Origin of the sequence: Martinezella lusitana, from assembly GCF_014207095.1 — a bacterium.
GTDB lineage: Bacteria > Pseudomonadota > Alphaproteobacteria > Rhizobiales > Rhizobiaceae > Rhizobium > Rhizobium lusitanum_B.
This window is the reverse complement of the sequence record NZ_JACHBG010000007.1, coordinates 1-57,671: the sequence shown is the minus strand read 5'-3', so window position 1 is coordinate 57,671 and position 57,671 is coordinate 1. Positions and strand designations below refer to the sequence as shown.

The following is a 57,671-nucleotide window of genomic DNA, read 5'->3' as shown; positions in this document are numbered from 1 at the left end:
TCGTCTCTGGATCACGCCGCCGAAGATCGGGTAGCGCGCGTCCGGCGCGTCGTTGTAGAGCGGCACCAGCGCCCGTGTCTGCGCAACGGACAGCAGTTCCGCATCAATGCCGTTGATCTGCATGGCGTTGACGGTTCTCGCTGCCATTTCGAGATCCGCAGGGCTATGAGCCAGGCTGACCATGCCGCGCTGTGAGAACATGATGTTGTAGTTCAGCTCACGAGACAGGTTTTCGTAGAGCTTAAGCGCCAGTTCATAGAGCGCGGCGCTTTCCGGAAAGAAATAGTTGGAACGAATGGCTGTCGTGTTTCGGCCCGTATTGCCACCGCCAAGCCAACCGCGCTCGATAATCGCGACATTGGTGATGCCATGGTTCTTGGCGAGATAATATGCAGTGGCAAGCCCATGTCCGCCACCGCCGATGATGATGACGTCGTAGCGCGTCTTCGGCTCCGGCGACCGCCAAGCCTTTTGCCAACCCCTTTGATTGTTCAGCCCCTCTTTCAGGAGGGCAAATGCCGAATATTTCTTTGTCATGACGGCTCCCCGCCCCAGGTTTGCAGGAAACTTGACCGGAAAAGCCGCCCAGCCTTCCAAGAAGCTACCCGCCTCAAGCCAGGAGGATCCTCGCGCCGCCATTGCCTGCCGATCTGCATCGGGCGCGCAGCGATCATTGTGACATTGGCGCGTAAGATCCCTAGACGCACAGCGTACGACCGATCGAACGGGGCAAGGTGCAGGACTCCTGGTCAAGGTTGCAGTGACGAGACGATAATCATTATGTACACTTATGTCCATAAATATTTCGCGGACGCAGGCGATAGTGAGCTACACGCAACCGGCGACCTGCAATTTCGGCTATTGAGTCTGAATTATCCCAATATCTCGAGAGAAATTCCAGCATTCACACAGATACGCAATGGACATTTATGTCCACATTCTAGCCTTTTCAGCCTAGTGCACGCCTGCGCTCAGGGCTTTCCTACATGATGGGTGTGAGATGATTTCCGTGGCCGCGACAGCGAGCCGTCATGCGCGATTTGTCATGGCTACCGCAGGCGTAGATGAGCACGCATTCGGCTAATAAAAACGCGGCGCATCTGATCTGGATTGAATGCACCATTGCGGTCACTGCGGCCAGTCTCGACTAACCCGCCAAGGCCTCGCTCAACAGTTTTCGGCCCGAACGGCTGACCGGTAGCACCGTATCGTCATTGAGGCGGACGCCATGCCTGCCGCCACGCGCCGCCGTCTCTTCGGCAAGCTCGCGCGACACCCAGTGCGAGCGATGGACGCGCACGCCGGCGTCCTCGCCCATCGCCCCAATCGCGGCTGCGAGATTCATCAGGATCAGGGCTTCGCCACGGTCGGTCCGTACTCGTACATAATGGTCCTCGGCGCTCAGGGCGAGGATGACGGCGCTACGGATCCCGACCGGAAGCTTCGCGCGCAGTGCCTGGTCGGCCGTCGGATCAAGCTGCTGCGCATCACACGCGGTGCTTTGTGGGCGGGATTGCCGGAGCAAGATCCAGCCGAGACTTGCGATCGCAAGATTGGACAGCAGTACCTGTGTCGTCAGCTCGGAATAGGTGACATGGGCAAGCGCCCGAGGCGCCGACAAGCCTAAGGCCCCGAGAACGATCCAGCCGCCGACTGGAGCCGTTATGGCGCCAATCGCGAGCATCGCCCAAAATGGCAATGCGCCACCGAACCAAAATCGCTGGACGACTTCGCAGAGCGCAAAGACGATCGCGCAGATGGCAATGGCGACACCGACGAAATGCAGCAGACGGAGCGGAAGCGTCATGCTGACATAGGTGCCGAATGCCCCGGTTACGGCGAGCGCCGCCGCGGCGATGAGCGGCAGCAAGATGACAGCGGGACGGTGCCATCGAAGCGGCGCAGCCGCCGAGAGGATGCCGGGAATGGTCACTGGCGAATAAACCCTACCGTTCGCGAAATCGGGCTCGACCTGCTCGCCTGCCCGCACCTAACAGGATAGCGGCTCACAAGAGGTGCATCAATGACATTTGCGATTTACAAACGGCTTCGTTCCGCCACCTTGCTGCTCTGCAGCATACCAGTCGTAACAAGCCTGCTCTTCTCCGCCGCGAGAGCGGCCGAAGCAGGCTGGCGACCCTACGAGGTACCGCCCTCCGTCACCAATCCTGAGAAGATCCCGGCCGCACTGTACTACCCAACGCAGGCGCCTACCCGCTCGATCATGGTGGGATCGTTCACGGTCCACGCGACCCCTATGGCCGCTCCGGAGGCAAAGACCAAAGGTCTCATCGTGCTCAGCCACGGGACCGGCGGTTCGGAATTCGGCCAAAGCAGCTTGGCCGAGGCTCTCGCGCGGGACGGCTATCTGGTGGCGGCTCTGCGTCACCCCGGCGACAGTTACCAGGACAGTTCGCTGTGGCAAAAGCCGCTCGGCACCTACTTCACCGAGCGACCCCGCCAGGTCTCGCGGCTGATCGACGCGCTGCTTGCGGATCCCGAATGGAAGGACCGCATCGCTACGGATGCCCAAGGTCCGCGGATCGGCGCTGCCGGGCACTCGGCCGGCGGCTACACGGTGGTTGCCTTGGCGGGAGGGCGGGTCGATCTATCCCGAATTGGCACGCATTGCGTAAACGAGGCCCCGCAGGACCCGATCACTTGCGGCATGGTCCGCAACATTCAGCAGATGCAGGCGCCACTTGCGCTTGAATCGACCGCCGATCCGCGAATTCGCGCGATCGTCGCCATGGCGCCGGTCGGCGTCATGTTCACGGAGCAATCCTTGAAAGCCATCACCGTGCCTGCCCTGATCTATGCGGCAGAAAAGGACCGCTGGCTACCGCCAAGCTTTCACGCCGCATGGATCGGGCAGAACATTCCCGGAGCCACCTATCGCGTTGTCGCCAATGCCGGGCACTTCGCCTTCATGAACACCGCCAGTGCCCCGATCCAGACATTGGACGGCGACATCAGCGCCAACCCGCCCGGCTTTGACCGTACGGAGTTCCTGAAGCAGCTCGGCGAAGAAATCCCGGCATTCTTCGATCGAACGCTCACGCTCGAACCGAACGCGGTCAAGGCCAGCACGTCACCATAATTCTTCTGCCCTGGTTCGGGACCTTTCAGGTTTCTCGCGTAATGAGTACGAACGAGGTCGGATGCCCTTTATTCGATTTGTAAGGCGATGGCGAAAGCTGTACGAAGATGCCGACAATGAAACTTGCCGGCATCACCGTGCATCCGTCACCGTCCGAAGGTTCGACTATGGCTATCCGATCACAAGCAACCGTTGGAGCAACGAATGATGGCAGTGGGAAGCTGACGAAGGAGAATTGGCTTGATCTTGCCATGGAAACCCTGATCGCGGGTGGCATGGACCAGGTCAAAATCCAGGTCATGGCAAAAAAACTCGGCGTATCAAGGTCTAGTTTCTATTGGTTCTTTGACAGTATTCAGGATCTCCAGGACCAGATACTGGCGTATTGGCTGCGCAAGAATACCGGTCCGATCATCGAGCGGGCAATGCGACCGGCCACAACGGTCAACAAGGCGGTTTGCAATATATTCGAGTGCTGGATCGACAACAGACTTTTCGAACCCGATCTCGATCTCGCAATTCGCTTTTGGGGCCGCCACGAACCGAGAATTCGATCGGTCGTCGATGAAGCGGACCGGCAGCGCGTCGAAGCGGTCACCCGCATGTTCGAGCGGTATGGTTTTCCTCAGGAAGAGGCCAATACCAGAGCCAGGGTTCTCTATTATACCCAAATCGGCCATTTCACCTTGCAGGTACGGGAGACGCTTGCCGAGCGATACTCTCACCTGCGTTCCTACCTGGTTACATTCACCGGCGTTGAACCTACTCCTGCCGATATGGAAGACCTTCGGGCATCGATGGCGACAGACTGACATCCGAAGTGCGCAAATCACCCCTTCTGCCCGCACGGAGGAACATTCCTGAAAAGTGCGGGGCACTTTTGCGCGTTCGCCGACCCCGTTTTGAGCTCCTTCGAAATGCCGCATTTCGAACGATCGGGAGGCAAACTTCGCAAATGCGGCGGCGTTTCCGCCTCGGTGAGAATGGTGACAGGCGCGAGAAAATGCGCCCGTTTTGTTATTTATTTAACATGTAAATCATCTTGACAGGCACGGCTGCGCGATCAATTCTAATATTGAACAACGGGTTCAAATATCGAACACCCAACAACTCGCCTCATTGTCGAGTATGGGCTCGTTGACTTTTGGTGGCGCACCAGTGGGGAGGAAAACCATAAAGCCAGCCTGGCTTGGATGAATTTAGCACACGCAACTGGTATCAGCCCTCTCTACTGGGCGCGCTATTGGTTCATATGTGTGGAACCGCAGCACTCATATCCGAGCCAGATATAAGTCATACTCATTGATAGAGAACCCCAAAATGCATCCGATGCCGCAAGAAGCATCCGGATAATAAGAGGGAACAAAATGATTAGAACTTACGGCATCTTTTCTGGCTCATTTTTCATGGCAATGGCAATCTCAGGTGTAGCATCGTCGGTGCAGGCGGCTCCCATCTGCAAAAGTGACCCTATTCATATCGGCGCTATCTCAACAATTACAGGCCTTTCCGATTTTTCCGATGCACCCAAGGCAACAAAGGCAACATTTGATGCGTTCAATGAAGCTGGTGGCGCAAATGGATGCAAGGTTGACTATATTATCGCTGATGACAAAGGTGATCCACAAGTAGCATCTCAGGCAGCCCGGGATCTGATTGACAACAAGAATGTTGTCGCTCTTGCTGGCGGCGCAAGCCATCTGGATTGCTCCGTCAATGCGGGGATCTACAATCGAAATGGAGTGCTATCAGTTCCAGCCGTCGGTATAGATCCCGTCTGCTTTAATGCTCCGAGCATTTCTCCCGTCAATGTCGGTCCATATACGCTCAGTACCGTAATGCTGGATTATGCAAGCAGTACGCTTAAAGCCAAGAACCTATGTGCCTTCTTCATCATCATTGGAGGTACTAAGGAGGCATATGCAAATGCCGTATCCGCATGGGAAAAGGCGAGAGGAAAGAAAATGGCCCTCGTCGATATGACGCTCCCACCACAGGGGGATTTGACGCCTTATCTCATTCGGGCACGCGATGCCGGTTGCGATGCCGTGCTGACCAACCATGTGGAGCCGGGAGCAGTCCAATGGGTCAAGACTGCTGATGCGCAGAAAATTTCCGGTATCAATTGGCTGTTTCTGGCGGCCAGCTACACCGAAGGCGTAGCCACATCGCTCGCCAACAGTAAGCAACCTGTCTATGTCGGAACCGAGTGGGAACCATATACTGAGGACGGTGGGGCCAATGCCGATTGGGCCAAGACCATGGAGAAGGCTGGCTTGAAAAAGACGGCTTTCTCGCAGGGTGGCTATCTTGCCGCAAAGGTGATGATTGACGTGATATCCGGGATCGACGGCGAGGTCACTCGCGATTCCGTCACTTCAGCCTTGAAGCAAGGTGGAAAGCTCAACTATCCGATGGCCGGCAGCAGCTACGTCTTTGGCGATGCAAAAGCCCATTCGCCAATGAAAGCCACGAAGGTCATGCAGCTTGTCGAGGGAAAGTGGATCGTCAAGACGGATGATTGGTATTCGCTGCCCCAGGCCGAATAGTCTGCGATCAGGTCGGCGCGCGCCCCGCTTGGGGTCGCGCCAGCGGCATGCACAAGATCAAAGACTGAGAGCGCAGGAAGCATAGATCAGGGTTCGCGGCACGCTCAGAAAGTATGGAGAGGCTATCAGATGGCGTCATATGCCAAGTTCACCGGCCCGGAACTCTCAGCAAAGGAGGCCCATGAAGTCGTCGGATTGTTGCGACGGAGGGAAATCAGCCCATCCGAACTTTTGAGCGCAGCCTATGATCGCATAGAAGCGGTCGAACCGGTCGTCAATGCGATGCCGGCCCTCTGCCGGCAGCGAGCGGAAGCTGAGGCCCGTCACATCGCAAACAGCACCGATAGCGCGAGCACCATGCTTTGCGGATTGCCGATATCAATCAAGGACCTGACCAACGTTGCCGGCGTGCGCACGACGATGGGTTCAAAAGGGCTCGCCGAGCATATTCCACAGGAGAGCGATCCGCTTGTATTGCGCCTCGAGGTGCGGGGCGGCATCGTCACGGGCAAGACCAATACCCCGGAATTTGGCGCAGGCGCGAACACGTTCAATGCGGTGTTCGGCATGACCAGGAATCCATGGGATACGTCGAAAAACGCGGGCGGATCGTCAGGAGGTGCGGCGGTATCGCTTGCCACCGGCGAGGTATGGTTGGCGCACGGATCCGACCTTGCCGGATCGCTTCGAACGCCCGCGGCATATTGTGGCGTCGTTGGCCTCCGGCCCAGTCCTGGGATTGCCGGCGGAGGACCTGGCCCCATCAAGTTTCACAGGGAAGGCGTACAGGGGCCAATGGCGCGCAGCGTGCGCGATTGTGCGCTGTTTCTTGACGCCATGGCGGGTTTCGACCCGAGGTCGCCCATTTCCTACCCAGCTCCCTCGGATCCATATGAGGATGCCGTCACTCGGGCTGAAGGTAGCCTTCGGATCGCCTATACACCCGATATGAATGGGTTTGCTGTCACGTCCAAAGCGATGGATGAGCATCTGCGCGCGGCGCTGCTTCGTTTGGAACGGGCCGGCTCAATTGTCGAGGAGGCCTGCCCGCCTTTGCCGGATTTGGATCGAACATATCGCGTCCTTCGTGCAATGCTATGGGCCGCGCTGCCTGGCAGGGCTCCGACGGAGGTGCAACGCCATTTCAAGGACACACTTCGCGAAAACATCGAATTCGGAAAAGCCATCACCATTGAAGATGTTTACGACGCCCAATATGGCCGCACGCGAATTTTCGACAATATGGTCGGCTTTCTTGAGAATTTCGATGTCCTCGCATGCCCGGTGGTTGGTCTCATGCCGGGTCCGATAGAGGAGGAGTATCCAACCCATGTCGATGACGTCCCACTGGACGACTATATCAGCTGGTTACGGTTTTCATATTTGGCGACGGTCACAGGTCTTCCGGCAATATCCGTGCCTGTCGGCCTGAACGAGGATGGGCTTCCTGTGGGACTGCAGCTGATCGGCCAACCTCGGGGAGAGGCAGCCTTGCTTGCCGCGGCTCGTATCGTCGAAGCCAATCTGGGCGGCCCTCTTGGGCCTATCGACCCGATCGTCACACATCGCTGCTAGCAATCGGATTGGCTCCAGTGACGGTCTTCTTCCTCGGCAGCCTTTGGCCGCAATCCTGTGTGATGATTTCTGCTGACAGCATACGCGGCTTCCAATGCCGAGGGGATGGCGATGGGTCCCCTCGCTGTGCGAGGCGCTAGTGGTGCGATGGTCGGCTATTTTCACGAACTCGGCCAAATCGAGATTGGCCGGGAACCATTCGCTCGCGTGGCGCAGTCATTGCGACAGCATCCACTCGTAAGCTACTTATTGTAGATCAACGGGAGAGCGTTTCATCTCCCATATGAATGGAAGCTGCGCCAAAAGAAGCGTCTCAGGGGAAATGCTACAATGAACAACTACCTTTTCGATGCGATCCGCACTGCCGCAACAGAGGATGCAACCTTTATCGAAACGCCGGACGGTGGACGCTTATCCTATGCCGATATGTTCGATCGCTCCGGGCGTCTCGCCGCGGCGATTTGCGAGCTGGGCGTGTTGCCGGGCGATCGAGTGGCGGTCCAGGTGGAGAAGAGCCCGGATGCGCTCATGCTCTATCTCGCCTGCGTTCGCGCCGGAGCGGTCTATCTCCCTCTCAACACGGCCTACACCCTGAAGGAGCTTGATTACTTCGTTGGCGATGCCGAACCCAAGCTTATCGTCGTGTCATCCAGATCGCTTGAAGGCGCACACGCCATCGCAAGTGCCTATGGCGCCCATGTCGCGACGTTGGATGAGACTGGCGGCGGCTCGCTACTTGATCTTGCCCGAACCAAGAAGGCCAACTTTGCCGATGTAAATCGCGACGGTGACGACCTTGCGGCGATCCTCTACACATCAGGAACGACCGGTCGGTCGAAAGGAGCCATGTTGACGCATGACAATCTCCTCTCGAACGCAGTCACCTTGCGCCGTGCCTGGCGCTTTACGAGTGCCGATAGATTGATCCACGCCTTGCCGATCTTCCATACGCATGGCCTGTTCGTCGCTACCAACGTAACCTTGCTTGCCGGGGCATCGATGTATCTCTTGCCCAAGTTCGATCCGCACGAAGCCCTGCAATTGATGCCGGCGGCAAGCGTGATGATGGGCGTTCCGACGTTTTATGTTCGCTTGCTCCAGCATCCCGGGCTGACGCGGAAGGCGACAACCGGCATGCGCCTGTTCGTCTCCGGTTCGGCGCCGCTGCTTGCCGAAACGCATCGCAGCTTTCACGAGAAGACGGGTCATGCGATTCTCGAGCGATACGGCATGACCGAAACCAACATGAACACCTCTAATCCCTATGTCGGGGATCGGATCGCAGGCACAGTCGGCTTCCCCTTGGACGGCGTCGAGGTTCGCATTACAGATCCCGACTCCGGTCGCACGCTTGCATCAGAAGAGACCGGGATGATTGAGGTGAAGGGACCCAATGTCTTTAAGGGCTACTGGCGGATGCCCGAAAAGACCGCCGCCGAATTTCGCGCCGACGGCTTCTTCATCACCGGCGATCTCGGAAAGATCGACGAGCGCGGCTATGTCCACATCGTTGGCCGTGGCAAGGATCTGGTGATTTCGGGTGGATACAACATCTATCCGAAGGAAATAGAGACCGAGATCGACAGCTTGCCGGGGGTCGTCGAAAGTGCCGTCATCGGAGTTCCACATCCCGACTTTGGCGAGGGCGTTACCGCCATCGTCGTCGCTGACAAGGATGTCGGGCTCGACGAGCAGACTATTCTTGACGGATTGGTGGACCGTCTTGCTCGCTACAAGCAGCCAAAGCGCGTAATATTCGTCGATGAACTGCCGCGCAACACAATGGGCAAAGTGCAGAAAAATCTCCTTCGCAACGCCTATGCGCAGCTCTACAACGAGAGCTGACACCAAAATACGAAACAGAGTCTCTTCCAGTCTCCACGCACGAAGAGGCTTTCCGGATCTCAATCCGCAGCGGACATCCTGGCTCTGCGCGCCCTTGCGTGCCGACTTTTGCCACGCCCCTTATCTTTACGGCGCGGCTCATTCCGACACTGCCGGCGCGCCTGATTTAGCAGAGCGTCAACCCAAACCATGCAAGGTTGATGGGGCTCCAAATAAGGAAAACCGATATAGTTTCTGCGGTCTCCTCGTCATCGACGGCAGCAGCGACTGCCAACTCTTCGTCTTCGATCGCCACCGAGGCTCAGCTCAAGGTCACGATCAAAGAGAAGAACAGAGACCTCGACAAGGCGACGGACGAGAAGACAAGGGCCGCTCTGCAAAAGCAGATCACCAAGCTGCAAGCTCAGCTTCAAAAGCTGCAAAATGCCGACAAAGCGAAATCCACGGCAGGTGTGGACGAGCAGAACCATGCATCGACCGCGACGCTCTCGGGTGAAAGCGACCGGATCGGCAGCAAGAATTTCGATAGCGCCACTGACTTCGGCCAGCGGGAAGCCTACGTCTGAGGCATCTCTTTTCCTGGGTATGCCACGCCCCAACCTCCTCGTTCTCACAGGATTACAGGCGCAAGACCGTCGGGCATTTTGCTGGGATCGCGCTAACTTGCCGGCAGATGCGGGTGCGGGTCTGCCGGGAAATCTGGGGCCGCGACAAGGCTCCGTCTCCTTGTCCCTTCAATGCGGCTTTCTCCTCTCTGAAGATCGGACACAGCGAATTCTGCGGGCAGGATGGTCCCAGCGGATTCACGCGGTCGTTTGTATAAAAGTTTGAGTTGACCACGTTCGACGGCAAGGAGACACTCGGGACTGCAACAAGGCAGGAGGAAAAAATGGACGAGCAGAACCGCTGGCTCCACATGGCCAGCGCGCCGAGAGACGGCAGCCGGATCCTCGTGACGATACGCCCATCGGAACAGGGGCCTGCAGAGGTTGATCTTGCCTATTGGTCAAATGGGGATCAGTTCGGGACGGAGGGATGGCGGGCTTCCGATTCGGCGCCAGGCCGCATCATCGAATATGCCGAGCCGGAGCTGAAATGCTGGATGCCGATGCCGCTGGCCAGCCTTACTCGCGCCTCCATGCCTTCACCCTGGGAAGGCGATGCTACTCAGCAGCTCGACGGGTCAGGTATCTGAGAAATCCATCGCCGTCGCATAAGGAGCCAATCGCGCGCTGAGGACAAAACCCAGAGCATGGTTCCAAACAAGCCTTTCGTTAGCGGACAGGCCAACCGGCGCCAAATTGCGGCGAAGCCGACGAGACCCGCATCTGTCGCTACTGAACAGACTTCCTGACGCAAATCGATGGACTTGCCGATGTTGCAACTTTGCCGCAACTCACAACTTAGCCGTAAATATCGCGAAATTTGACTTGGCCTGCGCGCTTAACCAATCTAGGATTGATAATCTTCAACACGGTTCCAGGGAGTTTCAATGACAAATTTTTCAAACTCCCCAGTGGCTTGCGCGACTATCGCCTGAAGCCGCCGGCGCTTTCAACGCCAAAGAACCCGATGAACTGGCTCTAACCTTCTCATCGATCGCCTCTCACCAAACCATTTCGCGCGATTTTGCGCGGACGTTCCTTTCCCTATGACGGAGCCGGCGAAAGCCGGATACATCAATGGCTCTCGGTTTCAAATCCCGCCGCAGCGGGTCCTTTCGCAGCGTTTTCAAATATTGCTGGGCTCATTGGAAGCATCAGCCGGGCCGTATGTCATTCATGCTGTTCACGGTGATGCTGTCGACGCTTGCCGATGTGCTCACGCCCTTGTTCTCTGGTCGTCTGGTGGATGCGGTCGTGTCCGGCAAGGCCAGCGACATAGCAACATGGAACAATGCCATCACCGCATTCTTTTGGCTGATGGTACTATCCATCGGTGCTGTCATTCTTCGGCATGCCACCTTCACCGCCATCATCGGCTTCACGCTGAGGTCCATGTCGGAGATCGCGGCGAATTCCTTCTTCCACATCCAGCGGTTTTCGAGTGACTGGCACGCCAACAGCTTCGCCGGTTCCACTGTTCGCAAGGTGACCCGCGGCATGTGGGCGCTCGACCTGCTCAACGACACCGTCTTCATCGCGCTGTTCCCATCGCTGGTTATGCTCATTGGCTCGACAGTTTTGATGACGTGGTACTGGCCGATGATGGGATTGCTCGTCGGCGCCGGATCCGTACTCTTTATCGCGTTCACGGCCACAATGGCGCTGCGCTATGTCGCGCCGATGGCCAGCATGGCCAATAGCTGGGATACGCGCCTTGGCGGTGCCCTTGCCGATGCCGTAACCTGTAATGCGGTGGTCAAGGCTTTTGGCGCCGAAGACCGGGAAGATAGGCGTCTCGCCACGGTCATGGGCAAGTGGCGGGACCGGACCGCGCGTACATGGATGCGAGGCACGGTGAATGGCACCCTGCAGAGCGCACTTCTCAGCCTGTTGCGCGGCTGCGTGCTGGGCCTTGCTCTATGGCTCTGGGCCAACGGCAAGGCCAATGCGGGCGACATCACCTTTGTGCTAACGGCGTTTTTTATCCTTCAGGGATATTTGCGTGAAATCGGCATGCACATCCGCAACCTGCAGCGCTCGGTGAACGACATGGAGGAACTTGTCACCATCCATGCCCAGCCTTTGGGCGTGGAGGACCTTCCGGGCGCCCCAGCGCTCCACGTGAAGGCTGGCCGGATCGAATTCGATCGCGTCACCTTTCACTATGGCAACCATCATGACCCGCTCTACAGAGACTTCTCGGTTACCATCAAGCCTGGCGAGCGCGTCGGCCTCGTCGGCCATTCCGGTTCGGGAAAGACCACCTTCATCAAGCTGATCCAGCGCTTGCATGACGTAAACCACGGTACGGTCTTAATTGATGGACAGGATATTTCGAAGGTGGCGCAGACGTCCCTTCGCCGTCAGATCGCGATCGTGCAGCAGGAACCCATCCTGTTTCACCGCTCGCTGGCGGAAAATATCGCCTATGCGCGGCCAACGGCCACACATGCGGAAATCAGGCGGGCGGCAGAGCTTGCTAGCGCCCACGACTTTATCGAAGCCCTGCCGAAGGGTTACGGGACGCTTGTCGGTGAACGCGGCATCAAGCTTTCCGGCGGCGAACGGCAACGCATCGCCATCGCCCGCGCTTTCCTGGCCGATGCGCCGATCCTGATCCTCGACGAGGCGACTTCGAGTCTCGATTCGGAATCGGAGATGCTCATCCAGCAGGCGATGGAACGGCTGATGGAGGGGCGCACCACACTCGTGGTCGCGCACAGGCTGTCGACCGTGCGCGCGCTTGACCGACTGCTGGTCTTCGAACATGGGCACATTGCCGAGGAAGGCACACATGCCAGCCTCATTCGGCGCAATCGCGGGATTTACCGCGGACTGTTCGAGCGCCAAGCCCTGGAGCTGACGCGGGGGATCGCAAACGAGGGGTTGATCGACTAAGTGCCCTGCTCACCGAGCGCGATGATGCATCCTTGACCCTGAAACGTCAGGAGGAGGATGCATCATTGGCTGCGTGGCGTATCCATCGTTATCCAAGACGCGCCGCATGCTGAGGGAGGCTATTTCCGCCGGTCAGCCTGTCTGCTGCCGATTGCGCTTTGACCTTGGCCAATGTGCGGGTGCCTGGACGATATCTGTAGTGTCACGGCCGGATTCTCTGCCGCGTTGATGCAAGAGCACCCGCCCCAGGGTCGGTTGGCCGATGTTTTGGCGAAACCGGGCCCAAATACTTCAAGAGGCCAAGCTTGCCTGCTCACTGGGATCCCGCCTTCACGGGACTTGCTCACCGCAATGAAGTGCATGGGAAGTGCATGGCGCGAACGTCGTCACCTGGCTGACAACGCAATCATCACATCGACGACCTGAAGCTTCGTCAATCACTCAAGATATCTGGAGACAGATCGAATCTCAATCAAGCTGGATGCTCGGAACAGAATGCGACGAGAACCGGCATAAACTGCAACAATCCTAGTCCCACAGAGCAGCACATGAGGATGGCGACGACAGCCGATACCATTGAAGATTGCATGATGCCGCCGATGCGAGGATCGGAGCAGGCGGCGTCGATCTATACTCAAATCGTCAAGTTGCAGCAATTGACGTCATCGAGACACCGCAGTCGAGAATAGAACACTCCTGCTCGTCAATGAAGCATCCGTGGCCCTCTACATCCTGACAGGATATCGGCAGTACAGGCAATACTTAGCCAGCTCTCTGCCAGAGGCGCAACGAACAGAATGATTTCCGGCGATCCGTCATCTACTCTTCCCAAATTGCGTTTACGACTATAATCTCGAAGCAAAAAATGGGAGGACTGATGACAGCGACGACCGACACCAAATCGCTGGCGCTCCCGCCAAAGAAAACCTTTGCAATGCCACTTGCTGCGCTTGGTATCGTTTATGGCGATATCGGCACAAGTCCACTCTACGCCCTCAAGGAAGCGGTGAGGGCAGCGGCGAACGGATCGCCGCCGGATGCTCAGGCGGTCATAGGTGCGGTATCCGTCATCTTTTGGGCCTTGATCTTCATTGTCTCGCTGAAATACGCCGTTCTGATCCTCCGAGCCGATAATCGCGGCGAAGGCGGAATCGTCGCGATGCTGGCGCTGCTGCATGCCCGTGAGGCCCCTGCCCGCTCACCACGGGCGATCCTGCTTGTCGTCGGGCTCGTCGGCGCCGCCCTGCTCTACGGAGATGGGACGATCACGCCGGCCGTATCCGTGCTTTCGGCAGTCGAAGGCCTAAAGGTCGACGCGCCGTCGCTCAGCACCTACGTCGTTCCGATTACGATTGCGGTGCTGGTCGGCCTGTTCGCGGTTCAGCGATACGGAACCTCTTCCATTGGCCGCGTCTTTGGACCAATCATGCTCCTCTGGTTCATCGCCATCGGGCTTCTGGGTCTTAAGGGCCTTCTGGAAGGCCCCGCAATCCTTGCGGCATTGAATCCGCTCAACGCGCTGGAATTCCTGCTGGGTGTGAGCTGGGGAGTGAGATTTGCCATGCTCGGCGCTGCCTTCCTGGCCGTGACCGGCGGCGAGGCCATGTATGCGGATATGGGACATTTTGGACGCGGCCCCATCCGCGCCGCATGGTTCGGCGTCGTCCTTCCCGCGCTGACCTTGAACTATCTTGGCCAGGGCGGCCATCTGCTCGCCTATCCCGCTGCGAGCGACAATCCGTTCTTCCAGCTTTCGCCTGACTGGGCGCATTATCCGATGGTGTTCTTCGCAACGGCTGCAACCGTGATCGCAAGCCAGGCCATCATCTCGGGCGCGTTCTCGCTTACACAGCAGTCCATACAGCTCGGCTTCCTGCCTCGTATGCACGTGAAGCACACGGCGGCGCATGAAATCGGTCAGATCTACATTCCGTTCGTCAACGTGCTCCTGGCGATCGGCACAATCGCCGCCGTACTCGTATTCCGGTCATCCGACGCACTTGCCGGCGCCTATGGCATTGCCGTTTCTGCGCTGATGATCATTACGACAGTTCTGGCGGCCCTGATTGCACGGCAATGGGGCTATAACCTGGTAGCGGTCGTTGCCGTCAACGGCAGCTTCTTCATAATCGATGCCATCTTCTTCTCGGCAAACAGCCTGAAGCTACTGGAAGGCGGCTGGTTCCCGCTTCTGCTCGCTGCCCTCATCGCCTTCGTCATGCTGACGTGGCGGAGGGGCGAGCAAATCGTTGAAAGGATGCGTGTCGACTTGCGGCATCCCGAAGACGAGATGCGCAGAAAGATCGCAGATCCGAACCTCATCAGGCTGCCCGGCGCCGCCGTCTTCCTGACCTCGGCAAAGACCGGCATGCCGCTCGCAATGGCGAATTTCCTGCGGCATAACCATGCACTCCACAAACGCATTCTTCTCATCACCGTACAATCGAGCGAGCAGCCGAGAATTGCCGATGCCGCACGAACGGAGGTGTCCGAACTGGGGTTTGGGGTCAGCCGTGTTGTCATCAGCTATGGCTTTACCGAGCAACCGGATGTACCGCATGCGATCCAAAAAGCGGTGGAGAGCGGCATTCTGGACGGACTTGATCCTCGCAAGCTTTCTTACATCATCGGGAGCGAGACGATTATTCCGTCCGAACATTCACGCGCAATGTCGCATTGGCGCGAGATTCTGTTCGCATTCGTACAGCATAATTCGGAACGTAGCGCCGTCTGGTTCAAAGTTCCGCCAAAGCAGGCCGTGGAATTTGGCACGGAGATCGAGATTTAAAGATCGGCTTTACCCGTCTCTGACGGCGACCTGAAGGGGCGGCGACGGGCAAAGATCATGGTCAAAGCCAAGCGCATTTGCTGACCGTTTACCGATGATCGCAACCATTGCCCTCAAGCAGGCGACTGAAGCGCTCTTCTTCCACCGGCCGGCTATAGAGATAACCTTGAATCTGGTTGCATCCGCTTTCGATCAGGAAGCGGGCCTGCTCCTCCGTCTCCACGCCTTCGGCAACGACCTCCAGACCCATTTTCTGGGCAAGCGAGATAATGGCCGAAGTAATGGCCATATCATCGGCGTCATGCGGGATATCGGCGATGAACGACCGATCAACCTTGAGGCGGGACAGGGGGAATCTCTTAAGCGCGCTGAGGCTCGAATAACCTGTCCCAAAATCATCAACTGCAAGCTTCACACCAAGCTTTTGCAATTCGTGCATTCTGGCAATTGAACCGGAGAGATCCTTCATGATCAGGCTCTCGGTGATCTCAAGCTCAAGCCAAGAGGGGTCGAGACCGGCCTCATGTAACGCATCCGCCACCGTCTCGATCAAGCGCTCCTCCTGGAACTGCCTTGCGGAAACATTGACGCTGATCCTGATTGGCCGAAGTCCTTGATCCTGCCAAGCTCTCGCCTGCCGGCAGGCAGTTTTGAGCACCCATTGGCCAATCGGCATGATCAAGCCGGTCTCCTCGGCAAGTGCAATGAAGTCACCAGGATAAACCAAACCCTCGCCCGGGCGCTGCCAGCGAACCAGGGCCTCTGCTGCGATGATCCGACCGGTTTGCACATCCACCTGTGGCTGGTAGTGCAGCACGAACTCGTCACGGAGCACCGCCTGACGGAGTTCATCGGTCCGGGAGAGCTTCTTTCGAACGGCCGCCGTCATTTCCGATGTGAATAAGGCAATTCCGTCGCGTCCCAGCTCCTTTGCGCGATACATGGCCATGTCTGCGGATGCGAGCAGATCCCCCGCAGACTTGCCGTGACTGGGATAACTGGCGATGCCGATACTGCAGGTCACTCTGAGTTCGATCTCGTCGAGCGCAATCGGGCGCACAACGGCTTCTCTGATCAAGGACAACAGGGCCAAGGAGCTCTCGACATCCATGTCCTCCAGGATAATCACGAACTCGTCTCCGCCGATCCTGGCGATGGAACCATGGTCGCTTGCCAGCCCATAGATTCTGTCAGCGACGATCTTTAAGAGTTGATCGCCCGCCGAGTGGCCAAGACTGTCGTTGACGAGTTTGAAGTTGTCGAGATCGAGGAATGCCAGCGCAACTTCACTCCCTTTGGAATCAGCCTTCTGCATCGCGAGGGTGAGTTTTCGGTCCAGCAACGCACGATTGGCCATTCCCGTCAGCGGATCGTGATCGGCAAGAAATCGAATCCGCGCTTCTGCGCGGTGGCGGCTGGCTGCGATCCCCGCCATGTGCACGGCAATCGAGACGAATTCGGAGAAACCGGGCTGATACTGTGAGTCTTCCGAAGAATAGAGTGCAAGGACCCCTTCCAGTTGACCGTCTGCATCGGAAATTGGCAAGCAGCGGCACTGATGATCAATCTCGGAGATATTGGCCCCACCGAAGGCAAGTTTGAGTGCCGCTGCGGTCGCCGCAAGGTCAGCGGAGGCAGATCCGATGGGGGTTGCGTTCAAGCGTCTGCGATATTCATTGTTCAAGGTCGGCGCGGCTGCCAAGTGCAGCAGCCCCGGATCCGTGCCTGTTGTCAGCAGCGCGACATGCACCCCTTTTGCGAATTCCGCGATCATTCGTGCGAGCTCTTCGAGGAAATCTCGAAACGATGTTCCTCGCGCTATCATTTCGAGCAGATAGGCTTGGGAGCGCATGCGACGCTCCGCGGATTTTTGCGCGGTAATGTCGCGGGATGCCCCGACGACACCCACGATGGCTCCAGACGCGTCTCTCAACGGAACGCGCGTGAACATCAGCCATTGTTCCTCGTCGGTGCGAAACGCCAACTCCTCGCTACCGAAATGAGGCAGCCCCGTTTCGGTGACGCGACGCTCAACCTCCGCGGCAATTTCCGCAACATGATTTGGCAGGAAGTCGAAATCGGTCCGCCCAACCAAATCTGCCAGATGCAACAGCCCGTTGTTGGTGACGACTGCCTGGTTTGCAAACAGAAAGCGGCCTTCAAGGTCCTTGGCGTATATATAGTCTGGGATCTGATTGATCATGTTCTCGAGCCAACTCTGTTGCTCGGTGACGTCAACATCCCGATGAGGATTCTCAGCTCCCTGGCGCAGCACGGCTGCATACGAGGCCAGCGCGACCTCGGAGATGGAGATTGGCAATTTGCGATCCGCAATAACGCCTTTAGTCAAGGGACTTCCTCAGAACAAATGTCAAAGAACATTGTGCTTTCCAGAGGTTATCCTCGAGTGAACGGCTATCGGCTGGTGGTGACAAGCTGCAATCATGGTGAACGAGCACTTGCTGTAACCCTATTCACATCGATGACATCGACTATTTACCACCCTGCCTTTATTGCAACTTGATGCAAAAGCGCCGCCGATCCGAGGGGCGTCACGAATACCCATCGAAAAGAAGTGTTCCGGCATTTGTGCCGGCCAATTCCACGGCGCATTAAACCGGCAGAAGTGCATCGGGTTTCACATCGGCAACCGAAGCGTAAGTGTGCGTTTCGCGAACGCCAGGCAATGGCAGGATGACCCTTTGCAGAAACTCCTGAAACACGGTCATGTCGGCTATTCTGGCCTTGACCAGATAGTCGAAGCCGCCGACGACCATATGGCATTCCAGCACTTCGGGCGCATTCGCGACGGCGTCCGCGAAGCGATCAAAGACATGCGGGGCCGTCTGATCGAGACGGACCTGAATGAACACGATCGTACCGCGTCCAAGTTTTTGCGGGTCAAGCACCGCTCTAACGGCTTTGATGAAACCCTCCCGGAACAGGCGTTTCACTCTTTGGCTCGTCCCTGTAGGGGACAGGCCGACACGGTCAGCGAGATCGAGGGTGGTGCGCCTTCCGTCTTCCTGCAGCAGCCTGAGGAGGCTGAGGTCGATACTATCGAGATCGCTCATTTGGAAATCCACGCAAAATAGGCACAAATTCAGTGAAATTCACTTAGAAAATGCGAAATGAACATATTTTATGGCAACAGCATCCGCAATAGCCTGTGTTTCGATTGTAGAGGGGTCACGGAGCGATTGGCCTTCCGTGACCCCTCTACCATTCCTACAGGGGACGGGTGTGCATGATGGGGGACCAGGAAAAGCCGAATCGAAGACTTGCCCTCGCTGCCGGACTGACGATGGTGGCAATCACCGCCATTCAATTCGTCGCGGCTCGCTTCAGCCTGCGCGAGCATTTGACATCGGCAGACATCACCAGCCTGCGCTTTTCAGGAGCAGCCCTTGCCTTTGCGCCCATCATCTGGCGAACGGGCCTCGCGAAGATGAAGGCGCTCAGGTGGAGGCGTGCAACTGTGCTGGCTTTGCTCGCTGGCTTTCCTTATCCATTGATTATCAATACCGGTCTGACTTACGCCCCGGCCTCGCACGCTGCCGCCATATGCCCCGCCTCGATCGTCTTCTTCTCGTTTTTACTCGCGCGCATCGTTTTTCGGGATGCCGTTTCCGGCGTTCGCTCGGTTGGCATCATGGCCATTATTGGCGGGCTGGCACTCTTTGCTTTGCCTGGCAACAGCGATGTACGGGACGCATGGCGCGGCGATATCCTCTTTGCGGGTTCCGGCATGATGTTTTCCGCCTATGCCGTCCTCCTTCGGCGATGGGCCGTGGACGCTGTCACTGCTACAGCTGCCGTCATTTTTCTATCCTGCTTGCCGATGCCATTCGTCCACTTTCTGGCACCAACCGGTTTCGGCTCGGCATCGGCAGGTGAGATCGGCATCCAACTCGCAATCCAGGGGCTCCTCGCCGGCGCGGCGGCGATATTTCTATACAGCTACGCCGTCAGGCAACTTGGACCGCATATCGCGTCATTGTTCATGCCTTGCATTCCGATTGCGACGACATTGACGGGCACGATGGTCCTCCAGGAGATCCCAACGCCCATTCAGCTGATAGCTATTCTCATCATGATCGCCGGCATGGCAGCGCCAGCGCTGCTGAGAACTTGATGCGAAAAACTCAAAAGTTCCGGTTGAGGCTCGACGGAGAGCTTCTGCTCTTCGCGCTCACTGCTTGAGGCGCGGCCATGGAGACAATGCCCACTAGTCTTCGTATCTGGAAGGGACGGCAAAACTGGATTTATGGGCTGCCGAGGGTCTCTGCCAACCTGACAGAGACCCCAAAGTGAACGACTTAGACCTTTGTGACGCTACCGGCGTAGATCTGGTCGATGGTCGCAGCGAGGCTCTGATCGAATTCGGCATCGCTCATGCTGACGCGCAGGTCTTCAGTCAGGGCACGCGAGAAGCTGGCGATCATGCCATGGTTATGACTGAGCTTTTCACAGGCGTCGGCACGGGTATAGCCGCCCGACAGGGCCACGACACGGATAACGGCCTTGTGGGCGACGAGCGGCGCATAGAAATCCGCCACGGTCGGGATGGTGAGTTTCAGGATCACCCGCACGCCTTCTGGCAGCGCATCAAGCTCCTTGACGATTTCATCGCGCAAGATGGCTTCTGCTTCCTGCTTCGTCGGGCTCTTGATCGAGACTTCCGGCTCAATGATCGGGATGAGGCCGTGTCCAAGGATCTGCCGGCCTACTTCGAACTGCTGCTTGACGACCGCGGCAATACCGACCGGATCCGCATTGGCGATTACCGAACGCATCTTTGTGCCGAAGATGCCCTTTTTCACCGCGCGGGCGAGCAGAGCGTCGAGATCGGGCATAGGCTTCATCACTTGCACGCCATTCTCTTCGGCGGCTAGGCCCTTATCGACCTTGAGGAAGGGTACAACGCCGCGGTCTTCCCAGAGGTAGGACGGAACCGGCTTGCCCTTGGCTTCACCATCCATGGTCTTTTCGAACAGGATCGCACCAATGACCTTGTCGCCGGAAAAGCTGGGTGCCGTCATGATGCGCACGCGCATCTCGTGCATCAAGCGGAACATCTCCTCGTCGCCGCTATAATCGGAATCCGCGATCCCGTAGAGACGCAATGCTCCCGGAGTGGAACCACCGCTTTGATCAAGGGCGGCAATGAAGCCCCCCTTCTCGGACATTTGCCACATCTGTTTTGCGTCGGCCATGCTTTCCTCATGAATGTTGCGACTACCCCAAGAACTGACGTAACTATCGACCAGAACAAGCGGGCGCTGTCCAGAGCAGGAAGCGCGAGACTCAAAGAAATACGAACAAATTCAATATATTTAAATCGATTTTAATTTTTAAATCGATTTGATTTTTCCTCCTCAATGCATCCCCGAAGCGCCCGTTTGGTTGCAGTATCCAATGACAAAACCAGCGCGCGATCCGGTTCATGACACAGAAAGCACCGATCTGCGTCGCCGCCCAGGCATCACTGCTCGGCATCGCCAATCCCACATGCCCGAAGCGTCGCTCACACGCACGATACGTCGGACTTCCGATCAGTTCAAAAGCAGGATGCATGGCTTTGCCGAGAAGTTCAAGGTGCTTGGCAGTGATCGAATATTTGCCATCAATCGCGATGAAACAGCAAAGCGGTCCGTAAGTGAGATTGCGCCCGCTGGCCTTATGTCAGCGGTTTGAGCCAGCGCCATTTCCCTGCCCGCCTTTGCCCGATTGCTCGACACCTTACGCGATCTTCGTTCGACGCCACGCATGATTTGGTGTTGGCACCTTATTCTTGCGAGCAACTTCTGAGCGGAGTTTTTAAGACGGCATCGAAGCATGCCTTATTTCGAGCCGGCGACATCAAAACGACACGTAGTCGCCGGTCGCAAACCTAAGAAGATCATAGCTTCAACAACATGGCGCCACAAAGAAAAATTACAACCATAGCGTCCTTCGGCAATGAAGGGCACGGTTCTTTGAAACATCAAAATCTACGTGGGAAAATATGACTATATATCAGAAATCACTCGATAATTTGATGGTTATCACACAGGCATCCTCCTCGCCGGGCACCGGATGGTCGGCTGTAGCAAATCTGCAAACGGCCGTTAATAATGCACGCAGTAGTGCAAAACCGCTTCAGCTGCTCCCCGGCCTCTACCTCACATCTCAGATCCTTGTCGACGCGGCAAGCGGCGGCGGCAACCGCCTTGAAATGTTTGCCGAACAAGGCACCGTTACCGTCAGGTTGAGCGGCGCGGCACCCTATCTGCTGGATGTGAACAACGTTCCGGATGTCGTCATTCGCGGCATCAATTTCGACGGCAATAACCAGGCGATCACCTCTTCCGGAATAGCCGGTCTCATTCGCTTCGAGGGATCATCCACGACAGACTTCATTCTCTCGGAATGCAGCGTCACGAATTCACCGGTGGCTGGGATCTATGCAGCCAGCAATGCGCGCGGCCGCATCGCTGACAATCGCATTTCCAATTGCGATACCGGGATTTTTTCCATCGATTGCACGGTCTATATCGAGGACAACGGCTTAAGCACGCTGAACAACAACGGCATTTGCGTCTGGACCAGTTCGCTTGGCGGCAACGGTTCGTTGGTATCAGGCAATACCATCAACTGGGTCAACAACGCAGCGGGCGGCACCGGCCAATACGGAAACGGAATCCTGGTCTACAGGGCTGGCAATGTTAAGGTCAGCGCAAACAACATCTTCAATACGAAATTCTCCGCCATTCGCCTGAATGCCGCCACCAACAGTCACGTCGTCAACAATTATTGCTGGAACCTGCAGGAGGCAGCGATCTTCATCGAAGCACCGGGCGCCGGCGAAAATCTGAGCGGCTGCATCGTCAGCGGGAACAACATCGATACCGCGGGACTTGGCATTACGGTCGCCAACTCCGGTCTCTACGGCGATGGCCTTGCGGATCGCTGCTTGGTGTCGAACAACATCGTCAACAACATCACCAACAACGCCATTCCCTACCCCGATGGCTCGAAACCCTTCACCACCGGTCGTGGCATTACGGTGGAGACCAACACGATCGTAACCAACAATGTCATTACCTCGACGGCGGGCGCGGCAATTGGCTTGGGGGTCAATGATGCAGCCAAGGATATCATGGCGAGCGGCAACCTGATCAACAATTGCCCCATGGGGATCGCCTACTCAGCCAATGGCTCTGCTTCGTCTATTCTTGTCAACTCGAACATTGTGCGGGGTTATCGCAACATTACCAACGTGTCTGATCCCAACTATCCGATCTCGGGCGCGATCGTCTCGTACAGCTTCAACGGCACTCTCTTCCAGCGAGACACGAATGGTGGTTCGCCGAACACCGATTACGGTAATGCGACGCAGACGAGCTCCGGTGCGCTTACCGTCGGCATGAACCGCGCAAATCCCTAATTGATCCCATTAGGCAGCCCAGCCGATTTCCGGCTGGGCTCTTTTTTTCCGCCCTACGCCCCTGAAAGGCGATCCTTTCTCGCGGGACCGTGGCCTCCCAGTGAGGCCTCCCGCCAACCCTGCGGCCCATGATCGGCACCGGTATCGGGACTTCCCGTCTCGTCCACAATCGTCCCATTCTGACCATCGTATCATGGGTTTGAGAGGCCTGCGATGCCGTTGGTGCTGAACGAGGCGGCGACGCGTCGATTGGTGGCCTCTATTAATCTTTTTGCTCTATCTCATATGGTTGAAGCGCGGGGCAGATGCGTTCAGACGTTGAGTTGGGTGGGGAACAGCGACATGATTGATAGGTTCCATTTGAAGAGGATGGCGGCCTGATGGCCAAGATCGCCGCCCTGGGCGCCTATCTCTATCAGTCGCTCGTCGCCTTCGGGCTGCTCATTGTCATCGCCAACCTGCTTCCCGCCAAAGATTATGCGGGCTATTCGCTATTCATCTCCATTGTCCAGTTCGCCGACATCGTCTGCTTCCAGTGGATTCGCGCCGCCTCCAGCCGCTTCTACCCTGGCCCCGACCGGGCCACTGAGCAGGTTGAGCGCGGAGTTATCGGCACCGAACTTGCCGGCAGCGCCGGCATCTGCTTGCTTGTCGCCTTTCTCGGGCCGCTTTTCGGCATCTCTATCTGGCTGGGGCTGGTCGGGGCATTGGCGGCGATCCTGCAGGGCGCAGGTGAACTGCATCTGACGATGCTGCGATTTCGACAGGAATTCCGGCTCTTCTCCTGGCTTCAGGGTGCGCGCGCGACGACGCTCGCACTAGCCACGATTGCCGGTGCCGCGCTCCATCCCGATCTCGCTCACGTTGTTGCCGGCTTTGTGGCTGGCAATGTGGTCTACTGCGGACTCGCCTTATTTCAATCGCGCCAAGTGATGCCTCTCTCCGCATGCTGGGATGGCGACATCGTAAAGCGTAACCTCGCTTATGGCGGCATATCAGCCGGAGCCGGGGTCGCAACGCTCCTGGTGCCGCTCGGCATCAAGTCCATTCTGCTTGGGTCGCTGGGTTCGGCTGCCGCCGGCCCGATGCTGGCGCTTGACCTGCTTCAGCGCCCTTTCGTGATGCTGACCTCGTCGCTTCAAGCGATCCGCTTCCCCGATCTGGTGGCGCAATTTGACCGGAAAGGCGGCGCGCAGACGATCCAAGCTGAGCTTGGCAGATATTACGCGCTGCTGGTGGGGCTTTCGCTGATTGGTGCAGCTGCAATCGTCGCGACACTTAGCCTTGCGACCCAGCTCGTCGTACCGGCTGGCCTTCGGGAGGCATTTCTGCGCGCAGCGCCCTTCGTGATGCTGATGGCGATGCTGCGCGCGGTCGTCCAAACCGTGCTTCCGACGCCGGCGCAACTCAAGCGTCTGCTGCCCATCATCCTGGGGCTGGCGATTATCGAATGCGTTCTGACCTGCGGCGGCGCACTTGCAGCTGCATGGCTTGGCGCCGGCACCCCGACGGCGGTGACCGCCGGAGCAGCCACCGGGGCAGCAGCGGCTACTCTTATCGGCGTGCTCATGCAGCGCTGGCGATCGTTCACCATGCCGTGGCAGCCGGTGCTGCCGCCAGCGGCCGCATTGCTGCTCGCCTGGCTGATCTCCGCATGGCAACCCGGTAGCCTGCTGATCTCCACGGGTCTCGCGCTCGTTGCCGTGGCAGCCCTTACCGCTCTTCCCCTGCTAACCCTCGTTCGCTGGATCGCAGTGTAGATATCATGATCGACACATCTCAAACCAAACCTGTTGTCATTGTCGTGGGGATTGCCACCACGGGGCGCCGTGAGGTCCTTCGGGATACGCTAGCACAGATCGACAAGCAGGAGCGGCGCCCCGATCGTATCCTGATCTGCCCTGTTAACGACAGCGACGTCGATTGGGACCACGCGGCAGGGCTCGCTGTTCCTGTGGAGCATGTCGTCGGCCCACAGGGTTCGAGCGCCCAACGAAATGCCATCTTCGACGCCGCCGGCGAAGCGGATCTGATCGTTTTCTTCGACGACGACTTTCTTCCGGCCGATCGCTTTCTTGCCGAGACTGAGCATCTCTTCCTGCAGAATCCGGACATCATAGCCGCGACCGGCCATGTTCTTGCCGACGGCATCCGCGGCCCGGGCATAGATCTGCCGGAGACGTTTTCAATTCTGACAAGCGACACTGCACCTGAGAGGGGGGAGGCGCGTGTTGCGCCGACCGGAAACCTCTATGGCTGTAACATGGCGTTTCGCTTTGCGACGATAATGCGGATCGGCGCACGCTTCGATGAGAACCTGCCACTCTATGGCTGGCATGAGGATATCGATTTCTCAGGCCAGCTTGCCGGCAAGGGCCGCATCGTGTTTGCCGACGCGCTGCGCGGCGTCCATCGGGGCGTAAAACGCGGTCGCACGTCCGGTCTGCGGTTTGGCTACTCGCAGATCGCGAATTCAGTCTATGTCGCGCGCAAGGGCACAATGGGGTGGCGAAGAGCGCTGCGTTTTGCGATTGGAAACACCTGCGCGAATATCGTTGGCAGCCTGCGGCCGCAGGGCCTCGTCGATCGGCGCGGACGATTGAAAGGCAATCTCCTTGCTCTTTCAGACCTGCTCCGCGGCAAGATCGACCCGAAGCGCATTCTGTCACTGCGCTGAGCATTCCCGCGCAGGCGACCGCAAGTCTACGCGCATGCCGAAAGTGATGGCGGACAATCTCAAGCCCGCCAAAACTGCCATTGCTGGGAATGGGAGCTGCTGCGCGCGAGCACTCCTTCCCCCGTCGTTTTGGCCTACGAGCCCTTTTCCGCTTCTCCCGGAGCGGGCAAAAGGGTGACCGCTGCCTCGGCCGTCAGCACCCGAAAGGTGAAGCTTTCCTGAAAGTAGAGCTCGACTGCTGTCGCGGAATGGCTGAGATAGCCTATGGAAATGTCCTGGCCGAGATCGAGTTCGAAATCGCCGCTTCTGGTCGTCAGGACGTAGCCACCCTTGATCGCCGGCGCCCAGAAGATCCCGCCATCGACGATTTTTTCGATATGGTGGAGCACCGGATACCCCTCGTCGCTGCCGCCGCTTGCGGCTGTGTAGGCTTCCTCGCCAAGAACCAGGGCGTAAGGCCCTTCGACGCCGGCAAGGCGCAAAAGGCCAACGGCCTTCGCGACGATGTCCGGATAGTTTTTGACACTTGCCGAAAGGGTCAGGGCGGGATTGCTGCTGCTCTCACCGATCCCCTGGATATCTGCGGGCGCAAAACCTTCGAATACGGCGCGGTCCTCACTGAAGGCGAGCCTGCGTGCCGCCTCCTTGACCGGAGACCAGTCGGAATCCTCCGCACCTCGGTCAACATCATCGATGGCCGATCGCGAAAGTTCGAACGGAACACGCAGTTCGACGACCCGTTTGACCTCGCGCAGGGAAGCCTGAACGCCATCGCCCGGGCTCGCGACTTTCTTGACGTGCCCGGTGCCGGTGGCCGAAAAATCGAGTCCTTTCGGCCCATCGACATCGACGACACGACGCGCAGCCAAATGGCGCTTGAGCGTTCTCTTTGCTTCCGCCTCGATCTGCTCCCAAGCCTTTTCGGAGATGGGAGCAAGCTCCCGGTGAAGATTGTTCATGTCAAACCTCTTTCCTTAATGAGCCGATCCCGAGGGACGCGTCCATGCTTTCATTGCGGGCAGCAGGCTTTGCATCATCTGACCTATCGGCAGCAACGGGTTCGGCCGCTGATGGGGCAGCGTCTGACTCGACACTCTCCAGGAACATCGCGGATGGAACGAAGAACAGGCTGCCGGTGACCGCCCGACTGACATCGAGCAAGCGATCATAATTCCCGGGCGGACGGCCGACAAACATGTTGACAAGCATCTGCTCGATGCGCACCGGAGATCTCGCATAGCCAATGAAATAGGTTCCAAACTCGCCCTTCGCGACGTCGCCGAACGGCATATTGTCTCTGACGATATCAAGCTCCTTGCCATCTTCGACGATAGTCGTCAGGGCATTATGGGCATAGCTCGGCTTGACGCTGTCATCGAGTTCGATATTCGAGAATTTCTTGCGTCCGACGATGCCTTCCTGCACTTCGACGGGAATCGCATTCCATTTCTTCAGATCGTGCAGGTATTTCTGGACGATCACATAGCTGCCGCCGGCAAAGGCCGGGTCTTCGTCATCGATGATCGCTGCGTCGATCGCTTCCTGGTCGACTGGATTTTCCGTCCCGTCGACGAAGCCGATCAGATCACGGTCGTCGAAATAGCTAAAACCCTGGATCTGATCTGCGGTCGCCACCGCATCGCCAAGCCGCGACATGATTTCCATTGCCAGCTCGAAACAAAGGTCCATACGTGCCGCGCGAATGTGAAAGAGCACGTCGCCGGGGGTAGAAACAGCATGATGCACACCGCGAATTTCCTTAAAAGGATGCAGGTCTTTTGGCCTCGGTCCATCAAACAGGCGGTCCCACATATCGGATCCGAAGCCCATAACGCAGGAGAGACGACCTTCGAGATCACGAAATCCGACCGCCCGAAGCAGCCCGCCGAGATCAGCGCACATCGACCGGACGGCGGCTTCGCTTTCGCGACCTGGATTGATGGTGAGAACGATAAAAATCGCCGCACGCGTTAGGCGCGCGACAACGGGTTGCGGGATTGGTTTCGTATCTACTATTGCCATGGTCTATCCGTTGGACCCTTCATGTATCACACCCGACATGCAGGCAGAGAATGATATTGGTCGCAAGCGCCTCGATGTCACAGCGCTTGCTTTCCACTTCGATTTCCGACGCGCCTGCTCCTTAAAGACGGCATTCAACCGGCAGTCTCCTGCTGACATGACCGTTTGGTCGGACCATAGCCTATCTCATCGTCAATTGTATTGAAGGTCAATCGGCTGTGCCCGATGCGACATCCCTCCGCCCTGCCGCTGATCTCGCGGTTCAGCCGGCATCGAGCAAATGGGGCTGGCTGTATTTCCCCCTTTGCGACGCTATCATCGCTGTGACACCCGGTCTTCGGACGCCCGACAACGTCAGAAATATAAGCAGCAGAGAGAATGCCATGAGCGAAGCAGACAAGATCGCCCGAACCAAATCCCCGGTCACCGTCGACAGCCTGACCGCCGATCTCGGCAAGATCGGTGTCCGCCACGGCGACATCCTCATAGTGCACACGTCGCTCGCCTCCCTGGGGTGGGTCTGCGGTGGAGCTGTCGCCGTCATCCAGGCCTTGATCGAGGCGGTGGGATCGGCGGGCACTCTCGTAATGCCGGCGCATTCGGCGCAGATAACCAATCCCGCGAACTGGGCAATGCCTCCTGTACCCAAGGAATGGATCGAGCCGATTAAGGCCAACATGCCTCCGTTCGATGCCAGAACCACGCCGACGAGGAACATGGGAGCCGTTGCCGAGTTGTTTCGGACCTGGCCCGGCGCGGCAAGGAGCAACCATCCCTCGGCATCCTTCGCGGCTCTCGGGCCTCTGGCGGAGGAGATCACGAGAGAGCATGCTCTCGATGATCCCCTCGGAGAGCACTCACCTCTGGGCGCGCTCTACAGGCTGGAGGCCAAGGTTCTTCTGATCGGCGTCGATTTCAACCGTTGTACGGCACTGCATCTTGCGGAGCAGCGCCGATGGCCGGACCGCCTCCGGATAATGGAAGGCGCCCCGCTGATCGTCACCGACACGCGGCGCTGGATCGACTTCGAGATCGCCCAGGTGATGGACGATGACGAGTTCCTGGCGGTTGGTGCCTCAGCCATGGAAGCAGGCCTTGTTACCAAATCGCCCTTGGGAGAGGCGGATGCCCGGCTGACCCGCATGAGGGAGATCGTTGATCACGCCGTGACAATGTGGGGCTGAAGGCGCGTAGACATAAAATCGGCAAGGCTCGAAAGCCCGAACACTATTCTCCGCCGCCTTGGAGGCTGGTGTGCATCGGCGGCGGTTAAACGGGCTCATCGCGAATTGCTGCAGTATGCGCATTGAGTGCCTATCAAACAGGCACTCATTTCGAACTCTATCGCCTGCGGCATAGAAATCCTCAGTGTTTACAAAGCATTACTTCATGGCACGCGACTTGCTTGGAACAACTCCAGCGGCTTTGCGGCAGTGACGCGCTTTGGTTCGAAGAGTTCGAAAGGGAACATCAAGTGGGACTGCTCCTGCCATTCTTGTGCATTGCCATCGGCTTCAGTTGGGCGGATTGCTCCTCCATCTTCACCTCGGGGCCGCAGATGTCGCATAGCCGCCTCGCACTGGCGACGGTTTCGACCAGCATATTCCTGTGCGCGATCGGCCTTTCATTCGCCAATTGCGGCGTGCTTGCCGGCGCGACCTTGATCGCTTGCGGCATGACGATCGCGCTCGCGCTCGGACGAACCCTGTCGCCACTTTGGTCTCTGCTGATATCGGCAGCCGGTTTCGCGATCTATCTGCATGGCGTCATCGATTGAAGGTGGCGATGGTCCTCTCCGAGCTGACAATTCTGGTCATCGACGAAAACGTGATCCGCGCCTCGATCATCGAGGAAGGGCTACGTGAAGCCGGGCACGGCAAGGTCATGGTCATTCATGAAGTCAATGGTGTTGCCCGCGTCATCGAGGCGCTCAAGCCGGATGTAATCGTCATCGATATCGAAAACCCAAATCGCGACATGATGGAGCACCTTTTTCAGTTGACGCGCACCGTTGGTAGGCCGATCGCGATGTTTGTCGACAGATCCGATACGGCCCAGATCGAGGCCGCCATGGAGGCGGGTGTTTCGGCTTATGTCGTCGACGGATTGAAGAAGGAGCGGGTCAAATCCATCCTCGACATGGCGGTCAGCCGCTTCAACGCCTTCTCCCGCCTTCAAAGAGAGCTTGCCGAAGCAAAATCCGCTCTGGAGGAGCGCAAGATCGTCGAGCGCGCAAAGGGCATTCTGATGAAGATGCGCGGCCTGTCGGAGGAAGATGCCTTTGCACTCCTGCGTCAGACAGCCATGAACGAGAAGAAGAAGATCTCCGAAATCGCTCAGAGTGTGGTGACGGCGGCCGGGCTGCTGATGTGATCGCGATACCGGGAGAAAGCCAAGGTAAGAGAAGATGACGATAATCGAACGCTCCAGTAGCAAGCTTATCGCCCCCGAACGCGTCAGCGGCAGGGAGCAGAAGGTCCTGCGCGCCGGCTTTATTCCGCTCGTCGATGCTTCCGTCCTGATCGCTGCGGCCGAATTCGGCTTTGCAGCCAGGGAGGGACTGGCACTCGAACTGGTCAAGGATGTCTCATGGGCCAATGTCCGCGACCGATTGGCCTTCCGCCAATTCGACATCGCACACATGCTGTCGCCGATGCCGGTGGCTTCGATGCTTGGCCTTGGCTCCAATCCTTCGTCGACGATCACCCCCTTCTCACTCGGCCTGGGTGGCAGCGCGATCACTCTTTCCGTCAGGCTGTTCGATCGCATGCGCGATCATGTCGGGATTGCTGAACAGGCGAGCGCACTCGAAAACGCCAGGGCGTTGGCGGTCGTGCTTTCGCATGGGAAGGACCGTGGCGAGGCACCTCCGACGTTCGGAATGACGTATCCGTTCTCGTCTCACAATTACGAGTTCCGATATTGGCTGGCCGCCGGCGGTATCGACCCTGACCGGGACGTGAAGCTCGTCGTCGTCCCACCGCCGCTGACATCCGACGCACTTGCAGCCGGCGCCATCGACGGTTTCTGCGTCGGCGCTCCCTGGAACATGGTTGCGTCCGAGCGCGGCGTCGGGCGCATTGTCGCCGCCAAGCAGGACATATGGCCCTCCGCTCCGGAGAAGGTGATTGGAATGCGCCCGGAATGGGCCGAGAGCCATCCCGAAACGGTTTCACGCCTGATCGTTGCGCTTGATGCCGCCGCCCGCTGGTGCGACCGGTCGGAAAATCACGACGCACTCGCCGAGGCGCTTGCCGATCCCCGCTACATCGCGGCGCCCGCCGCCATCATCCGCCGCGTGCTATCAGGCGAATTCAACCTCGATGCCAGGGGCAATCGGCGCGTGATCGATCGATATTTTTCCTTTCATGGCAACTTTGCCAATTATCCGCGCCCGAGCCAGGCTCTATGGATATTCAGCCAGATGATCCGCTGGGGCCAGATTGCCCTATCCAAACAGAACATGAAAATCGCCGCCTCGGCCTATCGTCCGGATCTTTACAGGCTCGCACTCGGCGCCGGAGCGGGGCCTGACGAGGCCGATATCCGCATTGAGGGCGATAAGGAGGGCGATCGCTTCATGGACGGACATGTCTTCGATCCCGCCGAAATGGCCGATTATGTCGAAGGATTTGCCGTGAAGGCAGCAAGCGCAGCACAGCTCTCGACGGACGACATTTAAGACCCGCTGCGCACGCTGCACTGCACAGAATTGGCGCAAGGCCTTCGATCGCAGAGCGGCAGCCGCCTAAAATATTAGCAGCTGCAGCATCTGCGCACAAAAGCGGCGAATCTGACCAAGTTTGAAATAACTCAGTATTTTCATAGAGCTACGCGCCACATCAAAAACTGGCACACGGATTGCTTGGTTAAGGCTGCCTCGATCAACGGCGATCCAGGCACGCAATGCGCTGATAACGCGCTCGCAAAGACATCGACGTCGCACGGTTCATGCCCCGGGACTCCCATTCCATCCCCGGCCGCATCGATCGAGCGGCGTTTTTTTTGTCCGAAATTCTTCCGTCGTGAGCCAATAAGGGGAAACTGCACGTGAAAGAGATCCTGACCAATGGTGTTACACGCCGAAACCTTTTGAAGACCTCTGCCGCCGCGGCTCTGATCGGTGCGGTCAAAGCCGCCTTCCCTTCCGGCGCCTTTGCGGCCACGGGCGGAGCTGAAGTGACAGGCGCCAAGCTCGGCTATATTGCCCTCACCGATGCGGCACCGCTGGTCATCGCCAAGGAAAAGGGCTTCTTCGAAAAACACGGCCTGCCCGATGTCGATGTCGCCAAGCAGGCATCCTGGGGTGCGACGCGCGACAATCTCGTGCTTGGTGGGGCGGCAAACGGCATCGACGGCGCCCATATTCTCTCGCCGCTCCCCTACCTGATGCACACAGGCAAGGTAACGCAGAACAACCAGCCTGTGCCGATGGCGATCCTTGCACGCCTCAACTACGACAGCCAGGGCATTTCGGTTGCCAAGGAATATGCGGCAACCGGCGTCCAGCTTGATGCCTCCAAACTGAAGGCCGCCTTTGACGCGAAAAGAGCCGCGGGCAAGGAAATCAAGGCGGCCATGACCTTCCCCGGTGGCACGCATGATCTGTGGATGCGCTATTGGCTAGCCGCCGGCGGCATCGATCCCGACAAGGATGTCTCGACCATCGTCGTGCCGCCGCCGCAGATGGTGGCGAACATGAAGGTCGGCAACATGGACGTCTTCTGTGTCGGAGAACCGTGGAACGAACAGCTCGTCAACCAGGGCATCGGCTTTACCGCCTGTACGACAGGCGAGATCTGGAAGGGCCACCCGGAGAAAGCTCTCGGCATGCGCGCCGACTGGATCGAGAAGAACCCGAAGGCAGCCAAAGCCCTGCTGATGGCTGTGATGGAAGCCCAGCAATGGTGCGATAGCATGGACAACAAGGAGGAGATGGCGACCATTCTCGGCAAACGACAATGGTTCAACGTGCCGCCGAAGGACGTGCTCGGCCGCTTGAAAGGCGACATCAACTACGGCAACGGCCGCCTTGCCAAGGGCACAGATCTCTACATGAAGTTCTGGAAGGGTGGCGTGTCCTATCCATTCCAGAGCCACGATGCCTGGTTCATCACCGAAAATATCCGTTGGGGCAAGTTTGTGCCCAATACCGACATCAAGGCGCTGGTCGGACAGGTAAACCGACAGGATATCTGGCGCGATGCCGCCAAGGATCTCGGCGTTGCCGCTTCGGATATTCCCACATCAACCTCTCGCGGCAAGGAAATCTTCTTCGACGGCAAAGTCTTCGATCCGGAGAACCCCTCTGCCTATCTCGAAAGCCTCTCGATCAAGGTGGCATCATAATGTCAGCTCTCGCACGCAGACACACACCCGGCCCGACAGCGCCTGAAGCGCTCAAGGGCCAAGTCGTTGCCCTCTCGGCTCGCCCTGCCCCCAGCATCGACATTCGTCAAATCGGGCTTGTCATCCTGCGCAACACCCTGCCACCTCTTGTGGTTCTGGTGCTTCTGCTCGGCATCTGGCAACTGCTCTGCGAGCAGCCGGGCGCAAGCCTGCCGCCGCCATCACAGATCTGGCAGGAGAGCTATGATCTCATCATCAATCCGTTTTTCAACAACGGTCCGCAGGATATCGGGCTTGCCTGGCGCGTGCTCGTCTCGCTGCAGCGCGTCGCCTATGGCTTCGGCCTTGCCGCTGTCGCTGGCGTGTTGACCGGCGCACTGATCGGGCAATCGGTCTTGGCGATGCGTGGCCTCGATCCGATCTTCCAGGTGCTGCGTACCGTGCCGCCGCTTGCGTGGCTGCCGCTCTCGCTCGCCGCCTTCCAGAATTCCAATCCCTCGGCGATCTTCGTGATCTTCATAACCTCCATCTGGCCCGTCATCATCAACACCGCGACCGGCGTTCGCAATATTCCGCAGGATTATCGCAACGTCGCCAAGGTCCTGCGTCTCAACCAGATCGAATTCTTCTTCCGCATCATGGTGCCGGCCGCCGCCCCCTATATCTTCACGGGTCTTCGCATCGGTGCAGGGCTTTCCTGGCTTGCCATCGTTGCCGCCGAGATGCTGACCGGCGGCGTCGGCATCGGCTTCTTCATCTGGGACGCGTGGAACTCCTCGCGCCTGCCCGACATCATCGTGGCGCTGGCCTATATCGGCGTCACCGGCTTTGTCCTCGACCGTTTGGTCGCCGGCCTTGGAGCCGTCGTGACCCGCGGCATGACGAGCAATTGAGGAGAACAGGATGAACGCCTATCTGAAGCTCGATCATATCGACAAGTATTTCGATCGCGGCGGCCAGCGCGCCGAGGTGCTGAAGGGCATCGAACTCGTGATCGACAAGGGAGAGTTCGTGTCGATCATCGGCCATTCGGGCTGTGGCAAATCGACCCTGCTCAATCTCATTGCCGGTCTTACCCCGGTTTCCGCCGGCGCGGTGCTCCTTGAAAACCGAGAGGTCAACGAGCCCGGCCCCGATCGCGCCGTGGTCTTCCAGAACCACAGTTTGCTGCCGTGGCTCAGCGTCTACGAAAACGTCAATCTTGCCGTCTCGAAAGTGTTTCGCGGCACGAAGTCCAAGGCCGAGCGCCATGACTGGGTGATGCGCAACCTCGACCTCGTTCAGATGGCGCATGCCAAGGACAGGCGTCCCGCGGAAATCTCCGGCGGCATGAAACAGCGCGTCGGCATCGCACGCGCACTTGCCATGCAGCCGAAGATCCTGCTGCTCGACGAACCCTTCGGCGCGCTCGATGCGCTCACCCGCGCCCACCTGCAGGACGCGGTGATGGAAATCCACACCCGCCTTGGCACCACCATGGTGATGATCACCCATGATGTCGATGAGGCGGTGCTGCTCTCCGACCGTATCGTCATGATGACCAACGGTCCGGCCGCCCATATCGGCGATATCCTCCATGTGCCGATTGCGCGGCCGCGCAATCGCATCGAGCTTGCATCGGACAAAACCTATCTCAAATGCCGCGAGGCCGTGCTGAAGTTCCTCTACGAACGCCACCGCTTCGTCGAAGCTGCGGAGTGATACCATGACCCAGAAACTCGTCATCATCGGCAACGGCATGGCGCCTGGACGCATGCTCGAGCACCTTCTCGAAAAGGCACCTGGTCTCTACCAGATCACGATCTTCAACGCCGAACCGCGCGTCAATTACGACCGCATCATGCTCTCGCCGGTGCTGTCGGGCGAGAAAGACTACGAACAGATCATCATCCATGGCGACGGCTGGTACATCAAGCACGACATCACCCTCTATAAGGGTCACAGGATCGTCGCCATCGACCGGGCTGCCAAGACGGTAACGTCTGATCATGGCGTCACCGAAAGCTACGACAGACTGGTCATTGCGACGGGCTCGATACCCTTCATCATTCCGGTTCCGGGCAAGGACTTGCGCGGCGTCATCACCTATCGCGACCTCGACGACGTACAGGCCATGCTGCTTGCCGCCCAATCGCGCGAGAAAGCCGTTGTCATCGGCGGCGGCCTGCTGGGTCTCGAGGCCGCCGCCGGCCTCAATCAGCGTGGCATGGATGTGACCGTTCTGCACGTGCAGCCGACCTTGATGGAGCGTCAGCTCGATCCGGCCGCCGGCTATCTCCTTGAGCGCGCCGTCGAGGATCGCGGCATCAAAGTCATTACCAAAGCCAACACCAAGGCGATTATCGGGGATGGCAAGGTCGAAGGCATCGAGCTTGACGATGGCCGCATCATCCCCGCGACGCTGGTGGTGATGGCCGTCGGCATCCGCCCCAATATCGCCCTTGCCAAGGAAGCCAGCATCGCCGTCAACCGCGGCATCGTCGTCGATGATGGCATGCAGACCTCGGATGGCTCGATCATGGCGCTTGGCGAATGCGCCGAAGTCGGTGGACAGGTCTATGGCCTGGTGGCCCCGCTCTACGAGATGGCGCGGGTCGCGGCATCGCATCTGGCGGGTGACCGCTCAGCCGCCTTCGTGCATTCAGACACGCCGACAAAGCTCAAAGTCACCGGCATCAACCTCTTCTCGCTCGGTGATTTCGCCGATGGCGACGATCGAGAGGAAATCGTCCTGCGCGATGCGGCCGGCGGCGTTTACAAGCGACTGGTGCTCAAGGACAACCGCATTATCGGCACGGTTCTCTATGGTGAAACGGCCGACGGCGCCTGGTTCAATGACCTGAAGAAGAAGGCGACCGACATCTCGCTGATGCGCGACACCTTGATCTTCGGCCAGGCCTATCAAGGAGGGTCGCCGCTGGACCCTATGGCGGCCGTTGCAGCCTTGCCGGATGATGCGGAAATCTGCGGCTGCAACGGCGTCTGCAAGGGCAAGATCACGGCGGCAATCACCGGTAAGGGATTGACCTCGCTCGATGACGTGCGTGCCCACACGAAGGCCTCGGCCTCCTGCGGCTCCTGCACCGGGCTTGTCGAACAACTCATGTCGATCACGCTGGGCGATGCCTATAATCCCACAGCCGTGCAGCCGATGTGCACTTGCACGGAGCTTGGCCATGACGACGTGCGCCGCCTGATCAAGGCCAAGAAGCTGAAGACCATCCCAGCCGTGATGCAGGAACTTGAATGGAAAACCTCCTGTGGCTGCGCGAAGTGCCGTCCGGCACTGAATTACTATCTCGTCTGCGACTGGCCGGATGAATATGCCGACGACTACCAGTCACGCTTCATCAACGAGCGGGTGCACGCCAACATCCAGAAGGATGGCACCTATTCCGTGGTACCGCGTATGTGGGGCGGCGTGACCAGCTCCGGCGAACTGCGAGCGATCGCCGATGTCGTCGACAAGTTCGAAATCCCGATGGTGAAGGTCACCGGCGGCCAGCGCATCGATCTGCTCGGCATACACAAGGAGGACCTACCCGCCGTCTGGGCCGATCTCGGCAAAGCCGGCTTTATTTCCGGCCAGGCCTATGCCAAGGGCCTGCGCACGGTGAAGACCTGCGTCGGCTCCGACTGGTGCCGCTTCGGCACGCAGGATTCAACCGGCCTCGGCATCCGCATCGAGAAATTCATGTGGGGTTCGTGGACGCCGGCAAAGCTCAAGCTTGCCGTCTCCGGCTGTCCGCGAAATTGCGCCGAGGCGACCTGCAAGGACATCGGCGTCATCTGCGTCGACAGCGGCTTCGAAATCCATTTCGCCGGTGCCGCCGGCCTCGACATCAAGGGCACGGAAGTCTTGGGCCTGGTCAAGACCGAAGACGAGGCGCTGGAGCATATCGTGGCGCTGACGCAGATGTATCGCGAGCAGGCCCGCTATCTTGAACGCATCTACAAATGGGCGAAGCGCATCGGCCTCGAGGAGATCCGTCGCCAGATCGTGCAGGACGGCGAGAGACGCAAGGCCTACTACGAACGCTTCGTCTTCAGCCAGAGGTTTGCACAGGTCGATCCCTGGTCGGAGCGCGTCTCCGGCAAGGATAAGCACGAGTTCAAGCCGATGGCGACGATCGGTTACCCGCACGCCGCGGAGTGAGGAGATGGACATGAACTGGCCAAACGACAGCTGGCATCAGATCGGCGATATCGCAGACATTCCTCTGCGCGGCGCACGATGCGTGAAAACCCCGCAGGGCAAGATTGCCGTGTTCCGCACGGCCGAAAACGAGGTCTTCGCTATTGAGGATCATTGCCCGCACAAAGGTGGCCCTTTGAGCCAAGGCATCGTCCACGGTACGGCCGTGACCTGCCCGCTGCACAATTGGGTGATCTCGCTTAAGACCGGCAAGGCGCTCGGAGCGGACCAAGGCGAGGTGCGGACCCTTCCTATCCGCATTGAGGATGGCGCTCTGTTCATCGCGCTCGACAGCCTGATGATGGCAGCGGAGTGAGGATGAGAGAGCGTGGGAGAATAGCCCATGTCCATTGAGACCAAGACCACATGTCCCTACTGCGGCGTCGGCTGTGGCGTCATTGCCAGGGTGGATGAAGACGGCGAGGTCTCTGTCAAAGGCGACCCCGACCATCCCGCCAACTTCGGACGCCTCTGCTCGAAAGGCTCCGCGCTTGCCGAAACCATCGACCTCGACGGCCGGTTGCTCTACCCGGAAATCGACGGCCGAACGACGAGCTGGGACGAGGCTCTCGATCTCACGGCGCGGCGCTTCAGCGAGACGATTGCCGAATACGGGCCGGACTCGGTTGCGTTCTATGTCTCGGGCCAATGCCTGACGGAGGACTATTACGTCGCCAACAAGCTGATGAAGGGCTTCATCGGATCGGCCAATATCGACACCAATTCGCGGCTATGCATGGCCTCCTCCGTTGCCGGCCATCGCCGCGCCTTTGGCACAGACACGGTGCCGGGTGTCTATGAGGATCTGGAACTTGCCGAGCTGATCGTGCTGGTCGGCTCGAACCTTGCATGGTGCCATCCGGTGCTCAACCAGCGGATCCAGGCGGCCAGACAAGTCAGGCCTGACATGAAAATCGTCACCATCGATCCCAGGCGCTCGGTCACCTCGGATCTCGCCGACATGCACCTGACAATCAAAAGCGATGGCGATGTCGCCCTCTTCAATGGCCTGCTTACCCATCTCGCCGGATCGCCGGCCTTCGACCACGACTATGTATCGGCGCACACAATCGGCTTCCGTGATGCGCGGCAAGCGGCCCTAACCAGAAGCATGCCAGATGTCGCGGCGGAAACGGGGCTGTCTGTCGCCGAACTCGGCGCATTCTACCGCCTGTTTGAAACGACCGAAAAGGTGGTGACCTGCTACAGCCAAGGCGTCAACCAATCCTCTGTCGGCAGTGACAAGGTCAATGCCATCATCAACTGCCATCTCGCGACAGGACGTATCGGCAGGCCAGGCATGGGTCCGTTTTCCCTGACTGGCCAGCCGAATGCGATGGGAGGAAGAGAAGTCGGCGGCCTTGCCAACATGCTTGCAGCGCATATGGACATTGAGGACGAGGTCGCGCGCGATCGGGTGCAGCGCTTCTGGAACTCGCCAACCATCGCCGCAAAGCCTGGCCTCAAGGCCGTCGAGATGTTCGAGGCCGTGGCGGATGGGCGCATCAAGGCGCTATGGATCATGGCTACCAATCCGGTCGTTTCGATGCCGGATGCCGATCGCGTACGCGAGGCCATCCGCAACTGCCCTTTCGTCGTCGTCTCCGACATCCAGAGGAACACCGACACCGCTGCGCTCGCCCATATATTGTTGCCCGCCGCCGGCTGGGGCGAAAAGGACGGAACCGTCACCAATTCCGAACGACGCATTTCCCGCCAGCGCAATTTCTTAGGCCTGCCCCGCCAAGCAAGGCCCGACTGGTGGCATATGGCCGAGGTTGCCAAGCGTATGGGCTTCAACGGTTTTGACTACGACGGACCGGCAGACATCTTCGCCGAGCACGCAGCCCTTTCCGGCTTCGAAAATGGCGGCATGCGCGACTTCGACATTGGCGCAAAGGCGGATATCTCGCCCGATAGCTTCGAGGCAATGTCGCCGTTCCAGTGGCCGCATCGCAAAGGCGTCGACGAGGGCGTCACCCGCTTCTTCGCTCAAGGCAAATTCTACACGCCGGACCGCAAAGCCAGATTCGTTCCCGTCACATCCGCGCGCGACGATCGCACAACAAGGGATGCACCTTTCACGCTCAATAGCGGCCGCATCCGCGACCAGTGGCATACGATGACGCGCACGGGCAAGGCGGCACGGCTCTCAGCCCATCTCGCCGAACCTTTCGTCGAGATCAACCCGGTGGACGCCATGAAACTCGGCATCGACAAGGCAAACCTGGTAAGGGTGGAAAATTGCTACGGTTCGGTCGTGCTGCGCGCGTTGCTCACCGAACGCCAGCCGCGTGGCGGCATCTTCGTACCGATGCATTGGAACGATGCCTATTCGGCCAATGCGCGCGTGGCGACTCTGCTGGCGCCACGCACCGACCCCATCTCCGGCCAGCCCGCCCTCAAGAGCACCGGCGCCCAGGTGCGGCCCGCCGAAATGGCATATTACGGCTTTGCGGTCACCGCCTCCCGCCCGTTGAGGCTTGAGGCACCTTATTGGGCGATCGCGAAAGCGCAGGCCGGCTGGCGCGTGGAGTTCGGCTTCGACAAGGCGCCTGATCATTTGGAAACCTGGTGCCGCGAGACCTTCGGCCTGTCCGATCGCGGCGAGCATCTCGCCTATGTCGACAACTCGACGCGCCAGCAACGCCACGGCTTTTTCCAAGGGGAAAAGCTGTTACTCGCCTTCTATCTCGCGCCGGAGCCCGTCGCCGTCTCGCGAGACTGGGCTGTCGGGCAACTCGACGCGCGGCTTGAGACGGCGCCGACGCGCTTTGCGGTGCTCGCCGGCCGGCCGGGTGCGGATCAAGTCGATCCGGGTGCCACCGTCTGTTCCTGCTTCTCGGTCGGCATCAACCAGATCGCGAGCGCCGTCGCGGACGGTTGCCATTCGGTCGAGGCTATCGGCCAACACCTCAAGGCGGGAACCAATTGCGGCTCCTGTCGTATGGAAATCAGAGGGATTATCGATGATTGCCTTCGCCAAGCAGCCGAATGACAGACAGGAGCGCATAGCTCCCCTCGCCTCGCTGCCATTGTTTTTTGACATCAAGGGGAAGGCCGTGCTGGTTGCCGGCGGTAGCGACGGAGCGGCGTGGAAAGCCGAACTTCTGGCGGCCGCTGGCGCGGAGGTGCATGTCTTCTGTCCTGCCACCGAGCTTTCAGAGGTTTTCACGGAGCGAGACGGCCAGTTCATCCATCACGATACCTGCTGGCAGTCGGTGTGTTTCAACGGCTTTGCCCTGGCGGTCGGCGATTGCCAAACCAAGGAGGAGGCACGCCATTTCCACGATCGCGCCATCGCAGCCGGAGTTCCCGTCAACGTCATCGACATCCCGCAATTCTGTCAATTCAAGTTCGGCTCGATCGTCAACCGCTCGCCCGTGGTCATAGGCATCTCGACGGACGGCGCCGCTCCCATCCTCGGCCAGGCTATCCGTCGGCGCATCGAAACGCTGCTTCCTCCCTCGCTCAAATCATGGGCCCGATTTGCCCAGACCATCCGCTCCCATGTGACGGAGGCCCTGTCCCCGGTTCAACGACGGCGCTTCTGGGAAGGTTTCGTCGATCGCGCCTTTGCAGGCGAGGAACCCGACACCGATATGGTGCCGGACCTGCTCGCAGCCGCCAGCCCTGCTCGCAACGATGGCAGGACTGCCGGTCACGTGACGCTCGTGGGTGCCGGCCCGGGCGACGCCGAGCTTTTGACGCTCAAAGCCGTCCGCGCCTTGCAGGCTGCCGATGTGATCCTGTTCGATGACCTTGTTTCGAGCGAGGTGCTGGAACTCGCGCGCCGCGAGGCCAAACGGATGCTGGTGGGAAAGCGTGGAGGACGCGAAAGCTGCAAGCAGGAGGATATCAACGCCACGATGCTGGCCCTCGCCAAGGCCGGCAAGCGCGTCGTTCGCCTCAAGTCGGGCGACCCGATGGTCTTCGGTCGTGCCGGCGAGGAAATCGACCATCTTCGCCGCGAAGGTATCTCCGTCGACATTGTTCCCGGCATTACGGCAGCAAGCGCCATGGCCTCCTGCCTCGGCATGTCCCTCACTCACCGCGACTACGCCCAATCCGTACGCTTCATCACCGGCCACTCCCGCCACGGTGGACTACCGGCTGATATCGACTGGGCCTGCGTTGCCGACCCCCATACGACAACCGTGTTTTACATGGGTGGCAGGACGGCGGCGCTCATCGCCAGCAGGCTGATCGCCGAAGGCCTTGAACCTTCCACTCGCACGGTCATCATGGCCGACGTCAGTCGCAGCACGCAGCAGCAATGGCACGGCAGCCTCGAAAATCTTGCCGAAGGCATAGGGAAAATCGGCTACGAAAATCCCGTATTGATCGCCGTCGGCGGCGCTGTTTCAGCCCAGGCGACCGCGGTCACGCACATCGATAGCTCCACCGAAAGTCCCGTCCAGGCACCAGGAAGGTTCCAATCGCATCGATAGCTTACGCGTGCGCGCTCGGGTCTTGCGACACCGCCCCTGTTTTCTTCGCGACAGCCTTGCGCACAAGCTCAGCCTGTTGGAGGCGTTTGCCTGTGCACGTTGGACCGACGATCACAGTCAAGATCGCGACCAGGATCGACATGGACATGTATCCGACTATATCGGTGACATGCGACGGCATCTGGTGATTCCGCCGCAGCATCGGCTTTTAATCTCGACGTCTTCAATATGAAGAATGGATTTTGATTCCTATGACAACCTCATTCGCGACCCGGACCTCGGACACCTCGATATATCTGAACGAAAACATGCTGCGCCAACTGGAGCAGCCCCATGAAATCTTCGTGTCCGTGCCGAAAATCCTGTTCCGGCTGGCGCTTTACATCATTGCTGGCGGTGCATTGAGCACGCTGCTGATTTCCATGGGCAAAACAAACTGGGCGATCGGTTTTGCGATCCTTTTTCTGGCCGCTGCCGCGGTTCTACTTCTGCAATTTCGCTATGTGAGGCAACCGATCATCATACTCTCGAAGGCCGGGTTACACCTCCGCACGCGGAGATTCGACAAGTTGATGGCATGGCCGACCGTGATCGAGAATGACTGGATCGACACATATCGCGTGATCAAGACGAACAGCATCATCTCTCTGCGAGGTGGCGATCCCGCGAAAAGCCATACTGTCGTCGCCACACACTTGCGCATGAAGCGCGATGAATATTTGCGGCTATGCAGTCTTTATGCGGCGGCGGCGAGCCATTCGCTACCCCATGGTTGATGAGCAGTTTTCAGCATTCCATGCGAAGCGACGATTGCCCCTTCGCTCTCTGCTCATAAGCTTGACGGGCGCAGTTGCGGCCAGCGCAATCGCCGCCTTTTGCGGACGATATGGCTTTGCCGCACTCCCAACCAGCGCCGTCATTCTCGGCGGCCTGATGTTATTGATGATGGTCGGCCAATGGTCGACGCTTGTCTATTATGCGTTCAGCCCAAAGCAACTGACCTTTGACGAGCAGGCCGTGGTCTACGGCCGGAAGATCTATCCCTATGCCGAGATGAGCAATGTTGGATCCTATGTTGGCAAGGCTGCGACTGAAATTCTTATGTCAGATGGCAAGCAGCTCTTGCTGCGCTGGGATATTTGGCAAGCCGCCGAAATCTGGGAACGTCTATTGGAGGAGCGAACCTTGCCGTATCTCTGGCGGAAGGTACACGCTGCGCTTGAGAGGGGCGAAAAGGTCGAGTTCGGTCCGGGTGCGTCTTTGGACCAGGACGTCTTGATCCTGCGCGAGGGCCGCATTGCGATCGCCACCATCAGCACGATCCGGTTCGTCAACCAATCCGATACGGGCGCCCAAAGCCGCACCCTGCACATTGCCGATGAGCATCAGGAGCTGAGCGTGGATGAAGGCCATCTGCGCAACCAGCATGTGCTGCTTGCCGTCTTGGCCGAGAAGCTATCTGCAAACTGAAGCGGCCAGGAAGGTGGGTGTCCGATGCTTGGCGCGGCTTGGGCGCCTGCATAATTACACAGTTTCATTTCCGTCGAGCCAAGGAAGGGTGACCCACCGTTGCCCCACCTTGGCTTTGACGCTCGAATTGCCCTGCGGTTTCTCCAATATTAAACCGGCTACGGTAGCTTGTCGGCGGCAGCCCGACCACTGCGCGGAAGTGCTGGCGAAAATTGGTTGTTGTGCCAAAGCCGGAGCGGGCAGCGACGGTCTCCACGGAAAGTGTCGTCTCTTCGAGAAGTTCGCGCGCATATGCGATGCGCTCCCGTTGCAGCCATTGGCCCGGCGCCATCCCGGTCGCCTCGCTAATGTGGCGATGAATGCTGCGTATGCTCACTCGCGCTTGTCTTGCCATGCGCTCGACGGTCCACTGCTCGTCAATCCGCCCCCTGACCAAATCGAGCAGTGCCGAAAGACGTGTGCCTGATGGCGGCGGCACCGGACGCTCCAGAAATTGGGATTGCCCGCCATCGCGATGCGAGGGAACGACAAGTCGCCTCGCAACACTGTTTGCCGCTCTCGCTCCAAAATCCCTGCGCACGATATGGATGCACAGATCGAGGCCCGCGGCGCTGCCTGCCGAGGTCAGGATCGTACCTTCGTCGACATAAAGCGCCTGTCGCTCTATCGTAATTTGCGGATAGCGAGCCGCGAGTTTGCCGAGATGGTGCCAATGCGTGGTCGCCCGTCTTCCGGACAGCAGACCGGCCTGTGCCAAAACGAAGGCCCCGCCGCAGATGGATACAATGCGGATACCTGCGGCGTGCGCCCGACGAAGCGCCTCCAGCAATGCTTCGGGAGCTGGATCGTCCGGCGACCGCCAGCCAGGCAGGACGATCGTATCGGCGGCATCGAGCAGTTCCAGCCCGCCATCTGGTTGAAGCTGTAATCCCCCTGCACATCGGATGGGAGCAGGCTCGATCGCTGCGGTCATGCACCGATACCAATCCGGCCCCATCTCCGGGCGGGACAGTCCGAAGACTTCGAAGGCACAGCCGAACTCGAAAGTACACAATCGATCATAGGCAAGGATGACAACGAGCGGATTTCGATCTTTTGGCATGATCCTTACGATAGTGGCAATATCGGTCACTGGCAACCGCCACCCTGCGCCGTTAGCCTCGCTCTCATGAGGCGGATTTGCGATACGCGCGAACGTCTGCGAGATCGCAATGAGACATGGAGAACGAGCAATGAAACTGATCGGAATGTTGGACTCGCCTTATGTACGACGGGTCGCCATTTCCTTGCATCTGCAGGATATTCCCTTCGAACATGTCCCGCTGTCGGTATTCTCGACCTTCGATGCGTTTTCCGCCATCAATGCCGTTGTGAAAGCTCCATCATTGGTTACGCACGACAATGTGGTGTTGATGGATTCAGGCCTCATTCTCGAACATGTCGAACGGTTGGCCGCCTCGGAGCTCAAACTGTCACCGGTTGATCTCAAGACCCACGCTCGGGCTCAGCGGATTGTTGGCCTCGCGCTCGCTACCTGCGAGAAGACGGTTCAGATCGTCTACGAGCGCAACCTCCGCCCATCGGAGAAATGGCATCAACCCTGGCTCGATCGGATCCGTGGCCAGCTGGTGGCCGCCTATCGCCTGCTGGAAGAGGAGCTTGGGCGGTCAGATCGATGGCTGTTCGGCGACCGCCCGCTCCAGGCCGACATCACCAGTGCCGTTGCCTATCGCTTTTCGCACGAGATGCTGCCGGAGATTGTCGGCCCAGACGCCTACCCCGCACTTGCCCGCCTTTCCGACCGGGCCGAAGCGACTGACGCGTTTCAGGCATTTCCATTCTGCTAACGCTCTGATGGGCGGCGCCGTGGGCCGGCCATCGAGCGTCTTGCCAAATGTCAGCCCAGCCCGCCCGCGTCCTGATGGGCGCCGGGCCGTACCGGCACCTTGGTGAATTGGCGTCGATAATCCCTGGGCGACAGCCCTGTCTTACGCTTGAACAGATCGCGGAAGGTCCCGAAATCCGTATAGCCGACATTCTGGCTTACGGTTTCGAAATTGATGTCACTGGTCTCGAGCAGACGTTTGGCGACCTCGATGCGCAAGGTCTGCAGATAGCTGAGTGGCGGCTGCCCAACGGCCTGCAGAAAGCGCCTGTGGAGCGTGCGCTCGCTGACGGCGAGGCGGGCGGCAAGTTCCGACAGGCGAAATTCCTTGGCAAGCGCGGCCTCCATTTGCTGTTGCGCCTGCGCGACGAGGCGGTCGCCATGGTCATGCTCCAGCACAAGGTTGGCATAGGACATTTGCGAGATTCGGTTCGTATCGATCAGCATTGCCTTTGCGGTGATTGTCGCAAGCTGTGACCCTAAGAACAATTCGACGAGGCGCATCGCAAGCACCAGGAACGAGGTAACCGCTCCGCCGCAGATGATGCGATCCTGCTCGGTCAGGAACTCCTGGGCGCGAAGCGTGACACGGGGATAGCGCCGCGCGAAATCGTCCGCGCGCGACCAATGCGTGGTCGCCATCCGACCGTCGAGCAGGCCGGCTTCGGCGAGCAGATAGGCACCGGTGCAATAGGAGGCGATATAGCTACCTTTCTCATGCAGGTGCCGCAGGGCACTGGAAAGTGCGGCCAACCGATCGCGGTGCATGATGAAGCTGTCCAGTTCACCGACGAAAGGAGCTGTCACGATGACAGCATCTGCCGGCTTTCGGGCACCGATCCTGCCGTCAACCTCAATCAGTTGACCGGAAGCGGTGCGTATCGGCAAACCGTCCAGCGATTCCACCCGCCATGTAAGCTGAACGTCCCGTGCGGCTGAACGGGCCTGTTGCTTGGCAGCGAAGTGATTGGCGGCCATGAAGACGTCGACAGGCGCCGAGACACCCGAGGCCAGGATGCCGTCATAAACCCAAATCCGGATGATCATCGAGCCTGTCCGATTTGCCGCTAAGATTGGCTATACTGCCACTTCTGCCACGACAATGAAAGAGCAATATGGGCCATCGAAACGATCCAAGGAGACGACTGCAATGCCAATGATCGATGTGTTCATCCCGGAAGATGCGCTTAGCGCTGATAGCGAGGCATCGTTGATGCGCGAGCTCACCGACATACTGATAGCGCATGAGGGGCTCGATCCAAGCAATGAGCGGGTGCGAGACGTAAGCTGGATATTCGTGCACAGGCCGGCCGTCGTCTATCGGGCCGGCAAACCCGCACCTGCCCCGATCTATCGCATAGTGCCGACTGTCCCCGAAGGGCAATATACCGGCGAGGCCAGAGCCAGTCTGGTCAAGGAGGTAACCGCAGCAGTCGCCCGCGCCGAAGGCACATCGAGCGACGAGATCGCCCGGCGCGTCTGGGTATTTCCGACGGAGATCAGGGATGGCAGCTGGGGAGCCCGCGGCGGCATACGGCATTTGCCCGAGATCATGGAATCATTCGGCGGAGAGGCACTGAAAGCGATCGGAAAGCAGCGCCTGCAAAACAAGCGGCGAAGCGACGCCGTTGAAATTCTCGAGGCCGCTGTGCAATCCCTGCGCCTGGGCTGATCCTGCCAAGCTCATAAAGGGTACAGGGCAGCCGAGTACTGTTCGAGCGGCAACCGAAGTACCGCACGTCCAAGGGCGTGCAGCCTTGCCAAAGAGGTGACCTCGCAAACGACGAAACGTGCATGAATGCGGCTCTGCTATCGCACAACGATCTGCTGCGCGATGGCGGACGCTTTACGGTCCGGCTCGTCCCGCAACACCGCTCGCCCCGGCTAAGCCGGGAGTTTTCTGTAGGCCGCCATATTCCCTGCATCGTGATGCTTCCACCACTATGCCTCGCGATCCCATTCGGGCAACGGCCACCATGCGTGAAAGCCAGGCAGCTATGGCAAGTGAGATCCTCCACGAGTTGTGGGATACCATTCACGTCGAGATAGGCCGATGCGGCGCAAGGCGCGAAATAGCGCCGAGCGCAAGTCAAAAAAAGCACAGCGGCTCCTGTCCGAGTTTGCATGAAAGCTTGAGAATGGAGCAGATCCGCAACCCCACGTAAGACGGACATGCTCAAGCATCAAGAGCCGACAAGGAATTGCCGGGTCGACGCCTTGCACTCTATGGCCGGCCGCATTTCAAGGACTGCGCTCTCTTGCAACTTTGCCCGCCGTTGCCTGAAGATTGAGCTCACGCCCCTATTGAGCTTCGTTTTTGCAGCATTGATCTCGCTTCATTCTTGACAGCTCAAGCAAAGCCGATGATCGTTTTGCTAAGCAGCTTTAATATGCTGCCGAGGAGCAGAGATGATCGACCTTCGCAATGGGACGGGTGCGAACGGCCATAAGATCGCGCCTGCTTGCGCAGACCTTCAAGTCAGCTGCTATTTCACTTTGAATTTCAACGGCATTCATAACAGTAAAGGCGGCAGGTTCTGTCTCTTCGGCCAGGCTGCGAAGAACTTTAAGGGCCAATGAGATGAGCTTGGGCATGGTACTCTACGAACTCGCCGGAGCAGATCCGGAACTGCTTTTCAGCCCACACTGCTGGAAGGTCCGCATGGCGCTTGCGCATAAGGGGCTTACAGCGGAAACCCGTCCTTGGCGCTTCACCGAAAGGGAAGCCATCGCCTTCTCTGGTCAGGGCTATGTGCCGGTGCTGGTCGACGGCACAGAAATCGTCAGCGATTCCTGGCGGATCAGCCAATATCTGGATGCGCAATATCCAGACACCCCTCCCCTGTTTGGAGGAGAAGCGGCGATACCACTTGCCGCCTTTATCAATGCCTGGGCCGACAGGACGCTGTTGCCGCTGATTGCCCGTATCATTCTGCTCGACATTCATGATTGTTTGGCCCCTGTCGATCAGGCCTATTTCCGTGCATCGCGCGAGAAGCGCTTCGGCCAGAACCTCGAAGCCGTCGTTGCGGATCGTCCCGCCCATCTCTCTGCTTTGCGGAGCGCTTTGTCGCCGTTGCGCGATGCTCTGAGAAAGGCCCCCTATCTATCCGGCGTGACATCGGCCTATGCCGATTATTGCGTGTTCGGCATGTTCATGTGGGCTCGCTGTACGAGCCCGGTCGAGCTGCTGGAAGCGGACGATCCGATTTTCCACTGGCGGGATCGCCTTCTCGACGCCTTCGGAGGGCTTGCCCGCTCGGCTCGACATGCCGCTATCGACGGGGCAAGACCATGACCAGCGATATCAGAATAGAACAGTTCCCATGGCGCGCCATGGATAAGATCCGCTACGGGGATACGGACCGACAGGGTCACGTCAACAACGCCGTCTTTGCGACCTTCCTTGAGACCGGGCGCGTGGAAGTTCTCTATAATGCCACCCCTCGACTGGCCGAGCCCGACTGCGCGTTTGTCCTCGCCCGGCTAATGCTTGATTTTCGAGCCGAAATCCTCTGGCCAGGCGAGGTGATCATTGGCACTCGTGTAGCTTCCGTCGGCCGGAGTTCGCTCACTCTGGCGCAGGCGGTGTTTCAGGACGGCCGTTGCATGGCAACGGCCGAAACCGTCATCGTCCAGGTAGATGCAGCAACGCGAAAGTCCCGCCCGCTTTCGCCTGGTGCCGTTAAATGGCTGACCCCGTCTGTCGAGACCAGCTCTAATTGACAGACGATTGCTCACCGCGGCCGCGTGCACGCCTTAGCATGGACCCGTTGGCATCTCGGTGACCGACCCGAGCTCATCCCGCTGCCCATGTCCACAAACAAAGCGCGGCGCCGAGAAGACCCAGGGCAGACGAGCCCCACCAGACAAAGGGCTTGCGCGTCAGCGCCGCCACCGCTCCAAGCGCGATCGAGATCTGAAGCATGGCGACGGCATAGGCATAGTAATGGTGATGATGAATAAGCTCATTGGCTTCGTCATCCTTCTGATCTCTTAGCTTTTCGAGGTTCTGCGCCTCGGTTGCCGCGGCCTTCTGCTCGTCCGCATAGCGTTGCAGTGCCTTGTCTGAATCAGCAGGAACGGGTTTGCCGCCCGCGGTCAGCAGCTCCTTCTGCACCTGGAGGATTGTGACCTTGATGCCCTTTGCCTGGTAGTAGGCCCATTGATCGGATGCTTGAGCCTGCTTCTGCGTGGCCTCGGTTTTAAGGGCCAGCGCTTCGTTGATGGTTCCGCCCGCCAAAAGCGAACCGAGCGCCGCAAGGGCGGCAAAGAACGCCGTCGTCAAGGCGATCAATCGCAGGAGCGAGGCAGATTTCTTCTCGATCTCCTCATCGATCGCTTCTCGCAATTTGTCGGTATCGACTTCAATCTCTTCAGGCATCGCGTGCTCCGAGAATCAACGGAAGGCCGGCGCTGGCGTCCGGATCGTGGCGATCATGGTATAGGCGAACCGCGATCTCAATAGCGCCTTTGCTGAAGACGCGCTTCTTGAACACATCGCTGTCCGTTGGTGCTTGTTGCGGCGACGAGTTCGGCCCGGATCGATCTTGCCTTTGCCGGAAGCGACCACGGAAAGCTGCTATGTTCCGGAATGTCGAACAGCAAGTTCTGTTGATGGAATACGCTCGTCGGCGGCTGTCTGTTCCAGCCCTCGAATATGAGCGTCCAGCAAGGCGACCGCTCTGTTGACGTCCCGCTGCCTCATCGCATTCAATATTTTCCGATGTGCCTGGCTCGATCCCGGCTGCCATCCTGCCGTTCGGGTTGCACAGAAGATGATCCGCGAGTTGGCCAGTTGGAGATCGTCGAGCATCGTTAGCAATCTCGGCCTCTTGCAAGGGGCAGCAAGTGCCTTGTGAAAGGCCCGGTTCGCCTGCTCCCACTCCGCTATGTTCTTCGCCTGATCCCCCGCGGTCAGCGCGTCTTCGATCTTCGTATAGCTCGCGGCATTCATGCGAGGAGCTGCCAGCCGCAGCGCAAGCGTTTCCAGGGCTGCGCGAATTTCAGCAATCTCCTGAACCGATTGGGTATCCAACGGCGCGACCCGCATGCCTCGGCGCGGCTCGCTGATCGCAAGGCCACGGGCACGCAAGAGCTGCAGCGCTTCGCGTGTCGGCACGTGGCTTGCCTCGAATTCCTCGGCAATCTTGTCCTGCCGCAGCGCCGTTCCCGGCCCTAACTCCCCCGTCACGATTTTTTCTCCAACGACGCGTGCAATACGTTCCGCAACCGTCTCCGCCATGCCATCTCCATAGATTATCTATAATATTTGCATTTGATCCCGCCTATTTGAGGTTATATCGTGGGAAATGGCAATAGTATTATAGATTATCTATTATTTAATGTCGCGACAGTTTGCCATTTGTCGCCTCAGGAGAATGGCCATGACGAGAAACGAAGCAGCTCCCGCACCGCAAGGCGAACCAGGGTGTTGGACGCTCGATGCCGCACGCGAGCTTTATGACTTGCCGTTCAATGATCTCTTATTCAGGGCGCACACCATCCATCGCGAAAACTTCGATCCCAATCGCGTTCAGCTGAGCAAATTGCTCAACATCAAGACGGGAGGCTGTCCCGAGGATTGCGGCTATTGCAGCCAGTCCGCCCATCACACCTCCAATGTGAAGGCGTCGAAGCTCATGGGAACGATCGATGTTGTCGCGGAAGCTCAAAAAGCAAAAGAACAGGGCGCGACCCGCTATTGCATGGGAGCGGCGTGGCGCAGCCCGAAGCCGCGCGATGAGGCAGCGATCGTCTCCATGATAAAAGAGGTCAAGGCGCTCGGCCTTGAGACATGCATGACGCTCGGAATGCTGTCTGCGGACCAGGCTCGCACCTTCGCGAAGGCGGGGCTTGATTACTACAACCACAATATCGATACGTCCGAGCGCTTCTATCCGGAAGTCACGACGACGAGAACCTTCGATGACCGGCTGGATACGCTGGCTCACGTCCGCGAAGCCGGCATGAAGGTTTGCAGCGGCGGCATCCTTGGTCTTGGTGAAGAGGAGGATGACCGGATCGACATGCTTGTAACGCTGGCTAATCTGCCGACCCCGCCGGAGAGCGTGCCGATCAACATGCTGATCCCCATACCCGGCTCAAGATTGGCCGAGGCCAAGGCCGTAGATTCCATTGGATTCGTCCGGATCGTTGCCCTTGCCAGGCTAATGATGCCGCAATCTCATGTCCGCCTGACAGCCGGACGCGCTGATATGAGCGACGAAATGCAGGCGCTGTGTTTCTTCGCCGGTGCCAATTCGATATTCATCGGCGACACCCTCCTGACAACCGCCAATCCTGGCGATGATCGCGACAAGAGCCTTCTGAGCCGCCTTCGGCTGACGCCGATGACACTCGGGGGCCATCAATGAGCCTCGATCTGCTACGCCGCTATGACGTCAAGCTCCAGCACCTCGCTCAAAAGGGACGTCAACGCGACCTCATCCGTGACACGGGATCAGACTTCACGTCAAACGACTATCTTGGCCTTGCCTCGTCGCCGCGCATGTGCGCCGCCGTGATCAACGCCCTTGATCGCGGCGTGCCGGTGGGTGCCGGTGGATCGCGCCTCTTGCGGGGCAATCATGCCGAGCACGTAGCGCTTGAAGAGGAGGCCGCCGCTTTCTTCGGCTGCGAGCGAATGCTCTATTTCGGCAGTGGTTACGCCGCCAACCTTGCGGCCCTTTCGACGCTGCCGCAACGCGGTGATCTTATTGTGCACGACGCCCTGATCCATGCAAGCGCCCATGATGGGATCAGGGCCGGGCGGGCCGAAGCCGTATCGGTGGCGCATAATGATGCGAACGCCGTCGAAGACGCTATCGTGCTCTGGCGCAAGAAGGGGGGCGTTGGCACACCCTGGATTGTCGTCGAGAGTATCTATTCGATGGATGGTGATCGCGCACCGCTTTCCGATCTGATCGAAATTGCGGATCGCAACGAAGGCTTTCTTTATGTCGATGAGGCGCATGGAACCGGCGTTCATGGGAACGGCGGGCGCGGCTGCGCCGCCGACCTTGAAAGGCGGGACAATGTCATTGTCCTTCACACCTGCGGCAAGGCGCTCGGGGTCGCCGGCGCATTGATCGGCGCGAACCGCACCATCTGCGAATTCCTTATCAATCGAGCGCGACCCTTCATCTACGCGACGGCGCCATCTCCCTTGCAGGCGGCAAGCGTCCGCGAAGCACTGGTCATCCTGGCGGACGAGCCAGAACGCCAGCAGGCACTGAGTGACCTCGTCGCTTTCGCCAATAGGCAATTTTCTGAGCATCTTGGTGGGCACGGCAGCGGGACGCAAATCCTCCCCGTCATCATCGGGGAGAATGGGCGCACCATGCGCCTTGCGGAAGGTATGCGTCGGCAAGGCTTCGACATACGCGCTATTCGACCACCCACCGTTCCTGCCGGAACGGCGCGACTGCGCATCACCATCACGCTCAATGTCGACAAGGCAACCATTGCAGACATGGTTCAACGGCTCGCGGCAATGATGGCGAGGGAAACATCATGAAAAACTGCATCGTTGTGACCGGAACAGATACGAATATCGGCAAGACGGTCTTTTCTGCCGGACTGACGGGTGCGCTCGGCGCGGCCTATTGGAAACCGATCCAATCCGGGCTGGACGGCCAAACCGACAGCGAAACGGTCGCGATACTCGGTGAGGTTCCGCAACATCGTATTCTGGCCGAGGCATGGCGGTTGCGCGTACCTGCCTCGCCGCACCTAGCGGCCCAGCTCGATGAGGTTTCCATCGTGCCCGATCTGCTGATGCCTCCGGCAAGCCGGTTGCCGCTCATCATCGAGGGGGCCGGCGGGCTGCTTGTCCCTTTGACACGAAATCAAACCTTTGCCGACGTATTTGCACGCTGGCGCTATCCGACCATTTTATGTGCACGAACCAAGCTTGGCACGATCAACCACACCTTGCTTTCAATCGAAGCGCTGCGCCAACGAAAAATCCCCATTCTCGGCGTCGCATTCATTGGCGATCGCGAACCCGAGACAGAAAGCATCATCGAGCACATGAGTGGCGCCACCAATCTCGGCTGCCTGCCGCATCTTGACCCGTTGACCCCGGAGACCTTGCGGCACGCATTCACCGCGCAATTCGACATTTCAGACTTTCTAGAGGCCCTGGCATGACCGTTAATCACGGCGCACGATCGCAGATATGGCACCCTTTCACCCAGCATCAGCTTGAACCAGCCTTCAAGAAAATCGTTCAAACGCAAGGAGCCTATCTACTCGACGAGGATGGTCGTTCGATCCTCGATGCCATTTCATCATGGTGGGTCATCACCCATGGCCACCGCCATCCCCGCATCACGAAGGCGATACACGATGCGGTCGAACAACTGGATCAGGTCATTTTTGCCGAATACAGCCATCACGCTGCCGAGGAATTGGCACGCGGTCTGCTGGATCTTGCGCCCGCGGAACTGGCGCATGTGTTCTTTTCCGACAGCGGATCGACCTCGGTTGAGGTAGCCCTCAAAATGGCGCTCGGGATGCACCACAATCGGGGCTCCCCGCGTTCCCGCATTGTCGTGATGGAACATAGCTACCACGGCGATACGATCGGAACGATGTCGATTGGCGCGCGTGGAGTGTTCAATGCAGCCTACGAGCCTTTGCTGTTCGACGTCGCGCACATTTCTTTCCCGGCGCCCGGCCTGCAGCAGCGGACACTTGACCAACTTGAGGCACACTGCCGTTGCGGGGATGTCGCAGCCTTCATTGTCGAACCCCTCGTGCTTGGGGCGGGCGGGATGAAAATGTACCCATCTCATCTCCTGAAGGAGTTTCGGCGGATAACGACAACGCATCAAACCTTGCTGATTGCAGACGAGGTCATGACAGGTTGGGGACGCACCGGCACTTTGCTTGCTTGCGAACAGGCTGGCATTTCGCCTGATATCCTTTGCCTTTCGAAGGGAATAACGGGCGGCGCGCTACCGCTTGCCGTGACGCTCTCTACGTCGGAAATATTCGACGCACATTTGTCCGACAATCGTAGCCGGATGTTCTTTCATTCCAGCTCCTACACCGCCAATCCGATCGCCTGTGCGGCCGCCGCGGCAAATCTCAAAGTGTGGCGAGAAGAACCTGTCGTATCCAGAATAAGACAGGTGGAAGGCATGCATCGTGAATGGCTGGCAAAATTCCGGACCGACCCACGCTTCGATAATGTCCGGCAGCACGGCACGATCGCTGCGCTCGATCTCGCCATCGCAGCGAAGGGCTATCTTTCCGAGGTCGGCCCAAAGCTGCGGACCTTTTTTCGCGACAAGGATCTCCTCATACGTCCTTTAGGCAATGTCATTTATCTCATGCCACCATATTGTGTGACGGAACAGGATCTGCGACGCGCCTATGAGGCCATCGATGAGGCCGCCGATTTTATCGAGCTCATGTCGTGAGTGCTTTGTCGAGCAGAATAGCCGGGCTTGGTCACTACGTTCCGAAACGCCGCGTCGACAATGCAGAAATTGAAGCGCGTCTGGGGCTTGAGGAAGGCTGGATCGAGCAGCGAACTGGCATACGCACGCGCCATTGGGCAGCCCCCGGTGAGAGCCTGACGGACATGGCAGCCCATGCCGGATCCATGGCGCTCGATCATGCCTCTATCGACCGCGCAACTGTTGCATTGACTCTGTTGGCGACGTCCACACCCGATCACCTCCTGCCGCCCTCTGCGCCGCTACTCGCTCATAAGCTCGACCTTCAGGCTTCCGGAGCAATCGACCTCGCTGGCGCCTGTTCCGGCTTTCTGTATGCGCTGGCGCTTGCAGACGGCTTCGTAAAAGCCCAAGGCAGACCTGTTCTCGTCGTCGCCGCCAATATACTCAGCCGGCGTATCAATCCGCAGGAGCGGGCAAGCTCCGTGGTCTTTGCTGATGCTGCCGGTGCCGTTGTTCTCGTTCCATCACGGGATCGGCAATCGGGTATTGTCGGCGTTGATCTCGTGTCCGACGGTTCAGCCTATGGGCTGATTTCCATTCCGGCCGGTGGCAGTGTTTGCCCCTTCCATCCCGGCTTGGAACAGGATGCGTCATATATGACGATGCAGGACGGACGCGCGGTTTTCAAGACAGCCATCGGCATCATGACCCGATCCGCTGCCCAGGCGTTGAGGCATGCCGGAATCTCATCTGACCGCATCGATCGCTTCATACCCCATCAGGCCAATGTCAGGATTATCGATGCGGTTTGCGACGAACTGGCAATTCCGCTCGAAAAGTCGGTATGCACGATCGGCGAGTACGGCAATTCGTCGGCGGCGACCATTCCGCTTTCGATGTCATTGGCCAATCGTGAGCGCCCCTTTGCCGCAAACGAACAATTGCTCCTTGCTGCCGCCGGTGCAGGAATGACCGGGGGAGCGGTTGCTCTTCGGATGGAGGAACCGTTGCCCACAATTCCCTAAACTCGAGTTGCGGCCAAACAACATGCCGCGCGGAGACGCCTCGATGCGGTTCCACAGCTTCTCCAATCGCCCGACGGAAATCGGATGGGCGAGCCAGGCTGTGACCTTGGCTCGAAATCGCAGACGCTGACGAACGGCCGGATCGACATATGGCCTATTTCAGTGTCTCGACGATGGCGTCAACATCCTTGCAACCCCGCTCCGAAGGGTTTTGGCCGGTTCGTTCGTCAATCGCCATCATCACCGTCGTCGACCGAAACGGTAGAGCTTGCAGCCGCTGCTGCATCCTGTAACCGCACTGTCGAGACGGCAAGGTCACAGGCGGGGCAAACTGCTCCGTCTTGTCTTCGCGATAGATGCACTCGAAATTATATGCCTTGCCAGTGAGGATGGTGAAAACATAGCGATTGACGGCAGGATTACCCTTGCCTTGATAGACGAACCTCTTGTTCAAAAAGATCATATCGATGGCCGGCTGCCCGAGCATCGTGGTCATCGATGACGACTGCAGCTTGATTGACGGCAGCCGAGCAATCGCGTTGGTGAACTCGTCCACAATTGGCTGATGCGTCTTCTCGCTGACCTCCTTGATCTCGCCGGGGTCGCGAGGTCCAAGAAAAGTAATGATGACATCTCCATTTGCCGGCGAAGACGCCGTCACCCCGGTGACGTCACTGCCTCCATCGGCAAACAGCTGGTCCAGCGCGAAATCTTGCGAATACTCGAAGGTATAGGAACCATTCGGGGCCTCGAACGTCGCAGTATTTTGCGCCGTCGCTGCCGCTGGTAAGGCCAACAAGAGAACCAGCAAGAGTGCTGCTTGTGCAAAAATCGGCATTGCCTTGCTCCCTTTCTTGATCGACCATGTGCGCTCCGGCAACAGCAGCCAGACCGCAATGATCGACCCAAGCCCAATGTGCTGCGCAACCAGTCTCTTCGTCATTTCGCCTTGCAACAGCGCCATCCCGGAATGTTCCCTCGGCTCAGCAAAAAGCAGGCGAGTCAGCGATCCGCAGTGGACTGGACCCCCTCTAGCATTTGGCGACCCACGTCCCAAGCTAGGCAATGCACAGGTTGTGGAAAAGCGCCCTATCCGGCAGAGGAGAGCATGCCGCTGCTCGCAAGCCGCTACGGGGCTTTGTACGGCACGCCTCAAATTCCCTTGCGATTGCCTTCATGTTACCAAGGCATATGAACCGCAACGACCCAGAACCCCGGCCGACCACCAGTCAGCTCGACCACCCGTTCACCGAGATTATCGTAGAGGCGTATCGGGTATTCGCCTATGACAAGCCGAAAAGCATTGAGGTTTGTCAGCGTTGCTGCATGGATGCCGAAATAGAAGTCGATTTTTTCAACCCGCCAATCAGGGAGCTTCCACTCCATTACCTTCGCGATTGGCATTCGGCAGCCTACGATCCCAAGGGAATTGCCAAGGAGACATGGGCATATCTCCTTCCTCGCATCCTTGAACTTATGGCCCTCGGCGAGAATGTCAGCAATGTCGGAATAGAGCTCAGCTTGAACCGTTTTGCGACCGGCAATCGTGAAAACTGGTCGATAGAAGAATGGAGCGTCCTCGACCGCTTTCAACATTTGTACCTGAGCTGGAAAATCGACCGACACAAGGAGTTTCTGGACGATGTCGTCCGCATGTTCAGACTTGCAGGCTGGGATCTCCGAGATCTATTCGATCAGATAGTGGCCCTCCCCGACGCAAAGCTGGCGCAATGCCTGTGGATTGACTGGTGCAGTTGGCCGGCTCCGGGGCACGAGGGGATTCGGCTGACAGCATTCGGGGAGCATCCAGACAACGCGATCGCTTTTGAATTTTACACGTCACGAAACCTCTATGAAAAAATGGAGGCTTTGGCGCTCGCAGATGACACCGACACCGATCTGGCCGCAAAAGCTTCGGCCGTCGCGAGCATTATCGAGTCAAATGCACCCTGGGCGCGGCAGTATCGCGGATGATCGGGTCACGGTCGCCCCGCGCCCGACCATCACACATTCCCTCCGACCGGTGATCGACACCGGTCGCAGCATTTTGACGTCAGAACTTCTTTCCGGCGGCGAGTTTGGCGCCGATGGATTTCTGTCCATCGCCCTCGATGTTGAGGAGGAAGGAGGCATCGAGCATCCAGAAGTTCTGCGTCTGCAGGCTCATGCCGACGGTGACGGCCGCAAAGGCGCCGGAGCCGTCGAGCCCGGAGAAGCCGCCGGTCACTCCAAGCTTCGGCGTCACCTTCGCGCCACCCTCCAGCTGGAACGACCGGGCGATCTCGGCGCCCAGGCTGACGCGGAACTGCTCCTCGTCGAAGCCGTCAATGGTGATCGCATCGCCGGCGCCGTTCTTCACCGTGTAGTTGCTCACCGTTTCCGAGAAGTAGATCAT

Annotated in this window: 51 protein-coding genes (1 of these 51 running past the window's edge); 36 read left to right on the top strand and 15 right to left on the bottom strand. The window is 58.6% G+C overall.

What is annotated here, in order from left to right; genetic code table 11:
• Window positions 1-537, bottom strand: partial view of a sarcosine oxidase subunit beta family protein gene (locus GGD46_RS16465; RefSeq protein ID WP_184705733.1) — the 5' portion only. It extends 717 nt beyond the left edge of the window; 537 of the gene's 1,254 nt are visible here — the first part of the coding sequence; the start codon lies at window positions 535-537; its stop codon lies beyond the left edge, outside the window.
• A 610-nt stretch (window positions 538-1,147) separates the two neighbouring features.
• Window positions 1,148-1,933 (bottom strand): LytTR family DNA-binding domain-containing protein, encoded by a 786-nt coding sequence (locus GGD46_RS16460; protein ID WP_184705731.1) that lies wholly within the window; start codon window positions 1,931-1,933, stop codon window positions 1,148-1,150.
• A 90-nt stretch (window positions 1,934-2,023) separates the two neighbouring features.
• Here GGD46_RS16460 and GGD46_RS16455 point away from each other — a divergent pair, with 90 nt between their 5' ends.
• The 9 genes from GGD46_RS16455 (at window position 2,024) to GGD46_RS16415 (ending at window position 15,360) form a co-directional block, all read left to right on the top strand.
• Window positions 2,024-3,100 (top strand): alpha/beta hydrolase family protein, encoded by a 1,077-nt coding sequence (locus GGD46_RS16455; RefSeq protein ID WP_184705729.1) that lies wholly within the window; start codon window positions 2,024-2,026, stop codon window positions 3,098-3,100.
• 116 nt (window positions 3,101-3,216) lie between these two features.
• A complete protein-coding gene (locus tag GGD46_RS16450) occupies window positions 3,217-3,912 on the top strand; it encodes a TetR/AcrR family transcriptional regulator (RefSeq protein WP_246806343.1) in 696 nt (231 codons plus the stop codon).
• 594 nt (window positions 3,913-4,506) lie between these two features.
• Window positions 4,507-5,649, top strand: a complete 1,143-nt coding sequence (locus GGD46_RS16445) for an ABC transporter substrate-binding protein (RefSeq protein WP_184706220.1) — start codon at window positions 4,507-4,509, stop codon at window positions 5,647-5,649.
• Between the two features lie 129 nt (window positions 5,650-5,778).
• Window positions 5,779-7,224 carry an amidase gene (locus tag GGD46_RS16440; protein ID WP_184705727.1) on the top strand — a complete coding sequence of 482 codons (1,446 nt, stop codon included), beginning with the start codon at window positions 5,779-5,781 and terminating at the stop codon, window positions 7,222-7,224.
• A gap of 330 nt (window positions 7,225-7,554) precedes the next feature.
• Window positions 7,555-9,069: a malonyl-CoA synthase gene (locus tag GGD46_RS16435; protein ID WP_184705725.1), complete on the top strand. Its 1,515-nt coding sequence runs from the start codon at window positions 7,555-7,557 to the stop codon at window positions 9,067-9,069.
• A 200-nt stretch (window positions 9,070-9,269) separates the two neighbouring features.
• On the top strand, window positions 9,270-9,635 hold the full coding sequence (locus GGD46_RS16430; RefSeq protein WP_184705722.1) for a hypothetical protein: 366 nt from the start codon (window positions 9,270-9,272) through the stop codon (window positions 9,633-9,635).
• Window positions 9,636-9,958: 323 nt separating this feature from the next.
• Entirely contained in the window at window positions 9,959-10,264 is a 306-nt protein-coding gene (locus GGD46_RS16425; protein WP_184705721.1) for a hypothetical protein, read from the top strand.
• A 487-nt stretch (window positions 10,265-10,751) separates the two neighbouring features.
• Window positions 10,752-12,572 (top strand): ABC transporter ATP-binding protein, encoded by a 1,821-nt coding sequence (locus GGD46_RS16420; protein WP_184705718.1) that lies wholly within the window; start codon window positions 10,752-10,754, stop codon window positions 12,570-12,572.
• A gap of 877 nt (window positions 12,573-13,449) precedes the next feature.
• Window positions 13,450-15,360 carry a potassium transporter Kup gene (locus GGD46_RS16415; RefSeq protein WP_409527689.1) on the top strand — a complete coding sequence of 637 codons (1,911 nt, stop codon included), beginning with the start codon at window positions 13,450-13,452 and terminating at the stop codon, window positions 15,358-15,360.
• A gap of 88 nt (window positions 15,361-15,448) precedes the next feature.
• On the opposite strand, the gene GGD46_RS16410 is transcribed toward GGD46_RS16415, so the two are convergent.
• Both GGD46_RS16410 and GGD46_RS16405 read right to left on the bottom strand, forming a co-directional pair.
• The gene (locus tag GGD46_RS16410; RefSeq protein WP_184705716.1) at window positions 15,449-17,710 is read right to left on the bottom strand and encodes a putative bifunctional diguanylate cyclase/phosphodiesterase; all 2,262 of its coding nucleotides are present in this window, start codon (window positions 17,708-17,710) and stop codon (window positions 15,449-15,451) included.
• Window positions 17,711-17,972: 262 nt separating this feature from the next.
• Complete coding sequence (locus tag GGD46_RS16405) at window positions 17,973-18,434, bottom strand: Lrp/AsnC family transcriptional regulator (protein ID WP_184705715.1); 462 nt, start codon at window positions 18,432-18,434, stop codon at window positions 17,973-17,975.
• 173 nt (window positions 18,435-18,607) lie between these two features.
• On the opposite strand from GGD46_RS16405, the gene GGD46_RS16400 reads away from it, so the two are divergent.
• Entirely contained in the window at window positions 18,608-19,495 is an 888-nt protein-coding gene (locus GGD46_RS16400; protein ID WP_184705713.1) for a DMT family transporter, read from the top strand.
• A gap of 184 nt (window positions 19,496-19,679) precedes the next feature.
• Here the strand turns inward: GGD46_RS16400 and GGD46_RS16395 are convergent, their stop codons facing one another.
• Together GGD46_RS16395 and GGD46_RS16390 are read right to left on the bottom strand one after the other, a co-directional pair.
• Complete coding sequence (locus tag GGD46_RS16395) at window positions 19,680-20,576, bottom strand: fructose bisphosphate aldolase (RefSeq protein ID WP_184705711.1); 897 nt, start codon at window positions 20,574-20,576, stop codon at window positions 19,680-19,682.
• A 91-nt stretch (window positions 20,577-20,667) separates the two neighbouring features.
• Entirely contained in the window at window positions 20,668-20,937 is a 270-nt protein-coding gene (locus GGD46_RS16390; RefSeq protein ID WP_184705709.1) for a hypothetical protein, read from the bottom strand.
• A 463-nt stretch (window positions 20,938-21,400) separates the two neighbouring features.
• On the opposite strand from GGD46_RS16390, the gene GGD46_RS16385 reads away from it, so the two are divergent.
• From GGD46_RS16385 to GGD46_RS16375, 3 genes are all read left to right on the top strand, one after another.
• Entirely contained in the window at window positions 21,401-22,789 is a 1,389-nt protein-coding gene (locus GGD46_RS16385) for a TIGR03808 family TAT-translocated repetitive protein (RefSeq protein WP_184705707.1), read from the top strand.
• A gap of 380 nt (window positions 22,790-23,169) precedes the next feature.
• A complete protein-coding gene (locus tag GGD46_RS16380) occupies window positions 23,170-24,549 on the top strand; it encodes a hypothetical protein (RefSeq protein ID WP_184705705.1) in 1,380 nt (459 codons plus the stop codon).
• A gap of 5 nt (window positions 24,550-24,554) precedes the next feature.
• Window positions 24,555-25,466 carry a glycosyltransferase family 2 protein gene (locus tag GGD46_RS16375; protein ID WP_184705703.1) on the top strand — a complete coding sequence of 304 codons (912 nt, stop codon included), beginning with the start codon at window positions 24,555-24,557 and terminating at the stop codon, window positions 25,464-25,466.
• Between the two features lie 134 nt (window positions 25,467-25,600).
• Here the strand turns inward: GGD46_RS16375 and GGD46_RS16370 are convergent, their stop codons facing one another.
• Complete coding sequence (locus GGD46_RS16370) at window positions 25,601-26,425, bottom strand: family 1 encapsulin nanocompartment shell protein (protein ID WP_184705701.1); 825 nt, start codon at window positions 26,423-26,425, stop codon at window positions 25,601-25,603.
• A 1-nt stretch (window position 26,426) separates the two neighbouring features.
• Complete coding sequence (locus GGD46_RS16365; protein ID WP_184705699.1) at window positions 26,427-27,488, bottom strand: Dyp-type peroxidase; 1,062 nt, start codon at window positions 27,486-27,488, stop codon at window positions 26,427-26,429.
• A 383-nt stretch (window positions 27,489-27,871) separates the two neighbouring features.
• Between GGD46_RS16365 and GGD46_RS16360 the strand changes: the two genes are divergently transcribed.
• The 13 genes from GGD46_RS16360 (at window position 27,872) to GGD46_RS16300 (ending at window position 42,953) form a co-directional block, all read left to right on the top strand.
• On the top strand, window positions 27,872-28,672 hold the full coding sequence (locus GGD46_RS16360; RefSeq protein WP_184705697.1) for an aminoglycoside N(3)-acetyltransferase: 801 nt from the start codon (window positions 27,872-27,874) through the stop codon (window positions 28,670-28,672).
• A gap of 290 nt (window positions 28,673-28,962) precedes the next feature.
• Entirely contained in the window at window positions 28,963-29,265 is a 303-nt protein-coding gene (locus GGD46_RS16355) for a hypothetical protein (RefSeq protein WP_184705695.1), read from the top strand.
• An 8-nt stretch (window positions 29,266-29,273) separates the two neighbouring features.
• Window positions 29,274-29,861 carry an ANTAR domain-containing response regulator gene (locus GGD46_RS16350; RefSeq protein ID WP_184705693.1) on the top strand — a complete coding sequence of 196 codons (588 nt, stop codon included), beginning with the start codon at window positions 29,274-29,276 and terminating at the stop codon, window positions 29,859-29,861.
• Window positions 29,862-29,895: 34 nt separating this feature from the next.
• Window positions 29,896-31,170 carry a CmpA/NrtA family ABC transporter substrate-binding protein gene (locus tag GGD46_RS16345; RefSeq protein WP_184705691.1) on the top strand — a complete coding sequence of 425 codons (1,275 nt, stop codon included), beginning with the start codon at window positions 29,896-29,898 and terminating at the stop codon, window positions 31,168-31,170.
• Window positions 31,171-31,538: 368 nt separating this feature from the next.
• Window positions 31,539-32,837 carry a CmpA/NrtA family ABC transporter substrate-binding protein gene (locus tag GGD46_RS16340; protein WP_184705689.1) on the top strand — a complete coding sequence of 433 codons (1,299 nt, stop codon included), beginning with the start codon at window positions 31,539-31,541 and terminating at the stop codon, window positions 32,835-32,837.
• Window positions 32,837-33,730 carry a nitrate ABC transporter permease gene (gene ntrB, locus GGD46_RS16335; RefSeq protein WP_184705687.1) on the top strand — a complete coding sequence of 298 codons (894 nt, stop codon included), beginning with the start codon at window positions 32,837-32,839 and terminating at the stop codon, window positions 33,728-33,730. The genes GGD46_RS16340 and ntrB overlap by 1 nt, the downstream gene beginning before the upstream one ends.
• Before the next feature lie 10 nt (window positions 33,731-33,740).
• A complete protein-coding gene (locus GGD46_RS16330) occupies window positions 33,741-34,538 on the top strand; it encodes an ABC transporter ATP-binding protein (RefSeq protein ID WP_184705685.1) in 798 nt (265 codons plus the stop codon).
• Between the two features lie 4 nt (window positions 34,539-34,542).
• Complete coding sequence (nirB, locus tag GGD46_RS16325) at window positions 34,543-36,993, top strand: nitrite reductase large subunit NirB (RefSeq protein ID WP_184705683.1); 2,451 nt, start codon at window positions 34,543-34,545, stop codon at window positions 36,991-36,993.
• Between the two features lie 4 nt (window positions 36,994-36,997).
• Entirely contained in the window at window positions 36,998-37,348 is a 351-nt protein-coding gene (gene nirD, locus GGD46_RS16320) for a nitrite reductase small subunit NirD (RefSeq protein WP_184705681.1), read from the top strand.
• A gap of 27 nt (window positions 37,349-37,375) precedes the next feature.
• Window positions 37,376-40,030 carry a nitrate reductase gene (locus GGD46_RS16315; RefSeq protein ID WP_184705679.1) on the top strand — a complete coding sequence of 885 codons (2,655 nt, stop codon included), beginning with the start codon at window positions 37,376-37,378 and terminating at the stop codon, window positions 40,028-40,030.
• Window positions 40,002-41,483, top strand: a complete 1,482-nt coding sequence (gene cysG / locus GGD46_RS16310; protein ID WP_184705677.1) for a siroheme synthase CysG — start codon at window positions 40,002-40,004, stop codon at window positions 41,481-41,483. The genes GGD46_RS16315 and cysG overlap by 29 nt, the downstream gene beginning before the upstream one ends.
• Before the next feature lie 251 nt (window positions 41,484-41,734).
• Window positions 41,735-42,259, top strand: coding sequence for a hypothetical protein (locus GGD46_RS16305; protein WP_184705675.1), 525 nt, complete (start codon window positions 41,735-41,737; stop codon window positions 42,257-42,259).
• A gap of 34 nt (window positions 42,260-42,293) precedes the next feature.
• Complete coding sequence (locus tag GGD46_RS16300) at window positions 42,294-42,953, top strand: hypothetical protein (protein ID WP_184705673.1); 660 nt, start codon at window positions 42,294-42,296, stop codon at window positions 42,951-42,953.
• Window positions 42,954-43,017: 64 nt separating this feature from the next.
• Here the strand turns inward: GGD46_RS16300 and ftrA are convergent, their stop codons facing one another.
• The gene (ftrA, locus tag GGD46_RS16295; protein WP_184705671.1) at window positions 43,018-44,055 is read right to left on the bottom strand and encodes a transcriptional regulator FtrA; all 1,038 of its coding nucleotides are present in this window, start codon (window positions 44,053-44,055) and stop codon (window positions 43,018-43,020) included.
• Between the two features lie 130 nt (window positions 44,056-44,185).
• Between ftrA and GGD46_RS16290 the strand changes: the two genes are divergently transcribed.
• Window positions 44,186-44,800, top strand: a complete 615-nt coding sequence (locus GGD46_RS16290) for a glutathione S-transferase (protein ID WP_184705669.1) — start codon at window positions 44,186-44,188, stop codon at window positions 44,798-44,800.
• A gap of 50 nt (window positions 44,801-44,850) precedes the next feature.
• Here the strand turns inward: GGD46_RS16290 and GGD46_RS16285 are convergent, their stop codons facing one another.
• Complete coding sequence (locus GGD46_RS16285) at window positions 44,851-45,885, bottom strand: GlxA family transcriptional regulator (RefSeq protein WP_184705667.1); 1,035 nt, start codon at window positions 45,883-45,885, stop codon at window positions 44,851-44,853.
• Window positions 45,886-45,988: 103 nt separating this feature from the next.
• Between GGD46_RS16285 and GGD46_RS16280 the strand changes: the two genes are divergently transcribed.
• Window positions 45,989-46,510, top strand: coding sequence for a Tautomerase enzyme (locus GGD46_RS16280; protein WP_184705665.1), 522 nt, complete (start codon window positions 45,989-45,991; stop codon window positions 46,508-46,510).
• Window positions 46,511-47,223: 713 nt separating this feature from the next.
• Here the strand turns inward: GGD46_RS16280 and GGD46_RS16275 are convergent.
• Complete coding sequence (locus GGD46_RS16275; protein WP_184705663.1) at window positions 47,224-47,433, bottom strand: hypothetical protein; 210 nt, start codon at window positions 47,431-47,433, stop codon at window positions 47,224-47,226.
• On the opposite strand from GGD46_RS16275, the gene GGD46_RS16270 reads away from it, so the two are divergent.
• Complete coding sequence (locus GGD46_RS16270; protein ID WP_313206305.1) at window positions 47,432-48,136, top strand: glutathione S-transferase family protein; 705 nt, start codon at window positions 47,432-47,434, stop codon at window positions 48,134-48,136. The genes GGD46_RS16275 and GGD46_RS16270 overlap by 2 nt on opposite strands.
• Window positions 48,133-48,564, top strand: coding sequence for a thioesterase family protein (locus GGD46_RS16265; RefSeq protein WP_184705659.1), 432 nt, complete (start codon window positions 48,133-48,135; stop codon window positions 48,562-48,564). Before GGD46_RS16270 ends, GGD46_RS16265 begins: the two co-directional genes overlap by 4 nt.
• A gap of 73 nt (window positions 48,565-48,637) precedes the next feature.
• On the opposite strand, the gene GGD46_RS16260 is transcribed toward GGD46_RS16265, so the two are convergent.
• Window positions 48,638-49,222, bottom strand: a complete 585-nt coding sequence (locus tag GGD46_RS16260; RefSeq protein WP_184705657.1) for a DUF4337 family protein — start codon at window positions 49,220-49,222, stop codon at window positions 48,638-48,640.
• A 198-nt stretch (window positions 49,223-49,420) separates the two neighbouring features.
• The gene (locus GGD46_RS16255) at window positions 49,421-50,083 is read right to left on the bottom strand and encodes a GntR family transcriptional regulator (protein ID WP_184705655.1); all 663 of its coding nucleotides are present in this window, start codon (window positions 50,081-50,083) and stop codon (window positions 49,421-49,423) included.
• Between the two features lie 136 nt (window positions 50,084-50,219).
• On the opposite strand from GGD46_RS16255, the gene bioB reads away from it, so the two are divergent.
• The 5 genes from bioB to GGD46_RS16230 are packed head-to-tail and all read left to right on the top strand — an operon-like array spanning window position 50,220 to window position 55,276.
• Window positions 50,220-51,215 carry a biotin synthase BioB gene (gene bioB, locus GGD46_RS16250; protein ID WP_409527688.1) on the top strand — a complete coding sequence of 332 codons (996 nt, stop codon included), beginning with the start codon at window positions 50,220-50,222 and terminating at the stop codon, window positions 51,213-51,215.
• A complete protein-coding gene (locus GGD46_RS16245; RefSeq protein ID WP_184705651.1) occupies window positions 51,212-52,357 on the top strand; it encodes an 8-amino-7-oxononanoate synthase in 1,146 nt (381 codons plus the stop codon). Before bioB ends, GGD46_RS16245 begins: the two co-directional genes overlap by 4 nt.
• The gene (bioD, locus tag GGD46_RS16240; protein ID WP_184705649.1) at window positions 52,354-52,992 is read left to right on the top strand and encodes a dethiobiotin synthase; all 639 of its coding nucleotides are present in this window, start codon (window positions 52,354-52,356) and stop codon (window positions 52,990-52,992) included. Before GGD46_RS16245 ends, bioD begins: the two co-directional genes overlap by 4 nt.
• The gene (locus GGD46_RS16235; RefSeq protein ID WP_184705647.1) at window positions 52,989-54,269 is read left to right on the top strand and encodes an adenosylmethionine--8-amino-7-oxononanoate transaminase; all 1,281 of its coding nucleotides are present in this window, start codon (window positions 52,989-52,991) and stop codon (window positions 54,267-54,269) included. The genes bioD and GGD46_RS16235 overlap by 4 nt, the downstream gene beginning before the upstream one ends.
• Window positions 54,266-55,276, top strand: a complete 1,011-nt coding sequence (locus GGD46_RS16230) for a beta-ketoacyl-ACP synthase III (RefSeq protein WP_184705645.1) — start codon at window positions 54,266-54,268, stop codon at window positions 55,274-55,276. The genes GGD46_RS16235 and GGD46_RS16230 overlap by 4 nt, the downstream gene beginning before the upstream one ends.
• A 154-nt stretch (window positions 55,277-55,430) precedes the next feature.
• On the opposite strand, the gene GGD46_RS16225 is transcribed toward GGD46_RS16230, so the two are convergent.
• Window positions 55,431-56,114: a hypothetical protein gene (locus tag GGD46_RS16225; RefSeq protein WP_184705642.1), complete on the bottom strand. Its 684-nt coding sequence runs from the start codon at window positions 56,112-56,114 to the stop codon at window positions 55,431-55,433.
• Window positions 56,115-56,467: 353 nt separating this feature from the next.
• Here GGD46_RS16225 and GGD46_RS16220 point away from each other — a divergent pair, with 353 nt between their 5' ends.
• The gene (locus GGD46_RS16220) at window positions 56,468-57,250 is read left to right on the top strand and encodes a hypothetical protein (RefSeq protein ID WP_184705640.1); all 783 of its coding nucleotides are present in this window, start codon (window positions 56,468-56,470) and stop codon (window positions 57,248-57,250) included.
• 79 nt (window positions 57,251-57,329) lie between these two features.
• On the opposite strand, the gene GGD46_RS16215 is transcribed toward GGD46_RS16220, so the two are convergent.
• Window positions 57,330-57,671, bottom strand: a 342-nt coding sequence (locus tag GGD46_RS16215; RefSeq protein ID WP_184705638.1) for a hypothetical protein, incomplete at its 5' end; no start/stop codon positions are given.

Excerpts from the sequence above, each read along its gene's own strand:
- GGD46_RS16290 (WP_184705669.1), top strand. The coding sequence starts at position 44,186 with ATGAAACTGATCGGAATGTTGGACTCGCCTTATGTACGACGGGTCGCC.
- nirD (WP_184705681.1), top strand. The coding sequence starts at position 36,998 with ATGGACATGAACTGGCCAAACGACAGCTGGCATCAGATCGGCGATATC.
- GGD46_RS16260 (WP_184705657.1), bottom strand. The coding sequence starts at position 49,222 with ATGCCTGAAGAGATTGAAGTCGATACCGACAAATTGCGAGAAGCGATC.
- bioD (WP_184705649.1), top strand. The coding sequence starts at position 52,354 with ATGAAAAACTGCATCGTTGTGACCGGAACAGATACGAATATCGGCAAG.
- GGD46_RS16370 (WP_184705701.1), bottom strand. The coding sequence starts at position 26,425 with ATGAACAATCTTCACCGGGAGCTTGCTCCCATCTCCGAAAAGGCTTGG.
- GGD46_RS16225 (WP_184705642.1), bottom strand. The coding sequence starts at position 56,114 with ATGCCGATTTTTGCACAAGCAGCACTCTTGCTGGTTCTCTTGTTGGCC.
- cysG (WP_184705677.1), top strand. The coding sequence starts at position 40,002 with ATGATTGCCTTCGCCAAGCAGCCGAATGACAGACAGGAGCGCATAGCT.
- bioB (WP_409527688.1), top strand. The coding sequence starts at position 50,220 with ATGGCCATGACGAGAAACGAAGCAGCTCCCGCACCGCAAGGCGAACCA.
- GGD46_RS16235 (WP_184705647.1), top strand. The coding sequence starts at position 52,989 with ATGACCGTTAATCACGGCGCACGATCGCAGATATGGCACCCTTTCACC.
- GGD46_RS16390 (WP_184705709.1), bottom strand. The coding sequence starts at position 20,937 with ATGCATCCTGCTTTTGAACTGATCGGAAGTCCGACGTATCGTGCGTGT.
- GGD46_RS16450 (WP_246806343.1), top strand. The coding sequence starts at position 3,217 with ATGAAACTTGCCGGCATCACCGTGCATCCGTCACCGTCCGAAGGTTCG.
- GGD46_RS16285 (WP_184705667.1), bottom strand. The coding sequence starts at position 45,885 with ATGATCATCCGGATTTGGGTTTATGACGGCATCCTGGCCTCGGGTGTC.
- GGD46_RS16365 (WP_184705699.1), bottom strand. The coding sequence starts at position 27,488 with ATGGCAATAGTAGATACGAAACCAATCCCGCAACCCGTTGTCGCGCGC.
- ntrB (WP_184705687.1), top strand. The coding sequence starts at position 32,837 with ATGTCAGCTCTCGCACGCAGACACACACCCGGCCCGACAGCGCCTGAA.
- GGD46_RS16440 (WP_184705727.1), top strand. The coding sequence starts at position 5,779 with ATGGCGTCATATGCCAAGTTCACCGGCCCGGAACTCTCAGCAAAGGAG.
- GGD46_RS16430 (WP_184705722.1), top strand. The coding sequence starts at position 9,270 with ATGGGGCTCCAAATAAGGAAAACCGATATAGTTTCTGCGGTCTCCTCG.
- nirB (WP_184705683.1), top strand. The coding sequence starts at position 34,543 with ATGACCCAGAAACTCGTCATCATCGGCAACGGCATGGCGCCTGGACGC.
- GGD46_RS16305 (WP_184705675.1), top strand. The coding sequence starts at position 41,735 with ATGACAACCTCATTCGCGACCCGGACCTCGGACACCTCGATATATCTG.
- GGD46_RS16220 (WP_184705640.1), top strand. The coding sequence starts at position 56,468 with ATGAACCGCAACGACCCAGAACCCCGGCCGACCACCAGTCAGCTCGAC.
- GGD46_RS16455 (WP_184705729.1), top strand. The coding sequence starts at position 2,024 with ATGACATTTGCGATTTACAAACGGCTTCGTTCCGCCACCTTGCTGCTC.
- GGD46_RS16280 (WP_184705665.1), top strand. The coding sequence starts at position 45,989 with ATGCCAATGATCGATGTGTTCATCCCGGAAGATGCGCTTAGCGCTGAT.
- GGD46_RS16255 (WP_184705655.1), bottom strand. The coding sequence starts at position 50,083 with ATGGCGGAGACGGTTGCGGAACGTATTGCACGCGTCGTTGGAGAAAAA.
- GGD46_RS16315 (WP_184705679.1), top strand. The coding sequence starts at position 37,376 with ATGTCCATTGAGACCAAGACCACATGTCCCTACTGCGGCGTCGGCTGT.
- GGD46_RS16385 (WP_184705707.1), top strand. The coding sequence starts at position 21,401 with ATGGTTATCACACAGGCATCCTCCTCGCCGGGCACCGGATGGTCGGCT.
- GGD46_RS16415 (WP_409527689.1), top strand. The coding sequence starts at position 13,450 with ATGACAGCGACGACCGACACCAAATCGCTGGCGCTCCCGCCAAAGAAA.
- GGD46_RS16350 (WP_184705693.1), top strand. The coding sequence starts at position 29,274 with ATGGTCCTCTCCGAGCTGACAATTCTGGTCATCGACGAAAACGTGATC.
- GGD46_RS16375 (WP_184705703.1), top strand. The coding sequence starts at position 24,555 with ATGATCGACACATCTCAAACCAAACCTGTTGTCATTGTCGTGGGGATT.
- GGD46_RS16425 (WP_184705721.1), top strand. The coding sequence starts at position 9,959 with ATGGACGAGCAGAACCGCTGGCTCCACATGGCCAGCGCGCCGAGAGAC.
- GGD46_RS16275 (WP_184705663.1), bottom strand. The coding sequence starts at position 47,433 with ATGCCCAAGCTCATCTCATTGGCCCTTAAAGTTCTTCGCAGCCTGGCC.
- GGD46_RS16345 (WP_184705691.1), top strand. The coding sequence starts at position 29,896 with ATGACGATAATCGAACGCTCCAGTAGCAAGCTTATCGCCCCCGAACGC.
- GGD46_RS16405 (WP_184705715.1), bottom strand. The coding sequence starts at position 18,434 with ATGAGCGATCTCGATAGTATCGACCTCAGCCTCCTCAGGCTGCTGCAG.
- GGD46_RS16330 (WP_184705685.1), top strand. The coding sequence starts at position 33,741 with ATGAACGCCTATCTGAAGCTCGATCATATCGACAAGTATTTCGATCGC.
- GGD46_RS16420 (WP_184705718.1), top strand. The coding sequence starts at position 10,752 with ATGGCTCTCGGTTTCAAATCCCGCCGCAGCGGGTCCTTTCGCAGCGTT.
- GGD46_RS16400 (WP_184705713.1), top strand. The coding sequence starts at position 18,608 with ATGATGGGGGACCAGGAAAAGCCGAATCGAAGACTTGCCCTCGCTGCC.
- GGD46_RS16395 (WP_184705711.1), bottom strand. The coding sequence starts at position 20,576 with ATGGCCGACGCAAAACAGATGTGGCAAATGTCCGAGAAGGGGGGCTTC.
- GGD46_RS16360 (WP_184705697.1), top strand. The coding sequence starts at position 27,872 with ATGAGCGAAGCAGACAAGATCGCCCGAACCAAATCCCCGGTCACCGTC.
- GGD46_RS16270 (WP_313206305.1), top strand. The coding sequence starts at position 47,432 with ATGGTACTCTACGAACTCGCCGGAGCAGATCCGGAACTGCTTTTCAGC.
- GGD46_RS16265 (WP_184705659.1), top strand. The coding sequence starts at position 48,133 with ATGACCAGCGATATCAGAATAGAACAGTTCCCATGGCGCGCCATGGAT.
- GGD46_RS16245 (WP_184705651.1), top strand. The coding sequence starts at position 51,212 with ATGAGCCTCGATCTGCTACGCCGCTATGACGTCAAGCTCCAGCACCTC.
- GGD46_RS16445 (WP_184706220.1), top strand. The coding sequence starts at position 4,507 with ATGGCAATGGCAATCTCAGGTGTAGCATCGTCGGTGCAGGCGGCTCCC.
- GGD46_RS16380 (WP_184705705.1), top strand. The coding sequence starts at position 23,170 with ATGGCCAAGATCGCCGCCCTGGGCGCCTATCTCTATCAGTCGCTCGTC.
- ftrA (WP_184705671.1), bottom strand. The coding sequence starts at position 44,055 with ATGCCAAAAGATCGAAATCCGCTCGTTGTCATCCTTGCCTATGATCGA.
- GGD46_RS16435 (WP_184705725.1), top strand. The coding sequence starts at position 7,555 with ATGAACAACTACCTTTTCGATGCGATCCGCACTGCCGCAACAGAGGAT.